The sequence below is a fragment of the Methylobacterium sp. J-030 genome (genome assembly GCF_022829545.1).
Lineage (GTDB): Bacteria > Pseudomonadota > Alphaproteobacteria > Rhizobiales > Beijerinckiaceae > Methylobacterium.
Genome location: NZ_JAKSYM010000391.1, coordinates 110184 through 156469, shown reverse-complemented (window position 1 = coordinate 156469; position 46286 = coordinate 110184). Strand labels below are relative to the sequence as shown.

45 protein-coding genes and 1 tRNA gene (1 of these 46 only partly in view) are annotated in these 46286 nt (G+C 67.6%); 18 read left to right on the top strand and 28 right to left on the bottom strand.

Features of this window, described 5'->3' with window-relative positions:
• Positions 1–252: 252 nt before the first annotated feature.
• Entirely contained in the window at positions 253–513 is a 261-nt protein-coding gene (locus MKK75_RS32150) for a hypothetical protein (protein WP_244046527.1), read from the bottom strand.
• A gap of 12 nt (positions 514–525) precedes the next feature.
• Positions 526–1137 (bottom strand): glutathione S-transferase family protein, encoded by a 612-nt coding sequence (locus MKK75_RS32145; protein ID WP_244046526.1) that lies wholly within the window; start codon positions 1135–1137, stop codon positions 526–528.
• Between the two features lie 100 nt (positions 1138–1237).
• Here MKK75_RS32145 and MKK75_RS32140 point away from each other — a divergent pair, with 100 nt between their 5' ends.
• Entirely contained in the window at positions 1238–1678 is a 441-nt protein-coding gene (locus tag MKK75_RS32140; protein WP_244046525.1) for a winged helix-turn-helix transcriptional regulator, read from the top strand.
• 154 nt (positions 1679–1832) lie between these two features.
• Here MKK75_RS32140 and MKK75_RS35965 read toward each other — a convergent pair whose 3' ends face one another.
• Entirely contained in the window at positions 1833–2123 is a 291-nt protein-coding gene (locus MKK75_RS35965; RefSeq protein WP_279594264.1) for an SDR family NAD(P)-dependent oxidoreductase, read from the bottom strand.
• Between the two features lie 29 nt (positions 2124–2152).
• Positions 2153–3019: an SDR family oxidoreductase gene (locus MKK75_RS32130; RefSeq protein ID WP_244046524.1), complete on the bottom strand. Its 867-nt coding sequence runs from the start codon at positions 3017–3019 to the stop codon at positions 2153–2155.
• Positions 3020–3127: 108 nt separating this feature from the next.
• Between MKK75_RS32130 and MKK75_RS32125 the strand changes: the two genes are divergently transcribed.
• Positions 3128–4018, top strand: a complete 891-nt coding sequence (locus tag MKK75_RS32125) for a LysR family transcriptional regulator (protein WP_244046533.1) — start codon at positions 3128–3130, stop codon at positions 4016–4018.
• Between the two features lie 188 nt (positions 4019–4206).
• Here MKK75_RS32125 and MKK75_RS32120 read toward each other — a convergent pair whose 3' ends face one another.
• The 12 genes from MKK75_RS32120 to MKK75_RS32065 all read right to left on the bottom strand — a co-directional run bounded on the left by MKK75_RS32120 (position 4207) and on the right by MKK75_RS32065 (position 17323).
• Entirely contained in the window at positions 4207–5139 is a 933-nt protein-coding gene (locus MKK75_RS32120) for a molybdopterin-binding protein (protein ID WP_244046523.1), read from the bottom strand.
• Positions 5136–5954: a cytochrome b/b6 domain-containing protein gene (locus tag MKK75_RS32115; protein WP_409567644.1), complete on the bottom strand. Its 819-nt coding sequence runs from the start codon at positions 5952–5954 to the stop codon at positions 5136–5138. The genes MKK75_RS32120 and MKK75_RS32115 overlap by 4 nt, the downstream gene beginning before the upstream one ends.
• Before the next feature lie 141 nt (positions 5955–6095).
• Positions 6096–6317, bottom strand: a complete 222-nt coding sequence (locus tag MKK75_RS32110) for a hypothetical protein (protein WP_244046521.1) — start codon at positions 6315–6317, stop codon at positions 6096–6098.
• 914 nt (positions 6318–7231) lie between these two features.
• Complete coding sequence (locus MKK75_RS32105) at positions 7232–7870, bottom strand: hypothetical protein (protein WP_244046520.1); 639 nt, start codon at positions 7868–7870, stop codon at positions 7232–7234.
• Entirely contained in the window at positions 7867–8868 is a 1002-nt protein-coding gene (locus MKK75_RS32100) for an ArdC family protein (protein WP_244046519.1), read from the bottom strand. Before MKK75_RS32100 ends, MKK75_RS32105 begins: the two co-directional genes overlap by 4 nt.
• An 825-nt stretch (positions 8869–9693) precedes the next feature.
• A complete protein-coding gene (locus MKK75_RS32095; RefSeq protein ID WP_244046518.1) occupies positions 9694–10992 on the bottom strand; it encodes a FadR/GntR family transcriptional regulator in 1299 nt (432 codons plus the stop codon).
• 394 nt (positions 10993–11386) lie between these two features.
• Positions 11387–11635 (bottom strand): hypothetical protein, encoded by a 249-nt coding sequence (locus MKK75_RS32090; RefSeq protein ID WP_244046517.1) that lies wholly within the window; start codon positions 11633–11635, stop codon positions 11387–11389.
• The gene (locus tag MKK75_RS32085) at positions 11632–11979 is read right to left on the bottom strand and encodes a DUF2958 domain-containing protein (protein WP_409567641.1); all 348 of its coding nucleotides are present in this window, start codon (positions 11977–11979) and stop codon (positions 11632–11634) included. Before MKK75_RS32085 ends, MKK75_RS32090 begins: the two co-directional genes overlap by 4 nt.
• Positions 11979–13325 carry a PGN_0703 family putative restriction endonuclease gene (locus tag MKK75_RS32080; RefSeq protein WP_409567640.1) on the bottom strand — a complete coding sequence of 449 codons (1347 nt, stop codon included), beginning with the start codon at positions 13323–13325 and terminating at the stop codon, positions 11979–11981. The genes MKK75_RS32085 and MKK75_RS32080 overlap by 1 nt, the downstream gene beginning before the upstream one ends.
• 429 nt (positions 13326–13754) lie before the next feature.
• Positions 13755–14240 (bottom strand): hypothetical protein, encoded by a 486-nt coding sequence (locus MKK75_RS32075; RefSeq protein WP_244046515.1) that lies wholly within the window; start codon positions 14238–14240, stop codon positions 13755–13757.
• Positions 14241–14369: 129 nt separating this feature from the next.
• On the bottom strand, positions 14370–15482 hold the full coding sequence (locus tag MKK75_RS32070; protein WP_244046514.1) for a hypothetical protein: 1113 nt from the start codon (positions 15480–15482) through the stop codon (positions 14370–14372).
• Between the two features lie 200 nt (positions 15483–15682).
• Positions 15683–17323 carry a hypothetical protein gene (locus tag MKK75_RS32065; protein WP_244046513.1) on the bottom strand — a complete coding sequence of 547 codons (1641 nt, stop codon included), beginning with the start codon at positions 17321–17323 and terminating at the stop codon, positions 15683–15685.
• 744 nt (positions 17324–18067) lie between these two features.
• Here MKK75_RS32065 and MKK75_RS32060 point away from each other — a divergent pair.
• Positions 18068–20170 (top strand): AAA family ATPase, encoded by a 2103-nt coding sequence (locus MKK75_RS32060; RefSeq protein WP_244046512.1) that lies wholly within the window; start codon positions 18068–18070, stop codon positions 20168–20170.
• Positions 20171–20540: 370 nt separating this feature from the next.
• Here MKK75_RS32060 and MKK75_RS32055 read toward each other — a convergent pair whose 3' ends face one another.
• Complete coding sequence (locus tag MKK75_RS32055; protein WP_244046511.1) at positions 20541–21293, bottom strand: helix-turn-helix domain-containing protein; 753 nt, start codon at positions 21291–21293, stop codon at positions 20541–20543.
• Between MKK75_RS32055 and MKK75_RS32050 the strand changes: the two genes are divergently transcribed.
• Genes MKK75_RS32050 through MKK75_RS32025 form a run of 6 tightly spaced genes read left to right on the top strand, consistent with a single transcriptional unit; the run spans position 21292 to position 29205 of the window.
• On the top strand, positions 21292–22356 hold the full coding sequence (locus MKK75_RS32050; RefSeq protein WP_244046510.1) for an extracellular solute-binding protein: 1065 nt from the start codon (positions 21292–21294) through the stop codon (positions 22354–22356). The genes MKK75_RS32055 and MKK75_RS32050 overlap by 2 nt on opposite strands.
• A gap of 16 nt (positions 22357–22372) precedes the next feature.
• The gene (locus MKK75_RS32045; protein WP_244046509.1) at positions 22373–23470 is read left to right on the top strand and encodes an ABC transporter ATP-binding protein; all 1098 of its coding nucleotides are present in this window, start codon (positions 22373–22375) and stop codon (positions 23468–23470) included.
• A complete protein-coding gene (locus MKK75_RS32040; protein WP_244046508.1) occupies positions 23439–24341 on the top strand; it encodes an ABC transporter permease in 903 nt (300 codons plus the stop codon). Before MKK75_RS32045 ends, MKK75_RS32040 begins: the two co-directional genes overlap by 32 nt.
• 43 nt (positions 24342–24384) lie before the next feature.
• On the top strand, positions 24385–25128 hold the full coding sequence (locus tag MKK75_RS32035; RefSeq protein ID WP_244046507.1) for an ABC transporter permease: 744 nt from the start codon (positions 24385–24387) through the stop codon (positions 25126–25128).
• 14 nt (positions 25129–25142) lie between these two features.
• Entirely contained in the window at positions 25143–27215 is a 2073-nt protein-coding gene (locus MKK75_RS32030; RefSeq protein ID WP_244046506.1) for a hydantoinase/oxoprolinase family protein, read from the top strand.
• Positions 27202–29205 carry a hydantoinase B/oxoprolinase family protein gene (locus tag MKK75_RS32025; protein WP_244046505.1) on the top strand — a complete coding sequence of 668 codons (2004 nt, stop codon included), beginning with the start codon at positions 27202–27204 and terminating at the stop codon, positions 29203–29205. The genes MKK75_RS32030 and MKK75_RS32025 overlap by 14 nt, the downstream gene beginning before the upstream one ends.
• Positions 29206–29355: 150 nt before the next feature.
• Here the strand turns inward: MKK75_RS32025 and MKK75_RS32020 are convergent, their stop codons facing one another.
• Together MKK75_RS32020 and MKK75_RS32015 are read right to left on the bottom strand one after the other, a co-directional pair.
• Complete coding sequence (locus tag MKK75_RS32020; protein ID WP_244046504.1) at positions 29356–29511, bottom strand: hypothetical protein; 156 nt, start codon at positions 29509–29511, stop codon at positions 29356–29358.
• A gap of 157 nt (positions 29512–29668) precedes the next feature.
• Positions 29669–29744: transfer RNA gene (locus MKK75_RS32015), tRNA-Glu, on the bottom strand.
• Positions 29745–29850: 106 nt separating this feature from the next.
• On the opposite strand from MKK75_RS32015, the gene cobU reads away from it, so the two are divergent.
• From cobU to MKK75_RS31990, 5 genes are all read left to right on the top strand, one after another.
• Complete coding sequence (gene cobU, locus MKK75_RS32010) at positions 29851–30378, top strand: bifunctional adenosylcobinamide kinase/adenosylcobinamide-phosphate guanylyltransferase (protein WP_244046503.1); 528 nt, start codon at positions 29851–29853, stop codon at positions 30376–30378.
• Entirely contained in the window at positions 30375–30977 is a 603-nt protein-coding gene (gene cobO, locus MKK75_RS32005) for a cob(I)yrinic acid a,c-diamide adenosyltransferase (protein ID WP_244046502.1), read from the top strand. Before cobU ends, cobO begins: the two co-directional genes overlap by 4 nt.
• Before the next feature lie 23 nt (positions 30978–31000).
• The gene (locus MKK75_RS32000; RefSeq protein WP_244046501.1) at positions 31001–32443 is read left to right on the top strand and encodes a cobyric acid synthase; all 1443 of its coding nucleotides are present in this window, start codon (positions 31001–31003) and stop codon (positions 32441–32443) included.
• A 77-nt stretch (positions 32444–32520) separates the two neighbouring features.
• A complete protein-coding gene (locus MKK75_RS31995; protein ID WP_244046500.1) occupies positions 32521–33867 on the top strand; it encodes an MFS transporter in 1347 nt (448 codons plus the stop codon).
• A gap of 102 nt (positions 33868–33969) precedes the next feature.
• The gene (locus MKK75_RS31990) at positions 33970–34146 is read left to right on the top strand and encodes a hypothetical protein (protein WP_244002321.1); all 177 of its coding nucleotides are present in this window, start codon (positions 33970–33972) and stop codon (positions 34144–34146) included.
• Between the two features lie 127 nt (positions 34147–34273).
• Here the strand turns inward: MKK75_RS31990 and MKK75_RS31985 are convergent, their stop codons facing one another.
• From MKK75_RS31985 to recG, 3 genes are all read right to left on the bottom strand, one after another.
• Entirely contained in the window at positions 34274–35188 is a 915-nt protein-coding gene (locus MKK75_RS31985) for an NAD(P)-dependent oxidoreductase (RefSeq protein ID WP_244046499.1), read from the bottom strand.
• Positions 35189–35538: 350 nt separating this feature from the next.
• A complete protein-coding gene (locus MKK75_RS31980; protein ID WP_244046498.1) occupies positions 35539–35862 on the bottom strand; it encodes a hypothetical protein in 324 nt (107 codons plus the stop codon).
• A gap of 275 nt (positions 35863–36137) precedes the next feature.
• On the bottom strand, positions 36138–38360 hold the full coding sequence (recG, locus tag MKK75_RS31975; RefSeq protein WP_244046497.1) for an ATP-dependent DNA helicase RecG: 2223 nt from the start codon (positions 38358–38360) through the stop codon (positions 36138–36140).
• A 93-nt stretch (positions 38361–38453) separates the two neighbouring features.
• Between recG and MKK75_RS31970 the strand changes: the two genes are divergently transcribed.
• On the top strand, positions 38454–39338 hold the full coding sequence (locus MKK75_RS31970; protein WP_244046496.1) for an alpha/beta fold hydrolase: 885 nt from the start codon (positions 38454–38456) through the stop codon (positions 39336–39338).
• A gap of 15 nt (positions 39339–39353) precedes the next feature.
• Here the strand turns inward: MKK75_RS31970 and MKK75_RS31965 are convergent, their stop codons facing one another.
• Entirely contained in the window at positions 39354–39572 is a 219-nt protein-coding gene (locus MKK75_RS31965) for a hypothetical protein (protein WP_244046495.1), read from the bottom strand.
• 284 nt (positions 39573–39856) lie between these two features.
• Here MKK75_RS31965 and MKK75_RS31960 point away from each other — a divergent pair, with 284 nt between their 5' ends.
• Complete coding sequence (locus MKK75_RS31960) at positions 39857–41071, top strand: UbiH/UbiF family hydroxylase (protein ID WP_244046494.1); 1215 nt, start codon at positions 39857–39859, stop codon at positions 41069–41071.
• A gap of 70 nt (positions 41072–41141) precedes the next feature.
• On the opposite strand, the gene MKK75_RS36530 is transcribed toward MKK75_RS31960, so the two are convergent.
• Positions 41142–41444, bottom strand: coding sequence for a hypothetical protein (locus tag MKK75_RS36530; RefSeq protein WP_244046493.1), 303 nt, complete (start codon positions 41442–41444; stop codon positions 41142–41144).
• Here MKK75_RS36530 and MKK75_RS31950 point away from each other — a divergent pair.
• A complete protein-coding gene (locus MKK75_RS31950) occupies positions 41443–41802 on the top strand; it encodes a hypothetical protein (RefSeq protein ID WP_244046492.1) in 360 nt (119 codons plus the stop codon). The two genes, MKK75_RS36530 and MKK75_RS31950, sit on opposite strands and share 2 nt — an antisense overlap.
• A 69-nt stretch (positions 41803–41871) precedes the next feature.
• On the opposite strand, the gene MKK75_RS31945 is transcribed toward MKK75_RS31950, so the two are convergent.
• On the bottom strand, positions 41872–42216 hold the full coding sequence (locus tag MKK75_RS31945) for a hypothetical protein (protein ID WP_244046491.1): 345 nt from the start codon (positions 42214–42216) through the stop codon (positions 41872–41874).
• A gap of 161 nt (positions 42217–42377) precedes the next feature.
• Complete coding sequence (locus tag MKK75_RS31940; protein WP_244046490.1) at positions 42378–43640, bottom strand: acyl-CoA synthetase; 1263 nt, start codon at positions 43638–43640, stop codon at positions 42378–42380.
• Between the two features lie 464 nt (positions 43641–44104).
• Between MKK75_RS31940 and MKK75_RS31935 the strand changes: the two genes are divergently transcribed.
• A complete protein-coding gene (locus MKK75_RS31935; RefSeq protein WP_244046489.1) occupies positions 44105–44872 on the top strand; it encodes an invasion associated locus B family protein in 768 nt (255 codons plus the stop codon).
• Positions 44873–45021: 149 nt separating this feature from the next.
• On the opposite strand, the gene MKK75_RS31930 is transcribed toward MKK75_RS31935, so the two are convergent.
• Positions 45022–46029 carry a DUF4424 family protein gene (locus tag MKK75_RS31930; RefSeq protein WP_244046488.1) on the bottom strand — a complete coding sequence of 336 codons (1008 nt, stop codon included), beginning with the start codon at positions 46027–46029 and terminating at the stop codon, positions 45022–45024.
• Positions 46030–46113: 84 nt separating this feature from the next.
• Positions 46114–46286 carry the 3' portion of a heat shock protein HspQ gene (hspQ, locus tag MKK75_RS31925; RefSeq protein ID WP_244046487.1) on the bottom strand. 166 nt of this gene lie beyond the right edge of the window, so the window shows 173 of its 339 coding nt (coding positions 167–339); its start codon lies beyond the right edge, outside the window; it ends in the stop codon at positions 46114–46116.

The following is a 46286-nucleotide window of genomic DNA, read 5'->3' as shown; positions in this document are numbered from 1 at the left end:
TCGTCCAGCGAACTGGGCAGCAACCAGGACTGCCGACGGTCCTGCCCTTCGACGAACCGACCCATGCTGGCCTCCGCAGATCAGGCCCCAAGTCTATCTCAGACCGGACTTTTGACACAGCCTCGACCCATTGCGGAAGCTTGGAACGTCCGCTCCCAGGCAGCTGATGAGACAGTGCCGAACGACTGGGTTGGGTGGTTTTGCGACTGTCCGCTCTCGGGCATGGATGATGAGAAAGCGGGCGTGATAAGGTCATGGTTTTCGCGATGAGGTGTCGGCTAAAGGTGAGCGATTGCGATTGATCAAGTATGCAAGCAAACCTTGTATGCGTGGAATGATGACGAACACCATTGCGAGCACGATGATCGGCACAACGACAAGCTGGCGTTGCCAGATCTCCCATTCGTAGGCCGCAGCCTGCATTGGGTAGGCCAGACCCGTTACGAGCGGATAAACGGCGCAGAAGATCAGCAAACAGAAGATCAGACGATTACTCATCTCGGCACGTGACATGTACGACACCTATCAGTAGTCTGCGCTTGATCGTGACCGGAAACGCTTGTACCAAGCGTCCAGCCGCGGATGCTCGCATCCATAGGGAAGATCGAACCGCTCGCGTGCTGTCTGAAAGATCGTGAAGGTCGTGAAGTCCGCAATGGTCGGTTCCTCGCCGGCTAGGAACGCATTCCAGCCGATCTCAACCTCCAGAATGTCCAGCAACTCCGTCACGTAGCGATGCGTCCGGTCCGCGGTCTCCTTCGAGGGAGACGGCTCCTTCGCCGAGAAGGCTTCGGTCCGGTTCCAGAGCCAGAGCTGGCTCCGGGCGACCAAGTCGCCGCCAAGCCGCTCCAGGGCGCGAACCCGTGCACGCGATGACGGGTCCGTGCCGATCTTCGGCCGTTCGGGGTGAAGTTCTTCCAGGTACTCGACGATGGCGGCGGAGTCGGTGATCGCGAGACCGTCATCGGTCACCAGGGTCGGGGCCCGGCCGGATGGGTTGATGCCGAGGTAGCGCGGGGAGCGATGCTCGCCGTTCGCGTAATCGAGTTCGTAACGCGGGACGTCGATCCCCTTCTCCGCCAGGTAGATGATGACGCGCCGCGGGTTCGTGCCCTTCCGGAACTGATACAGCAGCATGCTTCCGCCCATCTCGTGCCTCGATGGTTACCTATGTATACCGCTGCGATTTCCCCGGAAGACGGCACGCAGATGTGCCTCGGGCACACGGAGGGCACCCATGGCAAAGACCCTGTACGGCCGCCTCTACGAGGAGAGCGAGCGTGGCCCGAGGCTGAAACCCTGTGCGCCGCACGACGTGCTGTCCCGGATGGGCGACAAGTGGACCATCCTCACGCTGCTGCTGCTGGCCATCGTTCCCGGCCATCGTTTGCGTTTCTCGGCGATCAAGAACGGCATCGAGGGAATCACGCAGCGCATGCTGACGGTGACGCTGCGTAACCTGGAGAGGGACGGGCTCCTCGTCCGACACTATTTCCCGGAGGTTCCACCGCGCGTCGAGTACGAGTTGACCGCCATGGGCGCGAGCCTGCTGCCGGCCTTGGAGGGTTTTACCGGCTGGATCCGAGAGCATTGGCCCCTGATCGAGGCGGCCCGCCGCACCTTCGACGAAGCCGTCGCTCTCGACGCAGGAGCATCGGAACTGCGGAACACGACCTGAAAAGCTATTCCAGGCCGGCCGCATGACGATGATACGAGCGCCTGCCTCGTGCCCGTCTCATCCAGCGCCTTCGACCTATCTTCATCAGGTCAAAGGCGTTCGGTGCATCGGCGCGCGTCCGTTCGATGGCGCGGCGATCTTAGATCGTAGCCGCCTAAGCCATCGCATCGGCCCAAGCGAGGATGTGCGCTGGCGCGTCCTTGTCGGTGACGGCGCGCCAGATCCCCTCGGCCACCTTGTCCGCCACCGCCGCCAGTGCCGCGATCCTGGCGGGATCGGTCACGTCGAGGGGGAGAACGCGCAGCCGGTCGGACGGCGGCAGCACGTCTTCGCGCGGGGGGGGGGGGCGCATGGTGGCGATGTCGTGCCCCCCGCGATCCGCGAAGCGGCGAGCGGTCGCCAGGCCGAAGCCTGACGAGCAGCCGGTGACGAGGATGGTCGGCATAGCCGGTTCTTTCCGTTCAGCGGTGAGGATCAAGCCGACGCGAGCACGGTGGCAACCTCGCGGTAGGTGTGCAGCGGGCGACCCAGCAGCGTGGTCAGGCGCTCGCGGTCGCCCTCGGCCGGGATCATGCCGTCGCTGACGTAGCGCTCGGCCATCAGGCGCATCTCGTATGCCATCCACTTCGGCATGAAGCTCGCCATGTTCGCCTCGAACCCGCTCGGATCGTCGCCGCCATAGGTGACCAGGCGGCCGAGGACATCCGTCCAGATTGCGGCGAGGTCTACGCCGGTGAGCGTGTCGGGGCCGACGAGGTTGATCGTCTCGATCGGCATCTTCCCCGGCGCCGCGTCGCGGCGGATCAGCTCGATCGCGGCGACCTCGGCGATGTCGCGCGCGTCGACCATGGCGACGCCTTTGGCCCCGATTGGCATCGGGTAAACGCCGTGCTGGAGGATGACATCCTTGATCATCACCTCGTTGTCGATGAAGTAGCTCGGGCGCAGGATTGTGGCGTTGAAGTCCATTGCCTGGAGCATCCGCTCGGCGCCGAACTTCACTGCGAAGTGCGGCACGTTCACCGCACGGTCGGCCTCGAACACCGACAGGTAGACGACCCGATCGACGCCGGCCTCGCGGGCAACGTTCAGCGTGATGATCGCCTGGGTAAATTCGTCGCCCGTCACTGCGTTGAGCAGGAACAGGGTGCGGATGCCGGTCATGGCGATGCGCAGCGCCGTGATGTCCAGAAGATCGCCCTGCACGACCTCGACGCTCGCCGGGAAGGCGGCCTTCGTGGGATCGCGGGTGAGGACACGCACATCGGCGCCGCGCTGGACGAGCTGTTCAACGACGTGGCGGCCGACACGGCCGGTGGCGCCGGTGACGAGAATGGTCATGGGGATCGCTCCTTCGGGTTAAGCCGTTTGGCTAACCTCAAGATGAGCGATCCACTCCTGCACCAAAAGCCGTTATATTTGGACGCTCCGTCTCGCTGGTGGAACGCAATGGACTTGCTCGCCCTCGCCGACTTCACCCTCGTCGCCCGCCATGGCGGGTTCGGAAAGGCTGCGCGGGCAGCCGGGCGCCCGAAGGCGACCCTGTCCCGGCGCGTGGCAGAGCTGGAGGCGAGCCTGAACCTACGCCTGTTCGAGCGCGGGGCCCGCGTTCTCAAGCTGACCGAGGAAGGGCGCGCGCTGTTCGAGCGGGCCGGCGCGCTGCTCACCGAACTGGAGGAGACGGCAGCGGCGATCGCCTCCGGCGGGGACCGCGTGCGGGGCCGCCTGCGGATCAGCGCGCCCCTGCTGTTCTCGCAGATCGCGATGGGAAAGCTCGCGGCGGGCTTCGTCCTGAAGCACCCGGAGGTCCGGCTCGAAGTCACGACGGAGGATCGGACCGTCGACATGATCGAAGAAGGCTTCGACCTCGTCATCCGGGTCAACCCCGATCCGGACGAGGGCCTCGTTGGCCGAGCATTCCTGCACGACCGCTTGGTCGTCGTGGCGAGCCCCGACCTCGCCCGGCCCACCGACGGCATGACTGTTCCAGCCGTCCTGCGGGGAAGGAGCGATTGCACTGCATGGCTGGTGAGGACGCCGGCCGGCCGAGAAACGATCGAGGTCGAGCCGTTTCTCGGCCTGTCGTCGCTCGTCATGGTTCGCGATGCGGTTCGGGCGGGCGTCGGTGCGGGACGCTTGCCCGTCTCGCTCGTGAGCCACGATCTGGCTGCTGGGAGGTTGATCAGCTGGGGCGACGTCGACGCACCCGACATCGTACTTTGGGCCCTCTATCCGACGCGCCGGCTGCTCAGCGCACGTGTGTCGGCTTTCCTGGACCAACTGAAGCAGGCGTTTCCCGACGGGACGCCGGATGAGCTGGCTTCCTTCATCGCAGGATGAGGCCGCCCTCCAGGTTCGCCTCTGCCCGTGCGAGAACCGCCGAGCCCGCCCGTGATCGCTGCAACGTCCGCTTCCCGAACACCAAGACTACGTCCCCGACGACCGGGTAGCGTCGAACGCTGAATGTCCGCTTCTCGCCAAAACGACAAAGGCCGCTCCCCACCCGGAGACGACAGCGCGCAGACGGCTCAGATACCGGCATACCAAGCGTAGCCCTGATCCTCCCAGTAGCCGCCCTTGCCCTCGCCGATGCCGGCAAGGCTCTCGACCACCTCGATGCGCATCACGTACTTGGCCTGCTTGTAGCCGAGGTTGCGTTCCACACGCAGGCGAAGCGGGGCGCCGTTCGAGACGGGAAGCGCCTTGCCGTTCATGTCATAGGCGAGGATCGTCTGCGGATGGAACGCGTCGACTAGGTCGATGCTCTCGTAGTATCGGACCGGCGATCCGCCACTCGCCGCGGTGCCCTCCGACGCCTGCTGGCCGCCGGAGTCCTTCCTGCTCTCACCGCCGCCCGACTGCTTGGTCATGGCTGGATTGGCGTTGCCGGCGGGGGCCACCTCGTCCGAACCGTCATCCTGCGCGGTGTCCGCCCCACCGTCGTCTTCGCCCTGGTCCATGGTGTCGGCGCAATGGAACACCACATAGCGCGCCTCCGGCTTCAGCTTGGCACGGGTCAAGAGGTCGGCGAGCGGCACGCCGGCCCATTTGCCGATGGCGCTCCACCCCTCGACGCAATCGTGCCGGGTGATCTGGGTGCGGGCGGGAAGCTTGCGAAGCTCGGCCAGGGACAGCCTGAAGGGCGCCTCCACGAGGCCGCCGACCTCCAAGTGGTACTTGGCGAACTTGCCCTTAGCCAGGGCCTTGTAGGCCTTGTCCGGCGGGTCCTCGGTTCCGTTCGGCTTGAACCACGGCGAGATGTCCGCCTCGGCATATTCGGGAGCCAGCGTCCGGTCTGTCAGGAGCAGGCGCTGAACGAACTGGTTGGCGTCCTCGCCTGTCTTGAGGGTTCGCTTGAACCACTCCGCGTTGCCGAGGCGGTCGCACCCGCCGAGCATGGCCGCCGCGGCAGCGGCGGAAGCCCCAGTTAGGAGAACGCGTCGGCTGAGAAGGCGACTCATACCCGGGTTTGCCCGGACACGGGTGCGGGCTCGACCTTGCGCTCGATCACGAACCAGCCCGTGAGCATGCCACGCATGTTGTTCCAGAAGCCTGAGAGCACAACCAACGCGACGTGTACGAGCACGAACAGGACCAGCAGCGCCGCCACGACGAAGTGCACCGTGCGCGCCGATTGCCGGCCGTCGAACAAGGTCAGCAGGAACGGGAAGGCGGCATCCATCGCCGGCGACATCGCAAGTCCGGCCAGAATCTGCACCGGCAACAGCACGAAGATCACGACGAGGTAGGTCAGCTTCTGGATGACGTTGTAGCGCTTGGCTTCGTCGCCCTGTGGGAAGCGCAGGGTGAGGTGCTCCCACACCGAGGCGCCGAAGTGCCGGACCTGGTCGCGCGACGGGATCACCCGGAACTGGAGTTGCCCGCTGAACAGGCCGTAGAGCAGGTAGATGGCGCCGTTCAGGACGAAGGCCCAGGCGAAGAAGAAGTGCCAGCTGCGTCCGCCGGTGAGGTCCTGGTCACTCGGCAGGGTCTGCCAGGACGGGAAGCCGCGATCTGCTGGCTCGCCATCGGCGCCTGCCGAGGAGCCGAGCCAGCCGGTGGTCTCGAAGGTATGCCCGAGGACCGTCGTGATGCCTTTGGGCGGGTCGTCCTCGGTGGAGGACATCGCCATCAGCGGCGTGTCGAAGGTCGAGACCTTGCCCCAGTATAGGGCGGGGTGGGCGTTGAAGATCTGCAAGCCGCTCATCAGCAGCACGACGAGGCAGATGGCATTCAACCAATGCGTGACGCGGATGACGACCGGGTGCCGGAACATCCAGCGTCGTGTCTCGATCTCGCCCGTGTCGGGCGCCGAGCGCGTCAGGTAGGTGCGTGGCAAACGGACTCCCTCGGAGCGATCCTCGAAAAAGGTGGAGGCCCCTGGATCGGGGCCTCCGGAAGCACAGGGCGCCTCGAATTACATGCCGCGCTTCATCATCATGCGCTTCTTCATCATCCGCTTCCGCATCATGCGCTTCTTCATCATCATCCGGTCGCCGTGCATCATGCGGACCTGGGTCACGCCGGTATCGGACTGCAGGCCGTTGACGGCCATCGGGGCGGCCGATGCGGAGCCCGCGGCCAGCGTCACGCCGCCGAGGGCGGCCAGGGCGGTGAGGACGAGAGCAAAATTTTTCATGCAGGATCTCCTGTGGAGGTGAACATATTATCCAACCCACAGGACAACAGCATCTTTGTATTGTCGTTCCATGAATTAGAAAACTAATTCTCTATACTATGATGATTTTACAATAAGCAGCGCGCGCTCAAATCAAGGCTTGCAGCCTGGGCGCGATGCTTTCGTCGCGTATCATTACGGCGCTGGTCGGCAAAAAGTTTCAGGCCCCCCCCCGGGCACGGATGCCGCCGAATTAATTCTCGACCTTGATCGAACGGGCGACTTCGGCCTGAGGATATCGTGGCCACTCGCGTCAGGGCTCACTCTTGCACCGAAGGCGGACCATCTACCGCTTGCACGCGAAGGCCCGCTGATGGGGCACTTTTGCCGACATCATGGATCAACGAACGACCGATTTCGGGGATGGCGTAGAGTGGCTCCTACGGCAAGGTCGAGTCGAATGCGGCACGTCCGCTTCGGGACGAAAGGTCAAGGTCCGGTTGCTACCGATTGTGTTGAAAAACTCCGAGGCGGCCCTTCAAGTGTCGCCTGAGGCAGCACGCTGGAGAATGTTCGCCTCGAGCCGACTACATGATCCCGCAATGGTGGTGGGTTCTCGGCCATGGAATAGTAGGATTTTCTCCAGTCAACGCGCTTCACCGCGTTGCGTTGGCACTGCCCAGAATTTTTTCAACAAAATCCACCCTTCTCGGTCGTTCAGCTGCCAGCGAACGGACGTCCGGAAAACGAACGTTTTCCCGACGCGTCGTCTTAACCGTCAGGAGCCCGACCAGACCAGCTCACAATTTGTCGGGAAAATATGTCGGGCTTTCAAACGCCGGTAAAACGCTCGGTCAGGCATGCATGTCTGCTCCGAGCCACGGTTTGCCAGAAACCGGACGGGCAGCTTTCGGCCAGCCCCGGTCATTGGCGCCTCACCGAACTATCCGGGAGCGGACGTTCTTCGCGTTCGCACCACTTCGAGAATTTGCGCTCGCGAGTCCGTGTAGCTGGATGAAGTCGGCGAGCAGCGTGCGCAGGTAGCGGCCAGGGAAGGCAGCTGCGTCGGCTGGACCCGGTTCAGCCATGGCAATCAACGTGATGAGCTTGCGGGCGAGGTCGGCGGGCTCAACTACGGGTGCGAGCAGCAGGGTCGCCGTCAGGTCGGCGATCTCGACGGCGAGGGCACGTTCGCGCGTATGAGCCCCAGGCAGGCCAGCAGCCTCAGCGGCTCGCATGAAGCGGCTCTGCCGACGCCGCAGGCCGGCTGTCGGGCGGCGTGCCTCGGGCCCGGTGCCGAGCAGGCGTCGGATCGTGCTGGGATCGGCGGCATACGTCGGAGGTGAGCCGGGACGAACCGGCAGGGACATGCGGGGATAGCCAAACCGAGAGATCAGATCAGCCTCGATCCGGTCGATCTCGGCCAGTGCGCCAGCCTGTGCGTCGAGCAGAGTCAATAGCCTGCTGAAGGCCCGCTGCACCGGTGAGGCGGTGTGGGTCGGACCGGCTTCCGTCAGGTAGAGCGCGGCGAGCTCAGCCAGCACGCGCCGGGCTGGTGTCGGCAACGGGCTCATGCCGCGACCTTGATGAAGGGGATGGCATCGGCGCCGGCGCCGTCCTGCTCGCTTGAGAGGGCAGGGACTTCGGCGCCAATGGCTACGCCCCCTGCCTCATGCAGGCCGGCGAGGTAGGCGGCGGCGCGAGAAGCGTGGCTGGCGGCGGTGGTGAACGCCCGTGGGTCTGCCCGCAGCAGCGGCAGCCAGTGTGCGACGTACTTCGCATGGTCCGGGTGCGGGCTGCGGGCGAGGCCAAGGTCGGCCAGGACGAAGGCTGCCCCGAGCTCGGCCACGAGTTCCTCAGCGGCGTAGGCTTGGCTGCCGAAGCGGCCGGTGAGGTCGCGGTGCAGCCGGTGCGGGGCGCCGGCCCAGTGGATCAGCTCGTGCGCCAGCGTGCCGGCATACCCCTCGGCGCTGTGGAAGGCGGCCTGCGGCGGTAGATGGATGCTGTCGCTGGCCGGCATGTAGCAGGCGCGGGTGCCGCCCTCGATGATGCGTGCGCCGGTTGCGGCGACGAAGGCGGCGAGGATTGACAGCGGCTCTGTGAGTTCAGGGGAGGGCAGCGAGGCCGCGAGATCCGGCGCCCCATCGACCTGGGCGGCGTTGAAGACGGCGCTGGTCCTGGCAACGAAGTGAAGGGCGTCATCCGCTGCTGCAGCGGTGGTGTCGGCGCCGTCGGCCGTCAAATCCTTGTAGAAGAGCACGGCGGTGCCGCGCTCGCCCCGACGAACCTGGGCGCCGAGCGTTGCCCATTGGCGGTAGGTGGCCCAGCGCGCGTCGGCGTAGCCGTTGGCCTGCGCAGCGGCCCATAGGACCAAGATGTTGATTCCGCGGTAGCGCCGGCCGGTGAGCGCGTTGCGCGGCAGGGGATCGACGCCATGCCAGGGCGGGCTCCAAGAAGCAGGGTCGGCGGTCTTGAGCTGGGCGAGGATGAGGGCACTGACTCGGGCGTGCGGGTCGAGGCGCGAGTGGGTGGGTGTCGGCGTGCCGAGAGATGAAGAGAGATGGGCTGACATGGGTGATCCGGAAGGGAGCCCCGGAGCGGGGTGTCCGAATCAGCTTCAGTTCAGTCGCCAGATGTTCAGCGTCGCGGCGGAAGGAGGTAATGACGCCGACTTCGCGGCCTGGAGACTGGAGATGTGGGTCTGCGTGACGCTGCGGGGGGCTTCGGTTTCGCGGGTCGGCAACGTGCATGCCTTGGAAAGGACGAACGGCTGCGCGTCGGGACCAGCATCGCGGCACTGGCATGGTGTCGGCGCGCTGGCGTTCACTGCACGCGGGCGGCCTTTCTCACCCCGCACCGGCGCAACACCTCTTCGCCGACACACCAAAAACCGTCTTGTTTGTAGATAGCTCGTCAAATAGCCAGTCGGCAGCGATCGTGCGGATCTTTTCGCGGCAGGGTCACAGCGTTTCGACTGGTGTCGTTCGGGGTGAGCCGATCGTCCGGGGATGCAGAGCGCCGAAGTGGGATCGTGTGCGGTATAGCATGGTGATGCTTATCAGTGACGGAGGGCAGCCCGTCCCTGCGGTGCCTCCGCTGAGGCTACGAAGACGGCGGGCGGCTGTGCGGCCAACCATGCCTGCGCCGCCTCGACCGGGATGAGCAGTCGGCGCCCGACCTTGACGGCGTGTAAGCGTCCGGTTGCGATCTCCTCGAGCGCCTTGGTACGCCCGAGGCTCGACCAAGACAGAAATTCGGTGAGCGAAAGGGCACCTTTGTTGGAGAGCGTGTCTGGCTTAATCATCGTTCGTCTTCCACAACGCGTGCTGGCTGGGTGAATGGCGCGGCGATATAGGCGGGACCGGTGCAATCCCGCAGACGACGGGCGGCTGGGCGACTAGGAAAGGGGGACGGGGATGAACAGGAAGTCCCGCACGCGCGTGAGGTGAGTCCGCATGGCGGCGCGAGCACCGGCCGGATCCCGGCGCTCAACGGCGTCAACGATCGCGGTGCGGTGCTGCTCGACCGCTGCGACGATGCCGGTCAGCGGATCGCCGACAGCGTGATTGAGGATGTGCCAGAGGTCGCTCGCCCGCGGCGCCATGGTGCGGTAATTCGCGTCGATCGGCTCGGGGCGGTGCGTCGACGACGCCAATGCCGCCGTGAAGCTCGCGAACGCCGTGGTGAAGTCAGCTTCCGATGGGCTTGGCGGCCGCCAACTGGCCGCGTGGCGCAGATGATCGAGCGTGGCGTCGTCCCGGTGCTCAGCGGCGAGACCAGCTAGCCGTACTTCGAAAGCCGCGGTGTGCACGAAGATGTCGTAGGCACCGACTTGGTCGGCGGCTTCGAACAAGTATTGCAGCTCATAGAAAGGCACGAACGTCTTGAGGACGAAGGTGCCCGTCTCAGCATTGATCTCCTCGACCAGACCTGCCGTCTCCAGAGCCGTAAGCGTCGTCCGGGCTAGGCCCGGAGCGGCGGCGAGCGCGGATTGGGCGAAAGTCCGGTCGAGGTAGTGATGGACGCCCCCACGCAGGCGATGGTAGAGCCAGCGCTCCGCAACCTGATGATGCGGCTCGCGCAGGATGTAGCGCGCCGGCGGTGCGTCGACCGGCAGGACCAGCGCAGGTACCGAACCCGCGACTTGGTCGGGAGGCGACCGCCGCAGAAGCGGGCGAGGGCGCTTCGTCCGCACGCCGAGAGGCCGTGCCCGCTTCCGTATGACGGCTTGGCCACGGGCAGGGTCGTAGACGAAGTCGTGGGTGAGCCGGCTCAAGCCGCGCCAAGCCAGTTCCCGACGTACGCAGGTAGGATCGATACGGACGCTGCAACGATCCGGCGGCAGGTTGAAGATGCGATGGACGGCCTCGAAGAATTCGCCGCAATTCAGCAAGATATCATGAGTGATAATGATGAATTGTGCCGAGCGCGCATCGTACCAGACTCGCACCGGTAGCGTATCCTGGAGGCTTGCATAGGGATCGATGTCGTCAAACGATGGATCAATATAGGTCCTACAAAATAGATGCTTCTGCCACTCCTCAAATGGCGCGTCAGCCTCCAGCTCGCCGACAAACACACCCTTCGGCGCGAAGGGGATGTTGACAACACCGCGGGAGAGGGGTGTGGTCGCTGGCACGGGGATGAGGCGGCCGTCCGCTGTCGGCACGGCCAGGAGACAACCGACACTCGGCATGTAGGAACCTCGCGCTGAGAAGCGCTTTCCGTGCTGCGATCGGTGTGGATGAGCCGTCGTGGAAAGCGCGGCGATATAGGCGCGATCGTGTCGGCGGCGTAGCGGTGCGGATTGGTGGGTCTGGTTGCAGGTCCAGAGTTCGGCGTGGGGGTTGGCTGCCGGCGAGGGAGCGACTGGCTTGACGCATTACCGCGTCACCCAGAACTAATCACCTCGCGCACAATCACACACCGGCTTACCGGGGACAAATCAACTACCGCCTATACGGTAGATAGGTCGGAAAGCAGCTGGACGACAGCTGATGAAGCGGCCTTCTTCAGCCAGGGGTAGAGCGTTTCAGGCACGGCCACTGAACGGCGGCCGTGCCTTTCATTGCGGGAGCTGCTCGCCAGCGTCAGATCACCCCGAGGCGACGCAGCCAGGAGGGGTGCCCATGCTCGCAGGTGCCATCCGGCTCGACGAGGCAGCCGTCTGTCGCTTCGGCGCAGGCATCGACGATGAAGCCGGCAAGCACGATGAAGGCTGGCTCCGGTACCGTAGGCCCGGGCCAGCATAGGCCGGTACTGGGATCGCGGGTCAGGTGCGGTACCAGTTCGTCGTCGGGGTCAAAATCGGGTGCCGGCATGAAATGCAGGTGCGTCATGCCGTGATCCTCCCAGCAGCTCGCGCCGCACTGGCATAGGCCGACAGTGGCTGACCGGCCACGAAGTGCCGGTCGCGTTCGACCGGCAGGCGCTGACAGCCGCGCAGACGCGCGAGTTCGTTGAGATCAACATAGCCGAGCTCGGGGGCGCCGAGGCCGAGATCGCACAGGCCGAAGGCGCGGGTCAGTTCGCCGGGATCGAGCTCGGTGAGGAGCCAGGTCGCTCGGCCGCCGAGCAGGAATAGTTTGACGACGGGGCGCGGGTCGATGTCCTCGACGGCCGCCGTGCGGCGGCCGTTGGCAAGCAGGCGGTGGCGCTGGGCGGCGGTGAAAAGGGCCGGCATCAGCGCGCCTCCGTCCCGGCCTGTATGGAGGAACGCCGTCGCCGTGAGCGCCGGGCTGTGGTCGGCCGCTTCGTCCGCTGCGCGGCTCGCCTCTTCTCTGACGAAGCGGGACGCTGGCCGACGTCGGCGTGCCGCTGCCGTGCGCGGCTCGTGGTCCCGACTGTAGGTGTTGCGCCGTCGGACTCACCCGGTCCCACATCCGGCGCGGTTGGCGGCGGCAAGCGGAGCAGTGGTGCGGGTGCTGCGGGCGGGGCGGGGAAGTTGTCACCCAGGGCGAGCGCCGCCACACGCTCGAGGTCGAGAAAGCGGCGATGAAGCACCAGCGCGTGCTCGCCGGCCCCGGCCGCGCTCAGCGCGGCGAGGATGGCCTCGATCGTGATGTGGCTGAAGCCTACCCGTTGCTCCGCGAGACCGGCCGGGTCGATAAGGTGGTCCCCGAAAGCTTGGGCCGCGGCAGCTACCCTTGGGCTAAGGCGCGGACCGGTCAGAACGAACCGACCGCGGGCAGCGAGGCCGCGTTGAACCATAAGCTGTGCGAGGCAGTGTTCGCGCCGCAGTTGCTCCAAGCCGGCTCGGTAGAGTTCGGGGGCGTCGGGGTCGATGAAGAGGTCGGCCGCGTGGGCGGCGGCTTGGTACCGAGGGCGTGGCGTGGCGGCGGGTCCGGCGAAATTCTCGATGTACTTCAACTCAATGGCGACGAAGGCGATCTCGCCGTCGGGCGTGATCACATCGAGGACGGCATCGAAGGCGGTCCCGTCCTCCAACCAAAGAGGATCGTTACGGCCCGGGCTGCTCTCAAATCTCAGGTTAGTAACGCTATAGACAAAATCCGATAACAAGCGGCGCCAGACGGCGGTGGCGAGTTCAAGATCGAGCGCCATCGGCACGAACAAGTTGAGGCAGAGGTTCTGGCTGGACAGTAGATTGGACCGGATCTTGTTCTCATTCCACAGACTACCGGGCTCGCGCAGCACGAGGGCTTGATGGGTAAACTTGGCAATGGTGCTGTTCAAGAATGCGGCTCCGGCGCGGGCGGCGTCCGGGCGCAGGCGCCAGCCGGCCCGACTGCGGCGGGTACGACCGTCCTGGAACCGGGAGATGTGGACGCCCGCGGGAAGACCTTGGTCGATACGGTTCAAACTGGCCAGGAGTCGACTCGAGGCTGCGAAGCGCGTGTCAGTGGCGATGAACGCCGCGTGCGCCTTCAGCAGGGCAGGGGGGCAGAGCGGGGCGGCGGTGAGAGGCGCGCCAGGGTCAGTCTGCTGCGGGGTGGCACTGGACGAAGGATCAGGCCAGGGGGATGTCCGCGTGACTGCGGCACCGCGCGGTGGGGTGAAGTTCGGCATGGGATGGGATCTCGCACCGGCCGGGAGCGGCCAAGACGAGATTCAAAGTTGGTGGGACTAAGTTCAGAAGCGAACCGATAAAATTGTTCGACCTACGGCATGTCACCGATTCCACGTCGGGTGGCGCGCTAGGAAGCTTTGGACGAACAGCCCGATGCCGGCGGTTCTCGCGCAGCACACCGGATCATGGCTGGATGTATGTCACAACTGTCGGGACGTCGGCATTGCACTACTGGGTTATCGATCCGGCCGACATCCGGCACGGCCGCGTACTAACGGCACCACACCAACCCACCGCCGGCACACAAAACAAACCCCTACAGAATAAGATAGCGTCGCAGCCAGGCAGACCACAGGCGTAGGCGGCGGCTCGTGCGGCCACACCCCCAGCGTTGCCGGAGGCGGTTCACGGCCGCCTTCGGCCCGGTGTCAGTCCTCCCAGGGTGGGGTATCCGCGGCCACTTGCCGATCGCGCAGCGACAGGGCATCCGCGCCGGCGGGCTGAACGGTCTCGCTCTCCGGCAGCGGGTAGGTTGACGTCTGTTCGACCACCACGGGGAGCGCCCAGTTCCCTGGCGCGTGGCGGATGTGATCGGAAGTCTCAACCGAGCCACTCGTCGGCGCTGGGAGCAGCAGTACCTGGAGCGCGGCTAGACCTCGCTCTGGCAACGCTGGACCATTGCCATCAAGCACGATTCGACCAGTGGTCGGGAAGTAGTTGATCGGTCCGATCTTGATGTGGTGGCGCGTCTTGCGCACGAAGCGGATGTGATTGCGGAGGAGCCAAAGCAGCGCTTTGGTGGTCGCCGGATCGTCGTCGGGCTGGATTACGCGACCAGGTAGGTAGGGCGACGCGAAGCGCTTGTGAGATCGGAGCGTAGGGCTGGCCGGTGGGACAAAATCTGACGTGGACATAGGTGTGGGTTCCCGTTACGGACGACGCCGTCCGAGCGAGGATCGGCACCCGCGGCCGGTCCGCCTGAAGGTCGCGAGCGCAACGATATGGTCGCGGACGCGAAATTCATGCAGACGTTCGGCCGCCCCCTACCGCTGCGCCGCGACGAACGTATGCAGGTGCGCCGGTTCGGCGTGCTGCGAGACGCGTAGTCCCTTCGTGCCAAGGCCGATCTCGACAGAGCGATTGGCGACCACGGGGGATGCCCTTCTGAGGTCCGAGTAGAGCACGGTGAGTTCGTACGCCGCGGCCGACGGTCCATCGGGTGGGGCGTTCGACGGTGCATCGGTCGCGGCGGGCTTGACAGGGCACCTGAATACAGCCTCGCCCGATGTGACACCGACGGTGAAGAGGAGGCAGTTCGGCTCTGCGGCGGACCAACTCACGCGGACGTGCCCGTCCGGTTCGATGAACTGTACCCGAAGTACATTTAGGGCCTTTTGCAGGTCGGGCGCCTGTACCGTGACGGTGACAGCCCAAGGTATCGCGAGGAGTCTACCTCCTTGGCGCGCCCGCTCGACCGTCTTTACGCGACACCAGCGCTGCCCGTCGGCGAATACCTGACGGCCATTCTCGGACCAAGTGCGCGCCGCTCGCATCCCGCGGAGGAAGCGCGTCATATCCCGAGCGTCGTCCCGCAACAGCGCCATCTCAAGCTGCGGTAAGTCGAGACCCTGGACGACGCGGAACACGCCGCCGGCGCCGGCCTCGCACCGCTCGGGGCCAACGCGAATCGCATCCGTCTGCTCACCGAGCTTCAGATCAGCGAAATCGTGGAGTAATCGCAAAGCATCGCGCAGATTCGGCGCGAGGATCGGGTCGGCGGAGGCGGGATGGACCGGGGGCGGCGATGCTTGCGCGAGCGTGCTACGGATCGGCCAGACAGCCTGAAGAACCCCGCACGTGATCCGCCACAACTCTGGGACCAAGGTCCCTTCGGCGGACGACGGCTGCGACAGATCACGATCCCGCTCGAACTCGACGCGCGCGGAGGATGTGCCTCCTCGCTGCAAAGCGGTCTCCCGCCAGCGCTTCTCATCGCAGAGCGCTTTCTCGAACAGGTCGGAGGGTGCAACGAGTTGGAGGCTCTGCCCGACCGGGAGGGCTACGGTCGCCTGAAGCGAGATATCCATCGCGCAGGCAAACGTCGCGGTCTCGGCCCAGACGGTGAGGGCCGACGCGGTGAGGGTCAGGTGAACCATCTTCCCAGGCCGAAGCCGGGTAGCATGGAACGCGTCAGACAGTTGCGCTCGACTGACAGAAAACGCTGAGACCTCCGCAGCTGATCCGGCTTGCGGTGCTACGGCATCGGGTGTCCCGGACTCTCGATCGACGGGCGGATCCGACGCCACCGGTTCGGCTCCGACGGCCACCTCGGGCGCCGTTACGCTGTGGAGGTCGCTCACGGGACAAGCTCCGGAAGGCGCGGCACTTTGGGTTTTTTGATTTTTACGGGGCGCTTCTTCGCGCGCAGCGCGATCACCGCCTCGGTCTCGAAGCCGGTTGCGTCGTCCGCGTCGCGCACGATGAGACAACCTGCGTCGGGATAGAACGCCAACTCGATGTTGGAGGAGTCGAAGGACTCCGCGACCGCGGCGAGATCGTGCCGGGAGAAATGGACGTGGAGTTTTATTCCCGTTGCATCCAGACCAGCATCGCCGGTGCGACGCACCCCGTCCAAACGGATGCGGATCGTCTTTCCATCAGCGCCCCGGCTCTCGAGTGCGCACTCCGGCAGCACCTCCCCCCTCGTGCAGACGAAGCGTACGATGTCGAGGTCCGGCGTCGACTCCGTCGGATCCCTCTCGTCGGCTTTGGGCCCAGCCGCGCGCAGGGCTCGCAGAGCTTGGCGTAGCGGAGTGCGCGGCACCATCAGGGAGCAGACCGTCGCGGGTCGATACGGCGATGTTCTCGGATGCTTGACCTCGCGCCGCTTCGCAAAACCGAAGGCCGTGTACGCGTCGCGCAGCACGTAGCCCTTGTCCGTCGCGTAGAGATCGACCTCTGGCGCCATTGCGGCGAGTACCCGCTCTGCGACGATCGTAACGGACCATCCCATGCGGAACGCGGCGCCAGCAAAGTCTTTCGTAGTGACCGTAGCGCTCGCGAACCCCGAGGTCGCGCTGAGGATGTCGCTACCCAGAAGGACCGTATCGCTCGCCTCCCGATCCTCGCCAGGTAGATTGGCCGTGCCGACCCTTTCTTCGGTCACCCGCGTGACATAAGCCAACGCTCGCCGGAGCAGCCTGTTGGGAAGTGCCTTGTGCGTCGCTCGATCGAGCGTACCGATCCGGCTCGCCCGCAGATCGTGCAATCGTACGGGGGGGACAAAATTCAGGGGGCGTTCGAACGTCTCGGACGCGAGGTGCAGGCGCTGCTCGCTTCCGTCGAGAGACGCGCGGACGGTCCCTCCTAGGCCGCCGGCGGCGGCGGCGAGTTCGTGCAGATAAAGGACCATTGCAACCTTGGTACCAGGTTCAAGCGTCGACGCATTACTATCAACCGGGATCAGGATCTGAGCGTAGGAGATCCCGTCATAGGTCTGCGCGAACAGCGCGCCGCGGGTGAGCACGAGCTTGACGTGGTCGGACGCGTTCAGGAGTTGCGCTTCGGACCGGCGCACATTCGAGTGTGGGTTCGGCGCCCGATCCATGGTGATCGAGCCGGACCGGGCGGTCGGGGCAACGACCTGGACGAGGCGTGCGAAATCGTTGGCTTCGAAGGCGAAGCTGTAGGTGCCATCCTCGACGAAGGGAGCGTCCAGCGTCGGCCCGGTCAGATCATCCAGGGTGAGGTCCGGCAACCGGCTCGGTAAACCGAGGAGGTGATCGAGACCTGCAAGCGGTGTTGGAACCCAGCTTGTATCGGCCGCGTCCTCCAAGAACTGCTCGAAGCCCCGGTCCGGGTCGGCGAGCGGGAAGATCGGCACGGATGGAACCGGTCCGTCGTGCGACGCCGCAGCGGGGTCTTCCGAAGGCAGAACTGCGGAGTTTGCGGCCGGCGCCGGCGTGGACGCAGGCGCAGCCTCAAGCTCGTTCTCCATGGCTTGTACATCTGATCCACCCGACGACGAGCAGCCGCGCCCGATCGCAGTTGCGGATGAGTCTGCGTCGTCGAAGTCCGACGCAGTGGCTGCGATGTTAGCCGGTGCAGGTGGGCTGATCGACCTGTCGCTCGCAAGCAAGTCGGCCGACGAGGCGAGGAGTGGCAAGTCCGGGGAGTGGTCGCCAGTGGTGTGCACGGGAGACTCGCTCGTATTCACCTCTTCGACCTGTCGATCGACGGGCGATGTGCTCTCAGCCGATGCAGGCTCACAAATCGCATCAGCGATGTCGGCCGGCATCGCGGGTGGGGGCGACTCGGGCGCGGCGTGCGGGGAATGAGTGCTTATGAACGAATCGCCGTCTGCAGGTTTCACGCACGTTTCGTTCTGCCCATCAGACGTTGCCGCCGCGGTCATTGTCGATTCGCGGCACGGGTCAGTCTTCGTCGACGAGGGGCCGTCCGCGTCTAGTAGATCCGGCGAGCAGCGATCTAACGCCGTCTCGTGGTCGGCGCGGTCGGCGTCCCGGCCGACGTCTGATGAACTAGGATCGTTTGGATCGTCCGCAGCCACGGCTGTCCTCCGTCTAAGCTAGGCAGTATAGCGAGGGCGGTCGCTGTGTGCAGGGACCGAAACGGAAAAATCAGGACAGGGTCCTAGCGTTTCGTTGAAATTCGAGGATCAGGGCGGCGCGTGGCCAGGGCCGAAACGGCATCCACCCGAGAAAGGCGCCGGCGCTCGAGCTTGGCTGAACGCCATAGGCCCGAGTGCTTCGCGGAAGCGATCGCGCATCCCGACGCCGTGGCCTTCCTCAAGGCGGAAGTGCGGGCGCGACGCGGTCGCAGCGTGCTGCTGCACGGGCCTCAAGGTTGCGGGAAGACGGTACTCGGCGAGATCTACGCCCGCGCGCTCCTCTGTCGGGAGGGAGAGGGGGAACCCTGCGGGAAGTGCGAGGACTGCCTGGACGCGCGTAAGCCCGGCTCGCCTTGGTCTCGCTTCGACGCCGCCGACCTCGAATCCAACGAGCAACGGGTCATCGCCAATGCCATCGACGCGCGCGGGTACGCGAGAGATGATTGGCGCGTCGTCAGCATCGACGATGCACACCGCTTGAGCGAGCGCGCCTTTGCCGTGCTGCACACCTGTCTCGAGCCCCCGCCGCTGGAGGTGACCTTCATCCTTATGAGTTCCGAGCCGGAGCGCATCCCCGAGCGCGTGCGCCATGCTCTACGACCGGTCCACGTTCCAAGACCGAGCGTGGCCGCCCGCAGGCGGATTCTGGCGTCGATCTGCGCCTGCCCGGACGAGGGGCTGTCATGCGAGACGGCCGCCCTCGAGGAGCTTGCACACGAGGCGCCCGGGGGCTTGCGCGGCCTGATCGGTGAGCTTGAGGTATTGGCCACGTCCGGGTCGGTGACGCGCGCCGCGGTGCGGGCACTGCGGGGGACCGACGGTCCGGCTGCCCTCCACGGGTACGTCGCAGCCGTGGCGAAGAACCAGGGTCTCGCAGCGCAGATGGCAGCGCTGAATGGCTGGGATCGCGATCCCGATGTAAAGGTCCGGGGCGTCGAGTCCTTCCTGGCCGACCTGTTCGGCGTCGACATCCTGCACCTAGACCAGACCGGCCGTGCATCGGCCCTCACCCTCGCGGAACGCGCAGAACTCGTCGCAGCGCTCCGGGTCTGCGGTGCGCGCCTCGGCCTCGCCGCGCGCCCATTCTTCCGCGCGATCCTGCAGGCATGGCGCCCCGCTGCGGTCCCAGAGACCGCGGCGGGACTACTGGTCAGGGTGAGTGACTTCGACGAACTGATCAACGGGCAGGCAGGGCTGACGCTGCGGGCAGATCAGCCAGCGAGCCTGAAACCACGCCGGGCCTACGGGAGCGGTCGGCCAACCCGACGCGCTCAGGCGCTTGGCGCGGTCGAGATGGGTCAGCGCTACCTTTCTCGGGACCAAGTCGGCCAGATCTGGGAAGCGGGGTCGTTCCTCATGCAGATGCACGGGCAGACCTTCGACGCGCGGATCTGCCTGCGCTACAGCGCCTTCGCCGACGCAGCGCCGAAGGACGTTGCCGCGTTCGTGACAGCCCTGACGCACGAGATGGGCATGGTCGTCGCGGACCGAGTCGCCAAGACGCACGGGGGGAGGGCGCCGGGGGATCCCGACTCGTTCCACTGGATCTACGTGCACCGGCAGGACGAAACCGAAGGACGGGGCACCGACCTTATCGCGACGCTGCCTGTGGCAGCCGGGGACATCGAGGGCTGGCTGCGGAGTGATTTTGTCGCCTCCAAACTTCGTTGCGCGTGTTCGCCCGCGGCGATTACGGTCGATCGCTGGCCTGTGGGAGACGAGGCAGCGAAGGTACGTCGACATTGGCGGCTGGTGCGCGACCTGTGCGGCAGCTTGATGCCGACTGCACCGCCCAAAGCCAGCAGAGATGCCGCGACACCGGACATGCTCATCGACGCACTCAAGATCGAAGAAAGGCTGCGCAGACCGCTCGGCGAACGCTTCACGCAGCGTCAATATGGGCCTTCGCGCACGCTCGCGCCGGGTGCACGTGAGACGGCTGCGGCGGAGCTGCCTGTACTGTCGGCGCTCGAGACCGGCGCCTGGCCCCATCTCGATGATGGCTGGGAATTGCGCGACCACACATTCCGGCTCGCGCACCGGCAACGCCGTGTAGTTGGTCTCGCCAAAATCAAGTCGGACTGGCCGGAAGACGATGCGCTGAGCGCGGCTCGTCGATCCGAGCAGGAACAGCTGTTCGATGCTGAGTGGCGCGCGGAAGGCCTGCGCAACCGACCCGGGATCCCAATTCACGACCGAGAATCTTCATACTAAGACGCAAAGTCCCCACCCTAAGCTGAAAAAAACTGCCACACGACCGGCATTCAAAAAACACATTATAAATCAGCTAGTTAATGCGCTTCTTCAATGACCATTTGGACACAAGTTTCGCCCTTTTCCTTCATATTAGCCTGCAAATCGCCTTCAGAGCAGAAAATCCATAGTCGCGGCTCGAACGTGGAGCCCTTGCTGAGACAATCGCAAGAGTGAGCATAAAGCGAGGAGGCGTACGGCCGACCCACATTGGCGGCATTCATGACGTACGGTATCAATATCAATCCACCGCAGAATAATCTGAGTGATTAGAAAAACCTATAGTATTGTATATATTTTTATGGGAAGATTAATACCTTAACATTTCAGATTATTGAAATAGATCGTCCACACTCACGACCGTGACACGTCCATCTTCTGGCACTTGCTTGTACACGGCGGCTTCGATGTCGGCGAACTCACTCGTGAGCATAACCTGTCCGTCCGACAAGAAGGTGGGGGTCCAGAACCCCTCACAGTATCGAATTTCTCCACCGCAGGCTGGGCGCCAGGTATTGTAAACGTGAATGCTGGCGATCTCGCCTCGGAAAAACCCGGCCTCACGCGCCAACTGCCACTGCGCACCGAGGACGTCGGTGAACAGGTGGCGGTACTCAAGCCCCTCCAGAAATTCGCGATTGACGCCGTGCAGCGTTGCCGCTTTGCCAGAAACGGCCAGATTACGCCCATTCATGTGAGCCATTTTCATCGCTGAGAGCGAGTTCCGCACCCGGTGCATAATGATGTCGTCCGAGGCGACGAAATCATGCCTCAGGAGAGAGCGCAGGCGCTTCTGCATTGCGAGATCGGGATGGTGAAACCCGCATTCCCAGCGAGACACGGTGGCCTGCTCGACGCCGAGCACTTCGCCGAGGGCAGCCTGCGTGAGCCCGTTCATGCGCCGGTAGCGCCTGATCACTCGATCCCACCCGCTCATCCTGACCTCATGCGTATTTATTCGACCTTCCTGAAAGGCTCCCAACTGGCCAGTCTCTTGCTGGTGCTGGATGATCGCAAGAGCCGGACCAAGGGTCGCTCGCGCCCGCCCGGCCGTTTGCCCTTGCAGCGCACGAGTGACGGACATGACGGGCAAAATCTCCCGACGCACGGCCCTCAAGGGCGCCGCGGCTAGCGCATGGGTGGCGGCAGGCCGAGACGGTGTCAGCCCGCTGCGCGCGCAGACTGCCGGGGCGGCCCGACCCTTTACTTGGGCGGCGACGGGCGGCACGTGGGGCGACACGCTCAAGACGATCTTTGTTGACCCGTTCTTCGCTGCACAGAGCGGCCCGAGACCGTTGCAGGCCGCCCAATTAGAGTCCGTCGCCGCGGCCAAGATTCTGGCGAATTGCGGCAGTTCACCTTACGACGTCTCTGACGGCCCGCAGTCGGATTACGCGATGCTGAACGGCGCGTCCTGCATCGAGGCCTATGACCCCTCAATTATTACATCGCTCCCGGATATTTTCGACGAGGCGAAAGAGGGGGATTACTACGCGGCCTTCAACATCCTACTGTTCGGGATGACATGGAACACGAAGGAGGCGTCCAAGCCGACCTCGTTCAATGATCTTGGACTTGCGAAATATAAAGGGAAGGTTGGGATTCCGGCCTACGGCTGGTACGGCATGACGTGGTTACACGCCTTGAACAAGCAGCTCGGCGGCAGCGAGGACGACATTACACCTGGTCTGAGCGCGGTTGCCGAACTCGTGAAGAAGAACGGCGCCATCATCGTCGAGAACGCCGATCACGGGACGCGGCTCATGGACAGCGGCGAGATCGTGATCATGCCTTACTGGAACGGGCGGACGGTCCGGCTGCAGGAGGCTAACATCCCGGCCGCCTTCGAACTCGTGCCCGGCACCGTCCTTGTCGGCAGCGGCTACTCGATCATGAAGGGGACACCTTACCCCAAACTCGCCCAGGCCTTCGTGCAATCCACCCTTGACGCGGAACGCCAGTTGGCATTCTCGCAATGGTCGAAGTACCCACCGGCCAATAAGAAAATCAAGCTGCCGCCCGCGCTCGAGAACATTGCCATTCCAGCCGGCGGACTGGAAAAGACCGCGAAGCTAGATTGGAAAAAGATCAATGAATATCGCTCCCCTTATCTGGAGCGCTGGAACAAAGAGGTTTTGAACGCCTAAGTCAGGAATCGCCCTGGTGCTCGCTCAAGACATCGCGCTCGAATTAAAGAGCGTGACGAAGATTTACAAAGGCTCAGTGACCGTGGGGCCGATCGACTTGGCCGTGCGCCAAGGGGAATTTTTTTCGCTCCTCGGTCCGAGCGGCTGCGGGAAATCGACCACCCTGCGCTGCATCGCCGGTTTCGAGACGCCGACCTCCGGCAGCATCCTACTCGGGGGCGAACGGCTTGATGCGAAGCCCGCCCATCGCCGCGACCTCGGGTTGGTGTTCCAGAATCATGCCCTGTTCCCGCACCTTACGGTCGCCGGCAACGTCGGCTTCGGCCTCGCGTTGAGGAAGGTTGGGGCAGGGGAGATCACGCGGCGCGTAGCCCGTACGCTCGAGTTGGTGGGTTTGGCGGGTTGCGGGGCCCGAATGCCCTCGCAGCTCTCCGGCGGGCAGCAGCAGCGGGTTGCCCTCGCCCGATCTCTGATCCTTGAGCCGCCCTTGCTCCTCCTCGATGAGCCGCTCTCCAGCCTCGACCTGAAGCTTCGGCAACAGATGCGCGACGAACTCCGGGGTCTGCAGCGGACGCTCGGCCAAACCACCGTCTTCGTCACGCACGATCAGACGGAGGCGCTCGCAATGTCGGACAGGATCGCCGTCCTGTCGAACGGGCGCATCGAACAGGTGGGGACGCCGCGCGAGATTTACGGCGCGCCGGCGACGCGCTTCGTTGCCAATTTCATCGGGGAGTCGAACACCCTCGCGGCGACGGTAGAAGGAATCCGAGACGAGGTCGCGACCCTGAGACTTCCCGCAGGTCAGTTGCTTCGGGCGCGGCTACCGGCGGGGACGACGCGACGTGTGGGCGAGGCGGTCTGGGCGATCGTAAGACCCGAGAACCTCACCATCCAACCCGCCGAGAACAGTCAGGACGACCCGACCCGCCTCGCTGGAACACTCGATACCGTGTCCTACCTTGGGGAAGATATCCACGTCCGCCTGCGCGTCCCAGGCCTGGATCCACTCCTCGCATCCATGAAGGCAACGCGACGAGCCGAGGTGGCGCTCGCCGTACCTAAAATCGAGATCGGGATCGATGCCTGCGCTGTCGTCGTCCTTGCCCGGTGAGGCGATCGCGGCGTACCCGCCCTGGATCCCGGGTTGGGTCTGGCTGATCGGCCCCTACCTGCTCGTGCTCATCGGGGTGCTGGTCCTGCCGCTCGCGAACGTGGCGGCAATTAGCGTATTCACTCACGATCCGCGCGCGTTCTGGAGTGCAAGGCTGACGGGCGCAAACTACGCCAGGCTGCTAGACCCGTACTACGTGCAGGTGTTGGTCAGGACGTTACGGATCGGCCTGATCACGACTGTCGCTTGCGCGGCCCTGGGTTTCCCGGTGGCCTACTGGCTGGCACGCTGCTCGCGGCGCGTGGTCACGATCGGCCTATTCCTGATCGTCATGCCGATGATGGTCTCGACGGTCATCCGGTCCTTTGGGTGGATGGTGCTCCTGGGCCGCACCGGCGTGATCAACGTCGCCTCCGAGGCGCTTGGGCTTGGACGCTGGCTGACAATCATGAACACAGAGGCGGCTGTTGTGATCGCGCTGGTCCAGATCTGCCTGCCGCTGCTCGTCCTGCCCACCATGGCGGCGATCGAGAAGGTCCCGGTCAGCCTCGAGGAGGCCGCGAGCAATCTTGGGGCGGGCGCGATCACAGTGTTTCGCCGCGTGCTCATCCCGCTCGCCGCCCCCGGGCTCGCGTCTGGAGCGCTCCTGGTCTTCGTGGTTGCTATCAGTGTGGTGGTCACGCCGGCCCTGATGGGCGGCCGATCGAATCGGATGCTTGGCAACGAGATCTACGACCAAGTCATCACCGCGATGAACTGGCCCTTCGCTTCCGCGATGGCCATCGTGCTCATCGCCGTCGTGCTCGCACTACTCGGGCTGAGCCTCGCGGCCGGACGTGCCCTGGCACGGCGCTCGGTACGGGGCGCCTGACATGTATGGGCGCCATCCCGTCCTGCGCTTGTTGATCGTCTGCGTGCTCGCGTTTCTGCTGGCACCCATCCTCGTTGTCATCGGAGTCTCGTTCAACCCGACCTCGGCATTCCGCATTCCCATTGGTGCGGTCTCGATGCGCTGGTACGCGCGGTTCTTCGCCACGCCGACGTTCCGGGACGCGCTCTTCCTCGTGAGCCTACCAGTCGCCCTCGCTGCGTCCGCGCTGGCGACAGTAATCGGGAGCCTCGCGGCCATCGGGCTCGTGCGCGCGCGGATCGCGGCGCGAGGGGCGTTCGAGAGCGTCTTCATGCTCCCGCTCCTCATCCCCAGCATCCTGCTCGGGGCTGCCATGTACCTCGTCAGCGTCTCGCTGGGGTTTCGAACGAACTTCCTGACGCTCGTGCTCGGCCACATGCTCCTCGGGATCCCCTATGTGATCCGGGTAGTGGGTTCCGCCCTCGTCGCGATTGATCCGCGGTTAGAGGAGGCCGCCCGGTCCCTCGGGTGCACACCCGTCCAGGCCTTCCTGCGCGTGGTCGTCCCCAATCTCCGATCGAGCATCCTGTCCGGCGCGACCTTCGCCTTCATCGTCTCGTTCTCGGACATCAACCTCGCGCTCTTCGTTGCCGGGCCGGAGACGACGACGCTGCCGATTCAGATCTATTCGCAGATCTTCTGGGAGGGTGATCCGACAATCGCCGCAGCCTCCACCGTTCAGATCATCATAGTCGGCACTCTGATCCTTCTTATGCAGAAAATATTCAAAATCAGAGTCGGTCTTTAAAAAAGGTATACTTCATGTCACGCCTGAGGGTCGGTGTCGATATCGGCGGCACGTTCACCGATTTCGCGATACTGGACGAGGAGACCGGCCGTATCCGCGCGCTCAAGTACCCGTCGAACCGAACGCGACCGGCGAGCTCGGTCCTAGGCGGGTTACAGGCAGCCCTCGTTGCCCAAGGGGCCACGGCCGAGGAGATCATCTACTTCAGCCACGGCACTACGCTCGCGGTCAACACGATTCTCGAATACAATGGTGCGCGGACTGCGCTCCTAGTGACCCAGGGATTTCGGGACATCCTGTACATCGGGCGCCATCGGCTGCCCGACGTCTTCAACTTCTTCACCGCGATGCCGGCGCCGCTCGTGCGGCGCGCCCATGTGGTCGAGATCGCGGAACGGACCCTGGCCGATGGCTCGGTCGCGCTCCCCGTCGATCGGGCTGCGATCGCGGCGGCCGTCGAGAGCCTACGCGCGTTCGGGGTCGAGGCGGTCGCCGTCGGGTTCCTGCACAGTTATCGCAACGGTGCGAACGAGCGGGAGGCCGCGCGGCTCCTCGCCGAGCTCGCGCCGGACCTCTACGTCTCGCTCTCCAGTGAGATCTGGCCGCAGATGCGCGAATACGAGCGCACCCTCATCGGCGTGATGAACGCCTATGTCGGACGTCGCATGGAGACGTACTTCGGCGACCTACAGACCAGCCTGGCGGATTCGCTCGGCGTGCGCGCGACCCTTCTGAGCACGAAGTCCAACGGCGGCGTGATGACCGCCTCGGAGGCCGCGCGTAGACCCACCGAAACGCTCATGTCAGGGCCGGCCGCGGGCGCGATCGGCGCGGCGTTCGTGGCAAAGGCCGCAGGCTTCTCAAAGATCGTCACCCTCGACATGGGCGGCACCTCGACGGACGTGTCGATCATCGAGGACGAGCCGCGCTACTCGACCGAGAACCACGTCGGGAATTTCCCGGTGATTATGCCGGCTGTCGACGTCACCTCGATTGGGGCAGGCGGCGGCTCAGTGGCCTGGATTGATGATTTCGGGGTGCTGAAGGTCGGACCGCGCAGCGCGGGCGCGCGGCCGGGGCCGGCCTGCTACGGCCACGGTGGGACGGAGGCAACGCTCACGGACGCCTTCGTCTGTTTAGGCATAGTCCAGCCCGGCGAGCTGGCTGACGGGCGCGTCACGATCGACAAGTCGCTCGCGGATGCGGCCGTCGGCGCGCTGGCCGAAGGTCTCGGGCGCCAGCCGGAGGCGGTCGCGGAGGACATCCTGCGCATTGCCACCTCCCACATCTACTCGGCGCTCGTTCCGCTCCTCGCGCGCAAGGGCGTCGACTACGCCGACTACGTCCTCTTGCCCTTCGGCGGGGCAGGGCCGATGCACGGGCTTCTCGCCGCCCGCGACATCGGCTTCCGCAAAGTGCTGGTGCCAGCCAACCCCGGGGTGCTGTGCGCGACGGGGGCGCTCGTGGCCGACGTCCGGCGCGATCTCGTCCGGACGCTGCACATACAAATTCGGGACGAGAGCCGGGACGAGGTGGTGAATGCCAGTCGCGCCGCCTTCGAGGCGCTCGAGCGCGAGGGCGGTGCCTGGCTCGAGGCTCAGAACCTCGCCTACACCCGCCACCGGTTCCACCGCATCATCGAGATGCGCTACCACGGTCAGTCTTTCGAGATCTCGGTGCCGGTCGCACCGGGGGATCTCGATGGCGACGACAGTCGCCTGGCCGCAGCCTTCCGGAAGGAATACGCGGTCATCTACGGACAGGCCGACCGGGGATTCCCGATCGAGGTGCGAGATGTGAGATCGGTCGCGATCGGCGAGACGCCGAAGCCGGCCCTCGAGACGCTCTCGGCCGCGGCCAGCGACTTCGATCTCTCCGCCGCGACTGTCGAGCGAGACATCTTCCATGACGGCCGCGGGCAAACGGCCCGCTTCATCCCGCGCGCGGCGATCGGGCTCGGCCAGAACATCGCGGGCCCCGCCGTAATCACCCAGTACGACACGACAACCTTTGTGCCATCCGGATACACGGCGCGCGTTGATCGGTTCGGCAATCTCATCGCGGAGGCGGACGATGGCGCTCGATAAGATCCTCCTTGAGATCCTCGGCAACCGCTTCACCGGTGTCGTGGAGGAGATGGGCTACATCATCCACAGGTCGGCCTTCACGACCTTCGTCAAGGAAACCTGGGATTTCGACAGCGCCCTGGTAACCAGAGACGGCGACGTGTTCGCCTACCCGCGCTCGATCGGCGTGACGAACATGCTCTCGATGAACCTGAAGGCCGCCATCGACTGCTTCGACAGCTACGAGCCGGGGGACGTCGTCCTCACGAACGACCCGAACCACGCGCGCGGGATGGCGACGCATCTCCCCGACCTGATGACGTTCCGGCCGATCTTCGCCGAGGGACGCCTGATCTGCTTCGCATGGTGCTTCGTGCACTCCTCAGACGTTGGCGGCATCGTGCCGGGCAGCATCACGCCGCACGCGACGGACCGGTTCCAGGAGGGCGTCGTGATCCCTCCGATCAAGCTCTACAAGGCGGGCGTGCTCGACGAGGAGTTGAAGCGCTTCGTGCTGGCGAACGGGCGCATCCCCGATCAGAACTGGGGTGACATCAACGCGCTCACCGCCGCGCTGCGCACCGCCGAGCGCCGGGTCGGCGAGTGCATCGCGCGCTACGGCGCGGGCGAGATCGAGCGGGTCATTGAAGGCCTGCTGCATTATGCGGAGATGCGGGCCCGGCAGGTCTTCGCGGCGGTTCCGGACGGTCGCTACGCGTTTTCCGACTATCTGGAGGGCGACCTTCTCAAAACGAACCACGTCAGGATCAAACTCGCGCTGACCGTCACGGACAGCGACGTCCACCTCGATTTCACCGGCACGGATCCTCAGGTGAACGCGGCCTTTAACCTGCCGACGCACGGCATGCTGAACCAGTTCATCGTGCTCGGGATCGTCAATTTCCTTCGCACCTCCGACCCCGAAATCCCTTTCAACCGCGGGATGGTGCGGCCGGTGACCGTCACCTTGCCGGACGGCTGCATCCTGAACCCCACCCGCTACGCACCTACCGGCATCCGATACACGACCGCACTTCGGATCTCGGACGTCGTCATGGGCGCGCTCAGCCAAGCCGTCCCCTCTCGGATCCCGGCCGCGGGATCAGGACAGTTCGGCCTTCTGACCTTGAGTGACCTCGAGCCGAAGACGGGGAGCTATGTCGTCCACGTGCTCCAGCCGCTCCAGGGCGGTTCGGGCGGCAGGCCCGGGAAGGACGGGATCGACGGGGTGAACTTCTCGGGCGGAGCACTCCGCAACGCGCCCGTCGAGGCGCTGGAGATCGACGCTCCAATCTTCGTGCGGCGCTACGAGCTCAACGACGCGGTGGCGCCAGGGAAGTGGCGGGGCGGAAGCGGCATCGTGTTCGAATGTCAGATCCTGTCTGCTCACGCGCAGATCTCGTCACGCGGCTGGGATCGCTTCCTTTTCAATCCCTGGGGGCGAGAAGGCGGCGCCGGGGGAACGCTCGGAGCTACCTTCGTGGTCGACCGAGACGGGCGCGAGCGTCCGATTCCGAAGATCGACGTGTTGAAGCTCGCGCCTGGCGAGACGGTGCGGATCGTGTCGCCAGGCGGTGGGGGGTACGGCGACGCGCTGGACCGTGATCCAGCGGCGGTTCTGCGCGACGTGCAGGATGGCTTTGTAACAGCCGAAGACGCCCGGACGGATTACGGCGTCGTGCTGCGGGGAGATGCCGTCGACGCCGCCGCCTCGCAGGCGCTGCGGGCGGCCGAGGGGCGCCGCGAGTTGGTCGACTTCGAGTTCGGCGCGGCGCGGCGCGCCTATCAGACGATGCTACCCGAAGCTTTCCAAGATCTCGTCGTTCGGATCCTCGAGTCGGAGCCGGCCGGCAGCCGCCTCTATCTGCGCGACATCATCTACAGTCGCGCGCAGGAAAGCGGCCTCGAGGGACTGGACGATGCGGGCCTACGGCAAATCCTGGCAGACCTCGCGCACAACAGCAGACGCCCCTCGCTCGGGCGCGCGAGGACCCGTACCGTACGTTCTTGACCTACGTTCGGCGCGTAGCGCCGGAAGTGCGAGGCGGCGATGCCACGCCATATGTCGGGTGCCCGTTATCGCGGCCGCATTCGCGAGCGAGATTGGAGAGACGCGATGAAATATAGGGTGTGAAGCGGTCGTGCACGTATTTGTGCCAGATCAAGCCTCCGCGTCCGGGACAGCGGCCTCGTAGAGGTTCAGCGCACCACCGTCATGGGTCAATCTGCCCACGCCGCTGACTAGCGCCATGCCATCACAGACGCTGAAGGTAGAACCGTGGAACCAGCAATTGCGCTCGTGAAAAACCACCATCATCCTCCCGATCCGCTTTTACGGGAACGGGCAATCGCGGGGTGGTCTCTTAGGTCAGCGAACTCCGGCGAACGCTCTCGGACGCCGGCAACTTTTCCGTATAATTTCCGTACAGGGACAACCTGCTACACGAATATTACAGCTAAGTGCCTGATTTTATTGGCGCGCCCTACGGGAATCGAACCCGTGTTTTCGCCGTGAAAGGGCGACGTCCTGGACCGCTAGACGAAGGGCGCTCTGGCTAGGCCGGGGTTCTATAGTCGGACCGGGGGCGCCCGGCAACCGCCGAAGCGCCACACCGTCCGGGTTTGACCGGAGGCCGGCTTGGGGCGATGGAGGGACATGCCGCAGCCGCCCCCTCGCATGACCCTCGTCCTCGGCGGGGCGCGCTCCGGCAAGAGCGCCTACGCGGAAGCGCTGATCGAGGCCTGCCCCGGGCCCTGGCTCTACCTCGCCACCGCCCAGGCCTTCGACGACGAGATGGTCGATCGCATCGCCCAGCATCGCGCGCGGCGGCCGGAGGCGTGGCGCACCCGCGACGTGCCGCTCGCCCTGCCGGAAGCCGTCGCGGAGGCCGACGGGCCGGTTCTGGTCGATTGCCTCACCCTGTGGCTCACCAACCTGATCCTGGCCGAGTCCAACCTCGAGGACGCGACCGTGCGGCTCATCGCCGCCTGCGCCCGCGCCCCGGGCCCGCTGGTGCTGGTCGGCAACGAGGTCGGGCTGGGGATCGTGCCCGACAACGCCCTCGCACGCCGGTTCCGCGACGCGGCCGGGCGCCTGCACCAGCGGCTCGCCGCCGAGGCCGACCGGGTCGTGCTCACCGTCGCCGGGCTGCCCCTCATCGTGAAGCCAGGAGCCGCCGCATGAACGACGACGCGACCCGCCACCGGGAAAAGATGGAGAAGCGCAAGGCCGTGCAGGACGCCGAGGTGGCGGAGAAGACCATCGAGAAGGGGCTGCTGATGGTCCATACCGGCCCCGGCAAGGGCAAGAGCACGGCGGCGCTCGGGCTGATGCTGCGGGCGCTCGGCCGGGGCTGGCGGGTCGGCATGGTGCAGTTCATCAAGGGCGGCTGGGACACGGGCGAACGCCACGCGGTCGCGGCCTTCGGCGAAAGGGTCGTCTGGCACACCCTCGGGGAGGGCTTCACCTGGGAGACCCAGGACAAGGCCCGGGACATCGCCGCCTGCCGCCACGCCTGGGAGGTCGCCGAAGGCCTGATGGCCGATCCCACGATCCGCCTCCTCGTCCTCGACGAGCTCAACATCGCGCTGCGCTACGACTACCTCGACCTCGACCCCGTGCTGGCGGCCCTGCGCGCCCGCCGGCCGGATCTGCACGTCGTGGTCACCGGCCGCAACGCCAAGCCCGCCCTGATCGAGGCCGCCGATTGCGTCACCGAGATGGGCAGCGTGAAGCACCACTTCGCCGCCGGCGTGAAGGCGCAGGAGGGGATCGAGTTCTGAGCCCATCGCGGAAGAAAGCCCTGATGATCCAGGGCACCGGCTCCGATGTCGGCAAGTCGCTGCTCGTGGCGGGGCTGGCGCGCGCCTTCACGGACCGGGGCTTGGCGGTCCGGCCGTTCAAGCCGCAGAACATGTCGAACAACGCCGCCGTCACCGCCGATGGCGGCGAGATCGGCCGGGCGCAGGCACTCCAGGCCCGGGCCGCCCGGGTGGCGCCCTCAATCCACATGAACCCCGTGCTGCTGAAGCCGCAGAGCGAAATCGGCTCCCAGGTGGTGGTGCAGGGCCGGATGGTCGCCACCGTGAAGGCCCGCGACTACCAGGCCTGGAAGCCCCGGCTGATGTCCGCCGTCCTGGAGAGCTTCACCCGGCTCTCCGAGGAAGCCGATCTGGTCCTCGTCGAGGGCGCGGGCTCGGCCTCGGAGGTAAACCTGCGCGCGGGCGACATCGCCAATATGGGCTTCGCCCGGGCCACCAATACGCCCGTGGTGCTGGTCGGCGACATCGACCGGGGCGGGGTGATCGCGAGCCTCGTCGGCACCAAGGCGGTGATCGATCCCGACGATGCCGCGCTGATCGCCGGCTTCATCGTCAACCGGTTCCGGGGCGATCCGAGCCTGTTCGCGGACGGGATGCGGCTGATCGCCGAGCGCACCGGCTGGGCGGCCCTCGGCCTCGTGCCGCATTTCCCCGACGCCGCGCGCCTGCCCGCGGAGGACGTGCTGGGGCTCGCCGGCTCGGACGCGCGTAAAAGTGGGGCCGTCACGGTGGCGGTGCCGGTGCTGCCGCGGATCGCCAATTTCGACGATCTCGACCCCCTGCGGGCGGAGCCCGGCGTCTCCGTGGTGCTGGTCCGGCCCGGGACGCCGATCCCCGCCGAGGCCGCCCTGGTGCTGCTGCCGGGCTCCAAGACCACGATCGACGATCTGGAGGCGTTTCGCGACGCGGGCTGGGACGTCGACCTGCGCGCCCATGTCCGCCGGGGCGGCCGGGTGCTCGGGCTCTGCGGCGGCTATCAGATGCTGGGAAAAAGCCTCGCCGACCCGCACGGGATCGAGGGGGCGCCGCGCACCGTGCCGGGCCTCGGCCTCCTCGACGTCGACACCGTGATGACGCCGGAAAAACGCCTCGCCGCCGTCACCGGAACGAGCCTGCCCGACGGCGTGCCGTTCGCGGGCTACGAGATGCATATCGGCGCGACGGAGGGCCCCGACGCGGCACGGCCGCTCCTGCGCCTCGCGGACGGGCGCCTGGACGGGGCGGTCTCGGCGGACGGGCGCGTGGCCGGGACCTACGTGCACGGCCTGTTCGCCGACGACGCCCAGCGGGCGGCGTGGCTCGTGCGCCTCGGGACGGCCTCGGAGGGAGCGGCCTACGAGGCCGGGGTCGAGGCGGCGCTGGACGGGCTCGCGCGACACATCGCGGCCCATGTCGATTGCGACCGCCTCCTGGCGCTTGCCCGGTAGGCTGGCCCTGGGGCAGGAATTACTCTGCGTAATGCCGGCCCCGTCACGAAGGGTCGCGAACGCCCAGAGGAATCCTCATGCCGTCCAGACAAGCCCCGCCCGGGGAGGATCTTGCCGCGAGCACCGTCCGCACGGTGACCCTGCGGCTGATGCCGCTCCTCGGGCTGCTCTACCTGATCGCCTATATCGACCGGCAGAACGTCTCCTACGCCAAGCTGGAGATGGTGGGCAGCTTAGGCCTCAGCGAGACCGCCTACGGGCTCGGGGCCTCGCTGTTCTTCCTCGGCTACTTCCTGTTCGAGGTGCCGGCCAACGTCTTCCTGGAGCGGGTCGGGGCGCGGATCTGGTTCGCGCGGATCATGATCACCTGGGGCCTCGTCACCGTGCTGCTGGGCTTCACCCAGGGCGCCACGATGTTCTACGTGCTGCGCTTCCTGCTCGGCGCCGCGGAGGCCGGCTTCTTCCCCGGCGTGCTGTTCGCCCTCACGCTCTGGTTCCCGCAGAGCCACCGGGCGCGGATGATCGGCTGGTTCATGATCGCCAGCGCGGTGGCCAACGCGGTCGGCGCGGTGGTCGGCGGGGCGCTGCTCGGCCTCGACGGGGTCCTGGGCCTCGCCGGCTGGCAATGGGTGTTCCTGGCCACCGGCGGGCCGGCGATCCTCATGGCCGTCGTGGTGCTGGCCGTGCTGCCGGACAGGCCCGAGACCGCCCCCTGGCTGTCGCAGGCCCAGCGCGACTGGCTCAGCCGGACGCTCAAGGCCGAGAGCGAGGCCGGGGGTCATGTCGACCACGGCAACCCGTTCGCGGCGCTCCTCGATAAGCGCGTGCTGATGCTGGCGGGCATCTACGTCTTCCTGCCGCTCGCCGCCTACGGCCTCGGCTACTGGCTGCCCACCGTGGTGAAGGGCTTCGGCGTCTCGAACCTGACCAACGGCCTCCTCAACATCATCCCCTGGACGGCCACGGCCGTCGCCCTGTGGTGGGTGCCGCGCCACGCCGCCCGCACCGGCGCGCAGGGCAACGCGCTGACCTGGCACGTTGTCGGGCCGGCGCTGGTCGGCGCGGCCGGGCTGGCGCTCTCCGTCATCCTGCCGGGCAACGCAATGAAGTTCGCCTGCCTGTGCGTGGCGGCGGCCGGGACTTTTTCGGCGCAGCCTGTGTTCTGGTCGATGCCCGGGACCTTCCTGCGCGGTGCCACGGCGGCGGCCGGAATCGCGGCGATCAACTCGGTCGGCAATCTCGGCGGCTTCGTGGCCCAGAACGCGGTGCCGCTCATCCGCGACCTGACCCGGAGCGACCTCGTGCCGATGCTGTTCCTGTCGGCCTGCCTCGCGGTGGGCGCCGGCCTGATGTTCGTGGTGCTCTCCGCCCTGCGCCGGGATACGGAAAAGCGGGACGCGGCGACGACGCGACACGCCGCGTGAACGCGCCGCGGTCTCGCGCGTTATCGTTCCTCAGGCCGGTTCATCCGGCACAATGATGCGGCACCGTGCCTTCCGCGCGGCGCCATCGAGGAGGGCACCGCGATGAGTCAGGGATTTCCGCTCATGATCCTCGCCTTCGGGACGCTCGGCGGGATCTGGTTCCTGGCCGCCGCGGCCCGGAAGCAGGTCGCCAACGCCAAGGGCAGCCCGGAGCGCTCCAACGTGATCCACCACCACGGCGGTGAGCCCCGGCCGAACATGCCGGGCACCGAGCACTGAGAGCCTGAACTTCGGGTTTCCAAAGGGCTTCAGCCCTTTGGCGGGGTGTCGGGGCAGGGCCCCGACCAGGGCTCTGCCTTGGACCCGCGAAAGGTCTCGACCTTTCGAAACCAGGACTCGACCGCCCTCAGCCGGCGGAGATCCGCCGGCAATGCTCCAGGGCGGCGCCGATCAGATTGTCGCTGGCCTCGGGCGTGCGGAACGCGGAATGCGCCGAGAGGGTGACGTTCGGCAGGCGGGCCAGGGGGTGATCCGCCGGCAGGGGCTCGATCGTGAACACGTCGAGCCCGGCCTGCGCAATGGCGCCGGTGCGCAGGGCCTCGATCAGGGCCGGCTCGTCGATCACGGCGCCGCGGGCGGTGTTGATCAGGATGGTGCCGGGCTTCATCGCGGCGATGCGGGCGGCCGAGAGGAAGCCCCTTGTCGCGTCGGTCAGAAGCAGGTGGAGCGAGACCACGTCGCTCTCGGCGAGCAGCCGCTCCAGGGGCACGAAGGCGACGCCCGGATGCGTTCTCGGCGTGCGGTTCCAGGCGAGCACCCGCATGCCGATCCCCGCGCAGAGCCGCGCCATCTCGGCCGCGATCCCGCCGAACCCGACGAGGCCGACCGTCTTGCCGGTGAGTTGCATCCCCTCGCTGCGCAGCCAGGATCCGGCGCGCATCGCCCGATCCATCTCGGCCAAGCCCCTTGCCGCCGCCCACATCAGCGCGAAGGCGCATTCGGCCACCGCCGTGTCGCCGTAGCCCTTGATGGTGTGGACCGCGACGCCGCGTTCGGCCTGCAACGCCTCCGGGTCCATGTAGCTGCGCGCCCCGGTGCCCAGGAACACCACGTGCTTCAGCCCGGCGCAGGCGCGGGCGACGTCGAGGGGGAGGGCGGTGTGGTCGATCACCGCGATCTCGGCCCCGGCCAGGAGGCCGGGCAGGTCCTGCGGGGTGATGGCGGGGTCGTCGTGGATCACGAAGGGCGGATCGTCCGGCCGCAGCAGCCGCCGCGCCACCGCCGCCAGCGTCTCGCTGGCATCCACGAACACCGCGCGCATCCGCGTCTCCCTGTCTCGCACCGTCACGATGCGCCGGGAGCGGCGATCGTGCCAAGCCCCGGAATGACCGGAGGGAGCCACGCATACCGCGTGAGGGACCCGGGCGCGCCCCACTGTTTCGAGCTGATCGCGCGGGCACGGCCGTCCTCGCGGGCGCAGCGAAGCAATCCAGCCGCGCTCCGCGCATCGGGGCCACGCTGCCCTGGGTCACTTCGCTGCGCTCGTGATGACGGGGCGGGACGCATCGGCCGAGGCGTTCGAACGAAAACCGTCGCTCCTTAAGGGGCAGCCCCGCACGAAAAAGGCCGGCCCCTGCGGACCGGCCCTGGTATCCATCCCGTCGGAACGGCTCAGCGCTGCAGCGAGGCCGTCTGCGGGGCGATGGTCGGCGGGGTCGCCTGCGCCACCGTCACGGCGCTGCGGGGCGCGGTCGGCATCCAGCCGGTGGCGCACTGCATCACCAGGGCGAGGCCGAGGGCGACGCACAGACCATTGGCGGCCAGCCAGAACGGGCGCGCGGCCCGCTTCACGGCGGCTTGAAGCTCCTCGGCCGTCTTGCCTGCCGCCTCGGTGGCGCGATCCGAGATCGGCAACAACCAGGGCTCGGTCGGCAGGGCGTAGAGACCGGCCATCTCGTTGGAGCCCGGCAGGTTCTGGAACAGTCCGTTCGACATGTTCGTCCTCCAGATTCGTCCGTGATGTCCCGGCTTACCGGGCCATTCGTTCATCTACAGTTAAGGGAAGATTGTGGCTGATGCAAGGTCACGGCCCTTGCCCGGGGCTTGCGGGACGCCATGGCGGGTCCTGCCACGCTTCCGCACGATCCGGCTAAGTCGCTGACAGACAAAGATCTTTCTGACCCGCTGTGACATCGCCGCATCTTAAGGTGCGGATCCGCGCCGCCGGCACCGGGCCGTTCCTGAACGCGGGCCTTCCTGAACGACGCCGTTCATCCGGCTCCGATCAGCCGGATCGCCGCCTCCCGCTCGAACAGGTAGAGCAGCGCCCGCAGCGCCTGCCCCCGCGGGCTCTTCAGGCCGGGATCGCGCTCGACGATCAGGCGGGCATCGTCGCGGGCGGCCTCCAGCAGGGCGCCGTCGCTCTCCAGCCGCGCCAGCCGGAACGCCGCGAGGCCGGATTGCCTTGTGCCCAGCACCTCGCCCTCGCCGCGCAGCTTCAGGTCGGCCTCGGCGATGCGGAACCCGTCCTCGCTGGAGCGCATCATCTCGAGCCGCGCCCGCGACACCTGCCCCAGCGGTCCCCGGTAGAGCAGCAGGCACGAGGACGCCCTGGAGCCGCGCCCGACCCGGCCGCGAAGCTGATGGAGCTGCGCCAGCCCGAACCGCTCCGCGTGCTCGATCACCATGATGGTCGCCTCGGGCACGTCGACGCCGACCTCCACCACCGTGGTCGAGACGAGGAGCTCGGTCTCGCCGGCGACGAAGCGCGCCATGGCGGCATCCTTCTCAGGCCCCGGCATCTTGCCGTGGATCAGCCCGACCGCGGCGCCGAAATGCTGTTTGAGGTCGTCGAAGCGCTCGGCGGCGGCGGCGAGGTCGATGAACTCGGATTCCTCGACCAGGGGGCAGATCCAGTAGACCCGCTCGCCCCCGGCGATCGCCCGGCCGAGGCCCGCCACCACCTCGTCGATCCGCTCGGTCGGCAGGGTGATCGTGCGGATCGGCTGCCGGCCGGCGGGCTTCTCGTCGAGGACCGAGACGTCCATGTCGCCGAAGAAGGTCAGCGCCAGGGTGCGGGGGATCGGCGTCGCGGTCATCACCAGGAAGTCGACCGCCTCGCCCTTGGCGCCGAGCGCCAGCCGCTGGTGGACGCCGAACCGGTGCTGCTCGTCCACCACCGCGAGGCCGAGATCGCGGAAGGTCACCGCCTCCTGGAACAGGGCATGGGTGCCGACCAGGATGTCGATCTCGCCGGCCGCGAGATCGGCCAAGGTGCTCTTGCGCTCCGCAGCCCGGTCGCGGCCGGTCATCAGGCGTAGGCGCAGGGAGCCGGCCAGGGGCTTGAGCCGCTCGAAATGCTGCCGAGCCAGGATCTCGGTCGGCGCCATCAGGGCCGCCTGGCGCCCGGCCTCCACCGCCGAGGCCATGGCGAGCAGCGCCACCGCGGTCTTGCCCGAGCCGACATCGCCCTGGAGCAGCCGCAGCATCCGGCGCGGCGCCGCGAGGTCGGCGCGGATCTCCACCACCGCTTGGGCCTGCGCGCCGGTGAGCGCGAAGGGGAGGGCGGCTTCGATCCGGGCGCTCAAGGTCCCGTCGCCGGCATTGACCCGGCCGGCCTTGCGCCGCTGCCGGGCGCGCAGCAGGGCCAGCGCCAGTTGCGAGGCGAGGAGTTCGTCATAGGCGAGCCGCTTCCGGGATGGCGTCGCGGGCGGCGGCTGGAGCGGATCCTCGGCCTTCGGCGGCGCCTCCTCGGGGCGGTGCTCGGCGCGCAACGCATCCGCGAAGGCCGGAAGCCGGTTCTTCTCCAGCCAGGCCGGATCCTGCCATTCCGGCAGGATCGGCAGCCGGTCGAGGGCCGCCACCGCGAGCTTGTTGATCGCCCGGGAGGTCAGCCCCTCGGTGGCGCCGTAGACCGGCTCGACGGCGGGCAGCGCGGCGAGCCCCGCCTCGTCCACGATCCGCGATGGGTGGACCATCTGCCGGGTGCCGTCCCAGAGGTCGATCCGGCCGGTGATGTAGCGGTGCGCGCCGAGCGGCAGCATCTTCTCCACCCGGGGGCGGGGCATGCCGAAGAACACCAGCGTGATGTCGTGGCCGGAGGCATCCTCCACCAGCACCCGGTGCGGGCGCTTGCCCGAGCCGATCTGCGCCGGGCGGTGATCCACCACGGTGACGCCGAGGGTGACGGGTTCGCCGACCGGCGCCTCGCCGACCGAGCCCATGAGTTTGCGCGCCACGCCGCCCTGGGGCAGGTGGAACAGGAGATCCACCACCCGGGCCTCGCGCTCCGGCGTGCCGAGCAGCTTCTCGATCAGCGGCGCCATCTTCGGGCCGATCCCCGGCAGGGAGCGGGCGGGGGCGAACAGCGGATCGAGGATGCTCGGGCGGAGCGTGGGGGCTCCGGCCGACGCGCGCGCGGCCTCGCCCTCCGGCGCCTCGGCGGCGTCGGGGTCTGTCACGGCCGGGTCCTGAGTCGCGCGTGCATCTGTCATGGCGGTTCGGCGGACATGGTGCCGGAGGCGCCTTATCATCCGGTGCATCCCGGCGCGCCAGTGCATCGGGATGGAGGCAGGAGACCGACACCCATGGCCAGCGACTTCCTGCCGGGCTTCGCGCGACACCGGATCGAGACCGCCCCCGGGGTGACGATCAACGCTCGCGCGGCCGGCTCCGGGCCGCCGGTGCTGCTGCTGCACGGCCACCCGCAGACCCTGTCGACGTGGCTCCACGTCGCCCCGCGGCTCGCGGAGACCCGCACGGTCGTCGCCATGGACCTGCGCGGCTACGGCGATTCGTCAAAGCCCCCGGGCGGCGCGCGCCACGCCAACTACGCCAAGCGCGCCATGGCGGCCGACGCGGTGGCGGTGATGCGGGCGCTGGGCCACGACCGATTCGCCGTCGTCGGCCACGACCGGGGCGGGCGCGTCGCCCACCGCCTCGCCCTGGACCATCCCCAGGCGGTAGAGCGGATCGCCCTGTTCGACATCGCGCCGACCGCGACCATGTACGCGCGCACCAACAAGGACTTCGCGACGCGGTACTTCTGGTGGTTCTTCTTCATCCAGCCCCATCCTCTGCCGGAGACGCTGATCGGCGCCGACCCGGCGTATTTTCTGCGCCACCACGTCGAGGGCCAGTCCAAGACCCCCGGCTCGACCCCGCCGGACCTGTTTGCCGAATACCTGCGCTGCTATGCCGACCCCGCCTGCCGCCACGCGATCTGTGAGGATTACCGGGCGGCGGCCGGGATCGACCTGGAGCACGACGCCGCCGATTCGGAGGCGCGGATCACGGCGCCGCTGCTGGCGCTCTGGGGCGCGATGGGCGTGGTCGGCCAGACCTACGACGTGCTGGAGACGTGGCGCGCGAAGGCCACCGATGTTTCGGGGCGGGCGCTCGATTGCGGCCACACCCTTCAGGAGGAGCGGCCGGACGAGGTCTTTTCGGAGCTGGCGGCGTTCCTGGGGTGACGGAGACGCTGAATCTCAGGGCATCGGAACGCGCTCGACGTTCAGTTCACAGCCGAGGGCTTGGTAGGCGGCGTCGAACTGCGCGCCCGGCGTCCCGTGGTCGAGCCTGGAGAGCCGGTCGACGCTCGCTCGGTTCCAGCCGAGCCGGCGCTGCAGTTCCGCGCGGGTGATCCCTTTGCCGCGGAGCAGGCGGTAGAGCCTCACCTTGAGGTCGGTCTCCAGCGGCAGCTTCACCCACACCCGGAGACCGTCCGAACGTGCAGCCTCGCGCGGCGAGAAGCCTGCGGCGTTCGCTCGGGTTCATGGCTTAACGGTCGGTCCGCAGGTCGGTGGAAGTCAACGGAAATGTGCAGCCGGGTTCCGTCAAGATCCATTCAACCGATCGCGGGCGCAAACTCGGCGATGAAAACGGCCGCGTCCCGTGCGGCACCACGGCCGGCGCCCTGGACTTGGCAGAGCGGCGGAAGAAATCAGATAGGACTGGTCGTAGACAGGCCGGCAGGACTGAACAGAATCTCATGTCCGAGGACGCCAACACACCCTTCGACGTCGCCGTGGTCGGCGCCGGGGCCGCGGGCCTCGCCGCGGCGCTCGCCATCGCCCGGGAGGGGATCCCCACGGCCCTCGTCGGCCGCCACGCCCCCGTGGCGGACGGGCGGACCGTGGCGCTGCTCGACGGGTCGGTGCGCTTCCTGGAGGCCCTCGGCGCCTGGGCGGCGGTGACGCCGCAGGCGAGCCCGCTCTGCACCCTGCAGATCATCGACGACACCGGCAGCCTGTTCCGGCCGCCGCCGGTGCGCTTCCAGGCGGCCGAGATCGGCCTCGACGCCTTCGGGTGGAACGTCGAGAGCGCCCGTCTCGTCGAGAGCCTGCGCGCCCGTGCCCGGGTCCAGCCGAACCTGACCCTGGTCGAGGCGGATTGCGCCGGCGCCGTGGCGGGCGAGGCGGCGTCCCGCATCGCCCTCGCCGGCGGTGGGGCGGTCGCGGCGCGCCTGGTGGTGGGCGCCGACGGCGGCCGCTCGCCGCTGCGGGCCGCGAGCGGCCTGCGCGTGCGCGACTGGACCTACCCGCAGAGCGCGATCACCACGATCCTGGCCCACGACCGGCACCACCGGGACGTGTCGACCGAGTTCCACACCCGCTCCGGCCCGTTCACGCTGGTGCCGCTGCCGGGGGGCCACCGCTCCAGCCTGGTCTGGGTGACCGGGGAGGGCGCGGCCCGGCGGCTGGCGGCTTTGGACGACGCCGCCCTCGGGCAGGCGGTGGAGCGCCAGGCCCGGGCGATGCTCGGCGCCATGCGGGTCGACGGCCCGCGCGGCCTCGTGCCGATGCGCGGGTTGGCGGTGGCACGCCCGGTGGCGCAGCGGCTGGCGCTGATCGGGGAGGCGGCCCACGTCTTCCCGCCGATCGGCGCGCAGGGGCTGAACCTCGGCCTGCGCGACGCCGCCACCCTCCGCGACGGGGTGCTGCGCGCCGCCCGGGACGGACGGGATCCCGGGTCCCGCCCGGTGCTCGACGCCTATGCCGGCGCCCGGCGCGTCGACACGGCGGCGCGCACCGCCGCGGTGGACCTCCTCAACCGCAGCCTGCTCACCGACCTGCTGCCGGTCGATGCCCTGCGCGGCCTCGGCCTGCTGGCGATGGGGCAGCTCGGGCCCCTGCGGCGGCTGGTGATGCGGGAGGGCGTCCTGCCCCGGCTCGGCGCGCCGGAATTGATGCGCGGGGCCCGGTGAGACTCGGTTCGGTCGGTTCTTGACCGAGGGCAGAACAGCCCGTTCTGCTGTCATTTGACGCCAACAGGCATCAGCCTATCGTGCGCTCATGAAGGCGGAACTTCTCATCCGTCGCCGCGTGGCTTTCGGTGAGCGGGATTTTGTCGAGCTGGTTGTCTGGCGGGTCCCGGAACCGGTTCCGCCGGCCCGGCACGGTTTCAAGGACCGCCTCGTCCACGTCGTGAACGGCCTGCGCGTGATCGGCTTCGACAACGAGCGCGGCAAAGGCGATCACCGGCACGATCAGGATGCCGAAGTGCCGTACCACTTCGATGTAATCGATCGTCTGCTGTCCGACTTCGTCGAAGCCGTCGAGACTTGGAGGAAGACGCATGACGAAGATTGAGGTCGAGGTCGGCCGGGATCTGCGCGCAGCCGCGGCGGATGTGGCCGACGCCTGGAAGATGGCCGAGGCCGGAAACCCCGTCGCCGGGCGTGACCGCATCCTGTTCCGGGATTGGAGCGCCCTGTGCGCGGTGCTGACGCCGAAACGCTACGAGCTCCTGCGCCATCTCCGGCGGACGCCCGAGACCGGCATCCGACCTCTCGCCCGTGCGCTCGGCCGCGATGTCAAGCGGGTCCATGAAGACGTGGTCGCCCTGGCCGAACTGGGCCTCGTCGCACGGGGTGAAGACGGAAGCCTGTCGAGCGAGATCGACGAAATCATCTCGACAATTCGCATCGCAGCGTGACTCCGCGCCATGCGTTCGGGCCGCATACCGGGGCCTGAAGCGCTCGACCCGAGCGGGAAGCGGCGGCCCTCAGAGATCCGGCTGGGCCGCCACGTAGGCGCCGAGACGGGTGGCAAGGTCGACCGGGCCGCCGGCCCGGGGCTCGGCCGAATCGCCGATCAGGATCACCGGGATGCCGCGGTCGCGCAGATGGCTGCGCAGCTTGGCGGCGCGGCGGGCATAGGCGGGGTCCCGGCGCGTCGGGGCCTGGAGCAGCACGGCGGCCGGCCGCGTGATCACGGCCAGCACATCGTCCGCCGCCTCCATGGAGGCGGTCACGCTTGCGTAGCCGAGACTGGCGAGCTCGCCCGAGAGGGACCGGTCCACGGCGCGGACGCCGTCATCGACCACGAGCACTTGTTGCAGCGCACCCATGAGCTTGAGCGGTACTCCATCCGGCACAGCTTGAAAAGATAGCCGTGACCACAATCCGTTGCAGAACCCGCGAAGGGCCCGATCGGATCCGTCGGTCCGTGTGCAGATGCGAGATTAGCCGCGGTGCCTGAGCGCCCGATGAACCGCCGCGCAGCCGCCGTTCAGATCGCCGCGACACCGATCGCGGCCCCGCCGGACAGGACCGGCCGGTAGCCCGAACCGCGCCACGCCCAGGCCTCCGGCTCAGGCGTCGCGCCGCGGGGCAGGGGTGCCGACGCGCAGGCCGGGCCGCGGCAGGCGAGGCCGCCATCCTCCCCCCGTGCGAGGGCCAGATGCGCCGGCGGCAGCGGGGCGCGGTCCGGATAGGCCAGGGTCGCAGCGAGGTCGGACAGGCCGGGGCGCGTGACCACAGCCGTCTCCCCGAGGACCAGCGAATCGAGGCGCGGCTTCTCGCCGTCCGGCACGGCGCGGCGGGTCAGGGAAGCGGGGGCCCGATGCACCACGTTGAGAACCCGCACGGTCCAGGGCAGGGGCAGGGCGGCGAGCGCCGGCTCGATCAGGGCGGGGACGACGAGCCGGGTCGGCACGGGCCGCAGCAGGGCGGTCCGGAAGCCGGCCTCCTCGAAGGGGATCACCGTCTCCAGGCCGGCACCGGCCGCAAGCGCCGCGCCGAGGCCGGTGACCAGCCCGCGCAGGTCGTGGGCCGGCAGCAGCGTCAGGACCCGCTCGTCCGCGGTGAGCGGCAGGACGTCGCAATGGGCGGCGATGGCGGCGGCGAGCGCCTCCGCGCTGCGGTAGACCGGGCGCTCCGGATCGCCGCCTTCGAAGGTTACGAGGCCGCGGCTGGGGGCCGGCTCGGCCACGCCGCGCTCCAGCGCCATCGCGTCGAGGCTGATCACCCCGTCCGGCACGCCGGGGCCGAAGGCGGCGAGGTAGCGCAGGCTGAACTGGCGCATGGCCGCGTGGGTGAGTTCTTCCGCCGGCCGGCGCACGCCGCGGCGGCCCTCGGTCAGCACGCCCAGCAGGTTGGCGGCCTCGATTCCGGCGGCGAGCTGCCCCGGATCCCAGGCGGCCGGCATCGCGCAGGGCAGGTGCCCGGCCGCCTCGACGGCGAGGTGGGCCAGCGCCGCCTCCGCGCCGCCGGAGAACCACAGGCCGACCCGGCTGCCGGCCGGGAGCCGCCACGCGCCGATCCCCCGGGCGAGCCGGCCGACGATCTCGGCGGCGGCCGCGTAGGTCCAGGTGATCGCCGGGCGCCCGCACCACGCGGCCCGGTCGCCCGAATCACGCAGGGCCGTGCGCTGCGGCGCGGCGCGCGCCGCAGCGAACAGGCAGGCCGACAGGCCGCCCGGCAGGCCGCCGGACCGCGCGGACGCGTCCGGTGCGGCCTCGACCGCCCTCTCGGCCACCGCGAACGCGTTCAACCCGCCGCCCCCCGAACAGATACTGCACAACCGCCGGCATGGTCGGCCGATTACGGTTAACCGACCACTAAGACCCGCGGGTGACGGCCGGCCCGGCAGGCTCCGCCGGGCCGGCCGGGCGCGCCGATCACGCGGTCTTGCGACGTGGCGCTTGCGGCCAAGCGGGCAGGGGCCTATCGGGGGCCGGCCGCGGCCCGGAGGGTGATCACCTGCCCGTCAGATCGCGGTGTCAAGCCGCGGTGTCATGCCTTCGCCTCATTCCAGGGGAAAGGCAGGCCGCCCGGTCGCCGGGGCGGGAGATGCGCGCAGTCAGGCGCCCGTCCCCCCCGATGGCCGGACCGTTTCATCCGGAGCTCCGGTCGGCGCGCCACGGCGGCGCGCATCCGGACGGTCCGGCGGACCTGCCGCCGGGCCGGCTCCGCATCAACCCGTCACACCGAATCGCTTCCAAGGGGTCAGAGCCGATGTCCTTCACCCGCCCCGCGACGCTCGTGCGCGCCGCCCTCCTCGGTCTCACGGGCCTCGGCCTCGCGTCCGCCCCGGCCCTGGCGCAGCCGAAGAAGCCCGCGGCCCCCGCCCCGGTCGCGCCGGCCCCAACCGCCCCGGGCGGCACCCCCGCCGCCAACACCCCGGCGGCCCAGACCGGCCCGCAGATCGTGGCCGTGAAGTCCGAGCCGAGCCAGGCCGACTGGACCAAGGTCTGCGGCAAGGATCAGGGCTCGGGCACAGACATCTGCTACACGACCCGCGACTTCGTGTCCGACCAGGGCCAGCCGGTGCTGGCGGTGGCGGTCTACGAGATGAAGAACGCCGCCCAGAAGCAGGAGGTGCGCGTGGTGCGCTACCTGCTGCCGCTTGGCCTGTTGCTGCAGCCGGGCATCCGCTTCAACGTCGATGGCCAGGGGGCCACGGCGGGCCGCTTCGCGGTCTGCTTCCCGAACGGCTGCTTCGCCGAGGCCGGGGGCGTCGATGCCGGCGTCGTGGCGGCGATGAAGAAGGGCACCACGCTGAACGTCTCGGTGCAGAACCAGACCCAGCGCGAGGTCACCTTCGCGGTGCCGCTGGCGGGCTTCGGCAAGGCCTTCGACGGCCCGGCGATCGACCCGAAGGTCCTGGAGGAGCAGCAGAAGAAGCTTCAGGCGGAGCTGGAGAAGCGCTCCGAGGACATGCGCAAGAAGCTGGAGCAGCAGGGCGGCGCGGCCCCGGCCGCCGGCGCCGCGGCCCCGAAGTAAGCCGGCCGCAGGGTCGGGGTTTTCCGGAGGGCCGGGCCGCGAGGTCTGGCCCTCCGCGTTTGCGTCGGGTCCGCGGCTTTCGCCGCGCTCTTGGCGGGCTTGCGGGGAGAGGGGTCGGCGTCACGTCCCGCCGCCGACAGGAAGACGCCCTACCGGATCCCCATCGGACCCGGCCCGGGCAGGACGAACAGGACCCGGAGGTCGTGATCGGGGATGTAGTCCCGGGCCTCCCAGCGGTATCGGGTCGGCCCGACCTTCCGGATCCCCGTGCGGCAGAAGCTCACGACCGCCTCCGGAATCCCCTTGTCCACCGTCAGGGTGAAGCGCCCGATCGGCGCGGCCCAGTTGCGCGCCGTGGTCACGATGTAGGGCACCACGAAGGCCCGCAGGGAGCCGCGCGCGTCCGGTGCCCTCGCGCGCAGGCGCCGGATCGCCGCGAGCCCGGGATCGTCCAGGCAGTAGGTCGCGCGGTAGCCTTGGCGGAACGCCTCCTTCAGGTCGAGCCGGTGGAACCCGCTCACCGGGGCGTAGCCGTGCGCGATCCGGACCTCCTTCCCCGCCGGGAAGGTCTGCAGCCAGTGGAACTTCGCCTCGCTGCGCCAGAGCCCCTCGGACATCTCCGGGTCGTCGGGGAACAGGCCGGCCTTGACCAGCTCCACCCAGGTGGCCGTGTCGATCCGCTTGTGGGCGGCTTCCAGCTCAGTGAAGCGCAGCGGGTTGAGCGGCAGGCCGTGGCGGCGCAGCAGGTCGGTCACCTCGCGCTCGCCCACGAAGGCGCGCTCCTCCAGCTCCGGCGCGACCGGACGGCCGTCCACCGTGACGGTGAAGCCGACGAAGTTCGTCCGGTCGGGCTGCGGCAGCTTGAGGGCCGCGAAGCCGAGCAGGCGGCCGTCGATCGGCGGCAGCGGGAAGGCGATCCGCACCGTCCGCGCCTCGTCCACTTGGTTGCGGAACACGTAGGCGACGTCGATCCGCGCGCGGCCGATCGACAGATCCTCGCGCGCCAGGGCGATGCCCGGCTCCGGCACGAGGATCAGACCGCCGGCATCGAGTTCGGAGGCGCTGTCGTTGGCCCATGCCGGGGCGCAGAGCAGCGCGGCAGCCAGGAGCAGCGCGGCAGCCAAGAGCAGCGCGGCGGATCGGAAGGGGGCGACCATGGCGTCGGGCTCGTCCGGCGGCGGCAACCGTCGCCCGAGGTTATCGCGGCCGCCTTGTCGGAAGCTTGACGCCGTCCGGCCCGCTCAGTTCGTGGCGCGGGCGCGCATCCGGTAGGCGCCGGCGGCGTCGCGCACGAACATCTCGGCGATGCCGGCGTGGCGCAGAGCCTCCCCCGAGGTGTCGGGCACGAGGTTCTGCTCCGACACGTAGGCGACGTACTCGGTCTCGGCGTTCTCGGCCAGCAGGTGGTAGAACG

Excerpts from the sequence above, each read along its gene's own strand:
- MKK75_RS32150 (WP_244046527.1), bottom strand. The coding sequence starts at position 513 with ATGTCACGTGCCGAGATGAGTAATCGTCTGATCTTCTGTTTGCTGATC.
- MKK75_RS32145 (WP_244046526.1), bottom strand. The coding sequence starts at position 1,137 with ATGCTGCTGTATCAGTTCCGGAAGGGCACGAACCCGCGGCGCGTCATC.
- MKK75_RS32140 (WP_244046525.1), top strand. The coding sequence starts at position 1,238 with ATGGCAAAGACCCTGTACGGCCGCCTCTACGAGGAGAGCGAGCGTGGC.
- MKK75_RS35965 (WP_279594264.1), bottom strand. The coding sequence starts at position 2,123 with ATGCCGACCATCCTCGTCACCGGCTGCTCGTCAGGCTTCGGCCTGGCG.
- MKK75_RS32130 (WP_244046524.1), bottom strand. The coding sequence starts at position 3,019 with ATGACCATTCTCGTCACCGGCGCCACCGGCCGTGTCGGCCGCCACGTC.
- MKK75_RS32125 (WP_244046533.1), top strand. The coding sequence starts at position 3,128 with ATGGACTTGCTCGCCCTCGCCGACTTCACCCTCGTCGCCCGCCATGGC.
- MKK75_RS32120 (WP_244046523.1), bottom strand. The coding sequence starts at position 5,139 with ATGAGTCGCCTTCTCAGCCGACGCGTTCTCCTAACTGGGGCTTCCGCC.
- MKK75_RS32115 (WP_409567644.1), bottom strand. The coding sequence starts at position 5,954 with ATGTTCCGGCACCCGGTCGTCATCCGCGTCACGCATTGGTTGAATGCC.
- MKK75_RS32110 (WP_244046521.1), bottom strand. The coding sequence starts at position 6,317 with ATGAAAAATTTTGCTCTCGTCCTCACCGCCCTGGCCGCCCTCGGCGGC.
- MKK75_RS32105 (WP_244046520.1), bottom strand. The coding sequence starts at position 7,870 with ATGAGCCCGTTGCCGACACCAGCCCGGCGCGTGCTGGCTGAGCTCGCC.
- MKK75_RS32100 (WP_244046519.1), bottom strand. The coding sequence starts at position 8,868 with ATGTCAGCCCATCTCTCTTCATCTCTCGGCACGCCGACACCCACCCAC.
- MKK75_RS32095 (WP_244046518.1), bottom strand. The coding sequence starts at position 10,992 with ATGCCGAGTGTCGGTTGTCTCCTGGCCGTGCCGACAGCGGACGGCCGC.
- MKK75_RS32090 (WP_244046517.1), bottom strand. The coding sequence starts at position 11,635 with ATGACGCACCTGCATTTCATGCCGGCACCCGATTTTGACCCCGACGAC.
- MKK75_RS32085 (WP_409567641.1), bottom strand. The coding sequence starts at position 11,979 with ATGCCGGCCCTTTTCACCGCCGCCCAGCGCCACCGCCTGCTTGCCAAC.
- MKK75_RS32080 (WP_409567640.1), bottom strand. The coding sequence starts at position 13,325 with ATGCCGAACTTCACCCCACCGCGCGGTGCCGCAGTCACGCGGACATCC.
- MKK75_RS32075 (WP_244046515.1), bottom strand. The coding sequence starts at position 14,240 with ATGTCCACGTCAGATTTTGTCCCACCGGCCAGCCCTACGCTCCGATCT.
- MKK75_RS32070 (WP_244046514.1), bottom strand. The coding sequence starts at position 15,482 with ATGGTTCACCTGACCCTCACCGCGTCGGCCCTCACCGTCTGGGCCGAG.
- MKK75_RS32065 (WP_244046513.1), bottom strand. The coding sequence starts at position 17,323 with ATGGAGAACGAGCTTGAGGCTGCGCCTGCGTCCACGCCGGCGCCGGCC.
- MKK75_RS32050 (WP_244046510.1), top strand. The coding sequence starts at position 21,292 with ATGACGGGCAAAATCTCCCGACGCACGGCCCTCAAGGGCGCCGCGGCT.
- MKK75_RS32055 (WP_244046511.1), bottom strand. The coding sequence starts at position 21,293 with ATGTCCGTCACTCGTGCGCTGCAAGGGCAAACGGCCGGGCGGGCGCGA.
- MKK75_RS32040 (WP_244046508.1), top strand. The coding sequence starts at position 23,439 with ATGCCTGCGCTGTCGTCGTCCTTGCCCGGTGAGGCGATCGCGGCGTAC.
- MKK75_RS32030 (WP_244046506.1), top strand. The coding sequence starts at position 25,143 with ATGTCACGCCTGAGGGTCGGTGTCGATATCGGCGGCACGTTCACCGAT.
- MKK75_RS32025 (WP_244046505.1), top strand. The coding sequence starts at position 27,202 with ATGGCGCTCGATAAGATCCTCCTTGAGATCCTCGGCAACCGCTTCACC.
- MKK75_RS32020 (WP_244046504.1), bottom strand. The coding sequence starts at position 29,511 with ATGATGGTGGTTTTTCACGAGCGCAATTGCTGGTTCCACGGTTCTACC.
- cobU (WP_244046503.1), top strand. The coding sequence starts at position 29,851 with ATGCCGCAGCCGCCCCCTCGCATGACCCTCGTCCTCGGCGGGGCGCGC.
- cobO (WP_244046502.1), top strand. The coding sequence starts at position 30,375 with ATGAACGACGACGCGACCCGCCACCGGGAAAAGATGGAGAAGCGCAAG.
- MKK75_RS32000 (WP_244046501.1), top strand. The coding sequence starts at position 31,001 with ATGATCCAGGGCACCGGCTCCGATGTCGGCAAGTCGCTGCTCGTGGCG.
- MKK75_RS31995 (WP_244046500.1), top strand. The coding sequence starts at position 32,521 with ATGCCGTCCAGACAAGCCCCGCCCGGGGAGGATCTTGCCGCGAGCACC.
- MKK75_RS31990 (WP_244002321.1), top strand. The coding sequence starts at position 33,970 with ATGAGTCAGGGATTTCCGCTCATGATCCTCGCCTTCGGGACGCTCGGC.
- MKK75_RS31985 (WP_244046499.1), bottom strand. The coding sequence starts at position 35,188 with ATGCGCGCGGTGTTCGTGGATGCCAGCGAGACGCTGGCGGCGGTGGCG.
- MKK75_RS31980 (WP_244046498.1), bottom strand. The coding sequence starts at position 35,862 with ATGTCGAACGGACTGTTCCAGAACCTGCCGGGCTCCAACGAGATGGCC.
- recG (WP_244046497.1), bottom strand. The coding sequence starts at position 38,360 with ATGACAGATGCACGCGCGACTCAGGACCCGGCCGTGACAGACCCCGAC.
- MKK75_RS31970 (WP_244046496.1), top strand. The coding sequence starts at position 38,454 with ATGGCCAGCGACTTCCTGCCGGGCTTCGCGCGACACCGGATCGAGACC.
- MKK75_RS31960 (WP_244046494.1), top strand. The coding sequence starts at position 39,857 with ATGTCCGAGGACGCCAACACACCCTTCGACGTCGCCGTGGTCGGCGCC.
- MKK75_RS31950 (WP_244046492.1), top strand. The coding sequence starts at position 41,443 with ATGACGAAGATTGAGGTCGAGGTCGGCCGGGATCTGCGCGCAGCCGCG.
- MKK75_RS36530 (WP_244046493.1), bottom strand. The coding sequence starts at position 41,444 with ATGCGTCTTCCTCCAAGTCTCGACGGCTTCGACGAAGTCGGACAGCAG.
- MKK75_RS31945 (WP_244046491.1), bottom strand. The coding sequence starts at position 42,216 with ATGGGTGCGCTGCAACAAGTGCTCGTGGTCGATGACGGCGTCCGCGCC.
- MKK75_RS31935 (WP_244046489.1), top strand. The coding sequence starts at position 44,105 with ATGTCCTTCACCCGCCCCGCGACGCTCGTGCGCGCCGCCCTCCTCGGT.
- MKK75_RS31930 (WP_244046488.1), bottom strand. The coding sequence starts at position 46,029 with ATGGTCGCCCCCTTCCGATCCGCCGCGCTGCTCTTGGCTGCCGCGCTG.